We start from the raw sequence: 56,174 nt of genomic DNA, 5'->3' as shown, positions 1-56,174 counted from the left end.
CTTGTTCAAATTGTGCCGGGTTCTCTCCCATATGCCAGGTGCCCTGACCGATGGCAGGTAAAATCGTACCATCCGGCAGCGTAACCGTGCGCTGTTCCATTTGCGCGCGAATGCTTTCCAATTCAGCTTCGTTTGACCATTTCATAAAGACTCCCTCCTTCTAGTAAAAATTCTACTATAGAATCTCGAAACTATAAAAAAATAAAGATTAGTATAGAAATGCATAAATAAATTTCACACACTGTATTTCAAAAAATAATAAAAATTCTTAGCTAAGTGAATCCATTTCAGCATGATGTTTTATGAGCAATAAAACGAATACTATCTATTTTTGGAATTTCAAAAATAACTGAAACGTAAGACGGCGACCCCCAGAGGATAAAGCGCCCGTCTGAAGTGAAGATCACATTCATGATTCGAATGTTCACCTCTTATTTTGAATGACGAAGTTGATTCATATAATAAGATGATTTTTTGAAATGAAAAGGATACTATAAGGAATAAACGAAGAGCTTATACGTAGAAAGGTGTATAGATAAACTCTCTATAAATGAAATAGTAGGAGAAAACTAAGTTAGCAAACGTAGTCTTTGAGTTCATTGCTTGTAAGCAACACGAGGCTAGAAGAGACGCTTCTAATCTTTAGACCTATGACATACACATCACGAAACCAACCGATTATGTGGAACACATTCTGCTATACTGTAATCATAGTTATATAGTAATCTCAATTTCCAAGAGGGGGTGCTTACGTTGCCTAATGAACGAAATAAGGAAATACAAACGATTCGGATGATGGTGTATTTTATTGATGCGACCTCGGACATTATTCAGCAAGAAGGTATAGACAAGATTACAATCCGAAAAATTGCCGACCTTGCTGGTTATAACAGCGCTACAATTTACAACTACTTTGATGAGTTGTCACACTTGATTTTCTTTGGCTCTATGCGTTATATAAAAAAATATATTAATGCTTTGCCAGGATATCTTGCCGCTTGTAACACCCCCTTGGAAAAGTATTTAAAGATGTGGGAATGTTTTTGTACCTATTCATTTGAAGAACCAGAGATTTATCATGCTGTTTTTTCATCAAATTTAGGCTGTCCTCCTGAGCAGCTGTTGAGTGATTATTATGGCATGTTTCCAACTGATTTAATTGAGGCCCCTGAAGACCTTCATACGATGTTGCAAGAATCCAACCTCGCTAAACGGGGAAGAATTGCTCTGAACGAATGCGTAGACGAGGGTTATTTGCAAGCGGATGATGCCGAACGGTTAAGTGAAATGCAATTTTTAATGTGGCAAGGCATGCATACGATGTTTTTAAATAAAAGAAGTGACTATTCAGTAGCCGAAGTGGTAGATGTTACGATGGACCACATTCGCTTTTCTTTAGAAAGCTCCACCTTTAAGTAACAAGATTGCGACATAATTGGGATGAAGATGGCCGCTGTTCCGCCCTTTGGTGGAATAAAACGGCCATCTTTTTTTATCATTCATACGGAACAAACGTACAAGTTGTATCATTTCGACGTTAAAAACGAAATCATCACTTACACAATTAGAAATCGCACATATAATATAATCAAACAAAATAAGATAATCATGATTATAGAAATAAAGGGGGGAGTTGATGCACTTAGAAATTGGCAAGTTTGAAGTGAAAGATGTTCAGTTCGGGAGCAAAACTACATTTGCTGAGGGACTGTTAACCATTCATAAAGAAGAAGCGTTGCAAGTCATATATGAAGATGAGCGAATTACAACAGCTGATCTTGTTCTGGCCAAACCGACAGAACCGGTGCGTATCACGCCGGTAAAAGACGCCGTTGAACCGAGGTGTAAAGTTACAGGTGAAAGTGTCTACCCAGGGGTGACAACTAAGGTGCTGCCAGTTGGGTCAGGAAGAACTCATGCTCTAAAGGGTGTAAGCGTGCTTGCTGTCGGGAAGCATTGGGGCGGATTTCAAGACGGCTTAATTGATATGAGCGGACCTGGCGCAAAGCAAACGCCATTTTCGCAACTACTAAATATTTGTTTAGTAGCTGATACGAACGAAACGTTTGAAAAGCAGGAACAGCAAAAGAAAAACACAGCGTTGAGGCTGGCAGCTCTTAGATTAGCAGAATATCTAGCTGAGCCCGTCAGAAAGAAAGTACCAGAAGAGGTAGAAAGGTATTCATTCCCACCACTTGCGAAACGAACTCAAGAGCTCCTGACCCTACCTGCTGTGGTATATGTTCTTCAGCTGCAGTCCCAAATGTTAGAACATGGATACAACGCCACGGTTTATGGCCATGATGCCGGCCGTATGCTTCCTACGTTGATTACTCCCAATGAGGTATTAGACGGGGCTGTGGTCTCTGGCAGTTTCATGCCGGCTTCCTCAAAAATATCAACGTATCAGCATGTAAATAATGCCACGCTTAAACGCTTAATGAAAGAACATGGAACGACGATCAATTTTGTCGGGGTTATCCTTTCAAATTTAAATGTGCAACTAGAAGAAAAAGAACGGGCTGCGTTGATGGTAGCGCAGTTGGCTTCATCACTAGGAGCAGAAGGAGCCATCGTTGCAGAGGAAGGCTATGGTAACCCGGATACTGATTTTATTTTAACGTATGAACAATTAGAGCAGACCGGCGTGAAAGTCGTCGGGATCACGAACGAATGTACCGGCCGTGACGGTCGTTCCCAGCCGCTTGTGGATCTATCAGCTAAAGCAGACGCTATCATTTCTACGGGAAATGTGTCAGAACACTTAAAGCTACCGCCTATGGAGCGAGTGATCGGTGAGCTTGAAGCTGTGGCTAGGGACGGAAATGCTGGTGGCTGGAACGAGTCAATAAAAGAAGATGGCTCCGTTGAAATTGAAAATAACGCGATATTTTGTGCTGACTCTAGCACGGGCGATCATTATAAAACAGTGAAGGACTATTAAGAAGGAGGTGAAGTGGTGAAAAAAGCTGTCCATTATCTGAATCAATTTTTCGGACAAATCGGCGGCGAAAATCAAGCAGATATTGCACCCCAGCTGCATGAAGGGCATGTCGGTCCGGGTATGTTGCTTCACCAGAAGCTTGCACCTGTGGCAGAAGTAACGCACACAGTCATTTGCGGCGATAACTTCATCGGCTCAAAGACGGACGAAGCGATTGAGCAGGTGCTGACCGAGTTAGAAACGATCGAGTTTGATATTTTTATTGCTGGTCCTGCATTTTTGGCGGGTCGTTATGGCCTGGCGTGCGGGGCACTGGGTAAAGCTGTGCAAGAGCGCTTTCGCGTTCCAGTTATTGCGTCGATGAATGAGGAAAATCCAGCTGTAGAGATGTATGCACACGAACTTTATATCTTCTCGGGTGGGGCAAATGCTGCAGCCATGCGAAAAGATGTGAAGAAGGTAGCTGATTTTTCCAAACGGATGCTACAAGCAGATAAATTGAGACCAGCCGCAGAAGAAGGATATTTTTCACGAGGCAAACGACTGGAAGCTTTTGATGGCAGCAACCGTACGGGGGCAGAGCGCGCGGTCGAGATGCTGTTAAAAAAACTGAATGATGAACCGTTCCACACTGAAATGCCAATGCCGGTTCCAGCTAAAGTGGCCATTGCCCCGGCAGTTGAAAAGATGGAAGAGGCAACCATTGCGTTGGTCAGCTCAGGAGGGATTGTGCCAAAAGGCAATCCAGACCACATTCAATCCGCTTCAGCAACCAAGTGGGGGAAATATGAGGTGGACGCATTATATGAGCTAGAAGCTGGCAGCTGGGAAACCATTCACGGCGGCTTTGATCCCTCTGCTGCAAATCAAGACCCGAATGTGATTGTGCCTCTCGATGCGATGCGGGAGTTGGAGCAAGAAGCCAAGCTCGGCAGCATTCATCCGTATATTTATTCAACTGTGGGCACAGGCACCACTCAAGCCGAAGCGGCCCGGATGGGAACAGAAATAGCTAAAGATCTTCAACGTGCCAATGTCTCTGCTGTTATTCTCACTTCCACCTGAGGAACGTGTACTCGTTGCGGGGCAACGATAGCAAAGGAGCTCGAAAAAACTGGCTTGCCTGTCGTTCAGCTTGCTAATCTCGTCTCAATTGCGAAAACGGTCGGAGCCAATCGGATTGTACCGGCAGTAGCCATTCCTTATCCGCTGGGTGATATGAACAAATCGGCAGAAGAACAGAAATCATTACGAAAGCAGCGGGTAGAAGTGGCAATGCAAGCGTTACTCACGACTATAGAAGAGGCGACCATTTTTGAAGTGAAAAAATAAAAGTTTGTTGTTAACTAGGTAGTGGAGAGTAGGAATAACCAAATTGTGCGTAAGGAGGGGGTTAGATGACAGGTACTTGTGTGTACGACGTAATTATTGCAGGGGCCGGTCCTGCAGGGATGACAGCGGCGGTTTATACGGCAAGAGCAAACATGTCAACCTTGCTCGTAGAAAACTCACAGCCCGGTGGTCAAATGACAAAAACAGAAGCCATTGAAAATTATCCAGGCTATCGTCACATTCTAGGTCCTGATTTATCGAGAGAAATGTTAGAACATTCCGTTAAATTTGGGACTGAAGTTTTAAACGGCAATGTTGAAGAGATTAAGGATGACTTCCCTTACAAGACGGTGCTAGTAGACGGGTACCCTTATCAAGCAAAATCAGTCATTATCGGGACCGGGGCGAAACACCGCAGTTTAAATATCCCGGGTGAAAAAGAATTGTCGGGTTTCGGCGTCTCGTACTGTGCAGTATGTGACGGAGCCTTTTTCGAAGATCTGGAAGTCGTTGTAGTCGGAGGCGGTGATGCAGCGGTGGAAGAAGCAGTGTTTCTTACTCGGTTTGCTTCTAAAGTGACAGTTATTCACCGCCGCGATGAGCTTCGGGCCCAACGGATTCTACAAAATCGCGCCTTTGCGCATGAAAAGATTGAGTTCATCTGGAATCACACGGTTGAAGAGATTCTCGGAGACGGGATGGTATCAGGCGTACGAATAAAACATACCATCACGGGCGAAGAAAGTGATTATCCGTGCGTTGGCGTGTTTATTTATATCGGGATGGACCCGCTGACAAGTTGCGTGAACAGATTAGGAATTACGAACGAAAACGGCTACGTGTTAGTCGATGAAAATATGAAAACAAGTATAGACGGCATTTTTTCCGCAGGCGATGTGAATGAAAAAATGCTGCGCCAAATCGTTACGGCCACTGGAGACGGCAGCATCGCAGCCATGTCCGCTCAGCACTATGTAGACTATCTTGAGGAAAAACTGCAGACAGAACAGGAGGTGAAAGAACATGACAACGCCAGTTATTAAAGGAGTTTCCTATTGTCTTGCCCATACACCAGGACTTGTACGCTACGGCTCAAAACCGCATCGAGAAATTCAAACAGACCCGCTCGTACTAGATAAAATCTTGAACGGTTTACGAAGTTTTGATGAAGCGGTTGCTTACTTGCCCAATCAAGTCTTTATTGGAAATCTTCGCCCCCATTTGTTGAATCAATATGAACGGCCATGGACCACTGTTCCACATGCAGATGCTGAACGCTTCAGCCCCTGGGGTGAGATTCTCCCTGAGGAAGAATTTTACGGTTGGCTAAAACTAGCCGACGTATTTAACCTCGTCAGCTTTGAAGCTCAATTTCTAGCAGAACAAGTAAAACCAAAACTGGCCCTGCATCCTTTAATGATGGCAAATGACATGGAGAAGATCGGGAGTGGCGTTAGTTTGGTTGAAATTGAAGAGAAGGTAGCGACAGGTTATGCGTTGCCGTTATACGTGAATAAAAGCCAGCTCATTGGTGCTTTTGAAGCAGGTCACGAGGAAGATGAGTCACTGAGTGCGCACACTTTATTAGAGAACTTGAGCAATAAAGCAACCGGGATTGTCGCTATGCGCCATGCCCTGCGTTCTTTCGACGTCCAGGCTGAAAACATTCAGTATGTTCTAGGCTGTGATGAAGAAGCAGTCGGGGATCGGTATCAGCGCGGTGGGGGAAACATGGCCAAGTCAATCGCTGAGCATGCTGGCTGCATGAACGCTTCCGGAGCAGATGTGAAATCCTTCTGCTGCGCGCCGACCCATGCTGTCAATATCGCTGGCAGCCTCGTCCAAGCAGGACTCTACAAAGATATCGTCGTGATCGGCGGCGGCAGTACCGCAAAATTAGGTATGAAATTTGCCGGCAATCTCTCGAAAAACATGCCGATTATAGAAGATCAAATGGGTGCGATTGCCATTTTGATAGGAGCTGACGATGGCAAAAGCCCAGCACTTCGATTGGACGCCGTGGGCAAACATGATATAGCTGCTGGATCCTCTGCTCAAGCCATATACGAAGCGCTTGTAATCAACCCTCTTGAACGATTGGGAAAAAAGATGACAGACATTGATAAATATGCGGTGGAATTGCACAATCCGGATGCCACGGAACCGAATGGGAACGGAAATGTACCACGAGGCAATTACCGTACGTTAGCAGCAATGGCGGTGAAACGAAACGAAATTGAACGAAGTGAAATGAAACGGTTTGAAGAAGAACGGGGCTTGCCTGGTTTTTCCCCAACCCAAGGGCACATTGCGTCTGCGATCCCTTTTCTCGGTCATGCCAGAGATATGATCATGAAGCAAGAAATCGAAAATGCTATGTTTATCGGAAAAGGAAGTTTGTTTTTAGGTAAAATGACAACGCTTTCTGATGGCATGTCTTTTCTCATCGAAAAAAACAAAGGAGTGAATCCTGATGATTGAAGTAAACAAGAAAAATTTTACTGAAGAAGTGCTGCAAGCTGACAAACCTGTCATTGTCGATTTTTGGGGACCAAGCTGCCAGCCTTGCCTCACGCTCATGCCAGAAGTAGAACAATTAAGTCACACGTACCACGAGCAGGTTAAGCTTGTTAAATTGAACAGTGCGGAAAACCGCAAGCTTTGCATTCAATACCGTGTAATGGGGCTTCCTGCTTTTCTGCTGTTCAAAGACGGAGAAGTCGTGAAACGAATTTCTGGTGATAGCCTAACAAAAGATGATATCGAAGCATTAATCAACGAAAGTCTTGGCGTTTCCCATTATTAATAGGAAAGGATGAGTACAATGAAATTAGCAGGAAAAAAAGTGTTTGTGTTAGGGGAAAGAGACGGTGTGCCGGCACCGGCCATTGAAGCATGCATGAAACAAACAGAAGCCGACATCATTTACAAAGATACGCAGTGCTTTGTTTGAACGGCCGCCGGTGCAATGGACCAGGTGGTTCAAGAAGAGGTAAAGAAAGCAGCGGAAGTCTATGGGAAAGAAAATCTATTGGTCGTGTTAGGCTCGCCTGATGAAGACAGCGCCGAGATTTTTGCCGAAACCGTTACTGCCGGGGACCCGACCTATGCCGGACCATTAGCAGGAATAGCGCTTGATATCCCCGTCTATCATATTCTTGAAGACGAAATGAAAGCAGCCATACCACTAGACGTATATGACGACCAAATTGGACTTATGGAATTATCTCTTGACAAAGAAGAAATCTGTGAAGTTATGAAAAACGTAAGAGAAGGGACATCTAGTTTCTAATGAATTCAAACAAATTGTCCCTCTGAGGGGGAGTAGAGTGGTGCTGCTCGGATTGCATCGCATTGAGCGGAAGTAACTGCTTGCTTTCCCCCTTCTGTTCTTGTACTTCACCACTCAAGTATAATAACAACTACTTATATAGCTTACACATATGTCTGTTGGAAACAATTGACTATTTAAGAAAAATAGTCTACTATAAAAGAACCATATGTGAACGGAGGTGGAGCGAGATGACAGTAGAATGGTTTAGCCCTGCCCAAAAGCAGTACCTAGACTTTCTCTATTTTTGTCGAGCTGTTTTTTATGATGTATTACAAAATTGGATACGTATGCCCTTTTTTAAATATGCATCACCTAGCAGCCGCTGAAAATTCTCGCTCCGTATAGCTTTTAGGATAGTGACATATAAAAGCGTAAGGCTCATGAGATTTTCTCATGAGCTTTTTTTTCTTTAGAAAAGCATCACACATGGAGGTATATAATGAAGAAACTCGTTCAACAAACACCCTCTCCCCGTACGGTCGATACCTTAACAAAAGACTTTCACGAAGTAGGAATAGAAGCTGGAATGACAGTAATTATGCATTCTTCCCTCTCCTCTATAGGCTGGGTGAATGGAGGGAGTATCGCAGTTATTCAAGCGCTCCAAACAGCACTCACGGAAAAAGGGACACTTGTAATGCCGGCGCATAGTGCGGATTGGAGTGATCCAGCTGAATGGGGAGATCCTGCCATTCCACGTAAATGGTGGGACACAGTGCGAGAAACGATGCCGGTATTTGACCCTGCGGTTACACCTACGCGTGGAATGGGCAAAATTGCGGAAGCATTTCGTACGTATCCAGGGGTCGTTCGTAGTGATCACCCTGTTGTTTCGTTTGCTGCCTGGGGTCGAGACAAAGAAGCGGTGATTGAAACGCATTCACTAGATTTTGGCTTAGGGAAGGAATCCCCTCTGCAATATTTGTACGAGATGAACGCGTCCGTGCTGCTACTCGGTGTAGGATATGACAGCAATACAAGTTTTCATTTAGGGGAGTACTACGCGCCAAATCCTACCTTTATGAAACAAGGGGCGCCGATCGAACAACATGGAAAAAGAGTTTGGGAAACGTATCAAGATATAGAAACCAAAGAAGAACAGTTTGCCGAGTTAGGGGCGGATTTTGAAAAAGAGCATGAAGTCCCGACAGGTTATATTGGCTCAGCTAAGTCAAAGCTCTTTTCAGTGCGAGAAGCAGCTGATTATTCTTCCGAATGGATAAAAAAAGATAGAATGAAGAAATAAGCTTTTTCCTGTACCGGCAACATGTTAAAATTTTCATATGATTTATATATAGGGGGATTATGATGAAAGTAAAGGGGATACTGCTTATGATTCCAGCTCTCCTGATTGCTTGTAACGGAGAAGAAGAGCAACAGGAAACGACAGAATCTCCCGAGACGGAAGCAGCAGCTGAAAATGCAAACGAAGAAGAAGCAGATAATTACTTGGAATATAAGATGCTTGAAGGGGAAAAAGACCGCTATTTAAATATGGGTACTGATCATGCAGCAGTTTATGATGTAAATTTTTCTGAAGCAGATTTTGAATCCAAACAGCTTGTTGTCGAAGCATATGAAGACGGCGAACGGGTTGATGAATTTGAAGATCACCTCCTAGCCATGGAAGAACAGCAATTTGAACAGGATGAGTTTGAAGAATTACTTCTTGCTTTTAGTGAAAAAACGCCTGGAAATGAAGAGATAAATACTCATTATTCTGTGGACATTGGCAGTTATTACGCAGAGGAAGATTCAGATGACGACAGTTTTACAGGTTCTTCCACATTTGTTGAAATCCCATTTCAAATGGACACAGGTATAGCTAGTTTCACACCGCAGCTACCAGTAGAAGCAGATGAACCAGCCTGGATATACGTGTTCCACTCTGGGTCTAGTATGACTTCAGATGTGTATGAGGAAGAAGAAATTGAAAGGATAATAGAAGGTGAAGATCATGTTATCCTAATTGGTGTCAACTGGAGTACTGAATCCATAAGTGAATAGTCGCCGCGAAGTGAAGCGTTGTACGCCGACGCTTCATTTATTTTGGAGAATCTTTATTACGTCAAATATAAATTTGACGTAATAATCTAGGCACAAGAATCAATCCAAGGTAAAATAAGAAGGTAAGGGTGTGATTGTTAATGCCAGATGAATATCAAAATCATAAACATTACCAAAACCTTGAAAAAGTGCTTGAATATTTGCCGTGGTATATCGAAGAGTACATTGATGATAAGCGCCGACGTTTATCGGCGGCGACGCTGATGAATTACGCAAACGACTATAAAATTTTTCTGGAATGGACATTAAATGAAGGTCTTCACGAAGGAACTCCCGCTGATGTGCCGCTGTCGTTTTTAGAGTCACTGACGGTTCGCCAAGTGGAACGGTTTCTCAGTTACTTGAAATTTGAAATCGGAAATAAAGAAGTGACAATTAACCGCAAGCTTTCTGCTTTAAAGTCTCTGTTTTATTATTTGCAAAACATTGCCGAACACCGCGACTTAACTCCGTACATACGACGCAATGTCATGGCAAAAGTGGAACTGAATGATCTGCGTGAAAGCATGGAAACAACTGCGGCCAAAATGGAAGGAAAAATATTGTTCGGGGATGATTACGAGGCGTTTCGCACGTTTGTTGCCGAAGGATACGGCGCGCGAATTCGAGCCAATTCCAAAGCCTACCGATTTTATCAACTGAACCGGGAGCGCGATGCAGCTCTAGTAGCGCTCGTATTAGGTTCAGGGCTCAGGCTTTCTGAAGTCGTCAATTTGAATATAGAAGATGTAGATTTTGAACGTTATTATGTTCGCGTCATGCGAAAAGGGAATAAAGAGCAATATGTGTATTGTTCCAAGCAGGCAATGACGTTTTTAAAAACGTATGTTGATATTCGTAAAGAAAAATACGAAGTCTCCGCTCGGCAAAATGCATTGTTCGTATCAGCAAAAATGGGACCGAACCAAACGATGCGCCGTTTAACGGCTAGAGCCGTTGAAAAGATGATAGAAAAATACGCGGCCGCTTTCGGTAAGCCGAACTTATCGATTCACAAACTGCGTCATTCGTTTGCTACGAAGTATCACGGCGCCATTAATGACGTGCCGAAATTACGACAGCAGCTCGGGCACTCTTCCATTCAAACGACGATGATCTATACGCATATTCAAAATGATGAATTAAAACAAGCTGTTGACCGGATGGATATGCCGATAGATGCTGGTGAAGAAGGGAGATAAGCGGATATAAACTACTTCCTGTTGACGAGTTTCTTCCATTATATATGCGTATGGTTTTATGGTTATTTCTATATGATGTATAAAGGCACCATCATCTAGTAGAGAAGTCCACCTATATGAATAATCGTGATATGATATTTTCGGAATAGATGTTGTTTTATTTTGTTCGTTTTCTTTGCCCGCTTCATGATCATATATATAGCCCTAGGGCAAACGAAGGAAATATAGAAAAGACCATTCTAGCAGGGGTAATGATTTCCTAGATTTGCACGTTTAAGCCAAATAAATTATTAAAAATGATATAATGATAGAACAATAGTTCGGCAAACTCAAGGGTGAAGGTTGGCATCATCCCCAGAACGAAAGGGGGTGATAGCCTATGACAGTATTTCAGGCGTTAATCTTGATGATAAGTTTCGCTAGTTTGGTGGTAGCCATACTGTCATTTAACCATAAAAAATAATCACCCTTGAGTTTTGGACGGCTCAGCCGGGTGATTATTTTCATCGAGGATGCCGCCTCCCCCTTAGAGGGAACCGGCTATTGTGGGACCATGGGTGTTACCAGCACCTATGGTCTTTTTAGTGTATTTGCCTTTGCTGTAATTATACCTTATTTTTACGTGAATTCCAAGCTGATTATGATGATGCTCTGGCTGGCTCAATCAAAACGTGAGTGGCGTGTTCCTTTCAACGAAGTGGCAGCTAGGCAGATGCTACATTTCCTCTCTGTCATGCCAATAGACGAATCGCCTCCTGCCCATGCCTGCTTATTTGCAGTATACCCTCTTTTGACGAATCAAAACAGGCTTTGTGTTATCCTTCAATGTCACGGCGCCGGTAAGCCATACCACCTACTATGACTAGTAATAAGGCAAGCCCGCTCAGCAGGGCCACAGACCAAACGTTGAATTCATCTATTGGTAATTCGGGGATATTGCCAAATGGTGATACAAATTCCATCCATTCAGGAAATTGAAACATGCCACCCATATAAACAACGACAAATGAATAGAGTAAATAAAACCAAATGACACTTGCTGCTTTTGGCATAAAACCAAGCAATAAAGCAGTGACCCCTACCATGACCCACATGGCCGGTAAATAAACCAAGCCTGCTTCCATAAAAGTGAAGAATTCAATTTCATTATCGATGGTGGCGACTGCTGTGCCGCCAAGACCAAGCGTAGCGAGAGTGAGCATAATGGTACCAGTTAGCAAAGCCATCAAGACATAGGTCCCGTATAGTTTGGGTTGGGAAACAGGATGCGCGAGCAACTGTTCTAATCGATTCCTTTTTTCCTCTCCTTTTAAGCGCAGAATGGAAATAAGGGCTGGTATCGTAGAAGCAATTGCGATGACCGACATCAACATAGCCAAAAACTGCTCAGTTAACGATAGACCAGCTTCGGCAGAAATAAATTCTTGCATCATTTCCACATCTTCAATAAACACTTCCGTTTCTCCTAACACAGAGCCATAGGTCGCTCCTAATATGAGCATACCGATTCCCCAAAAAATCAAGCTTGTGCGTTGCAGTCTAAAGACTAATCCCGGCACACTTTGCAGCAAGAAGGAGGCACGAGAACGGCCGGCTCGAGTCGGTAGAAGTCCTGCTTCCACATCACGTTTTACGTTAAGTTGAAATGCAAGGGCGGTAAAAATAAACGCAGCAACTAGCGGCAGTAAAAGTGGCCACCAGATATCATTTACATACACTTCTGTTGCTTGAATCCAGCCAAATGGTGAGAACATTGAAAGTGTCTCGTTACTTACATCACCGATGGCACGAATAAGATACGCTCCGATTAGCATAGCTATCGCAAGTCCGATTGCCCCGCGCGAACTTTCAGTCAGTTGAGCTAAACATGTTGTGAGTGCAGCAAAAAAGATACCGACCGCTCCTAATCCAGCTCCGTACATTAATGAACCTTCGAGATCCATGCTTTCAATCGAAAGAGAGGCCAGGCCAAAACCAGTTGCAAGGGCAAGCAGAATATTTAACCCTACAACGACGATAAGCGTAGCGCTTAAGTTGGCCAAGCTGCCTGTCGGTAAAGAATGAACTAGCTCAAGGCGCCCATCCTCTTCTTGAGCCCGGGTATGGCGTACAACAAGTAAAATACTCATAATTCCGACTACTAAAGCTGTCATACCAAGCATTTGATGGGCCATCATTGCCCCGAACGTATAATTATCCAACCCGTGCCCGGGGCCTATCATCGCTGTGGTAGCTGGATTAATCATAGTTTGAGCAATCGACTGCCGTTCTTGTTCATTTTGATATAAATCCGTAAAAGACCAAGCAGTTGCCAGACTTGTTATGAGCAAAGCAATCAGCCAAATCGGGAGGCGTAGACGGTCGCGCTTTATTATAAAGCGCGTTAGAATGCCGGTTTGATGAAACCGTTGCTGGGCCATTAACTTTCACCTCCTGCCTCCACGGACTCTCCTTCGTAATGACGCATAAACAAGTCCTCTAACGTAGGTGGAGCGCTTTCTAATTTGACCACCCCGTATTTAGAGATGTGTGGCATGACTTTTTCTACATGTTCGGAGTCTACTTGAAAGGTGTACGATCTATCTTTTTCTACTACATCATGAACCCCAGGCAGGGAAGGCAGGCCCTCTATCGGCTGTTTTGTCTCTATCACAAACTGCGTTCGCGTTAAATGACGCAAATCTGCTAGCGTTCCACTTTCAATAATCGCACCTTCGCGAATGATTCCAACCCGGTCACACAACCGTTCAACTTCCGATAAAATGTGGCTGGAAAGAAGGACACTTTTCCCTTCACTGCGTGCTTCCATGACACACTCTTGAAAAATTCGCTCCATCAACGGATCTAATCCTGATGTCGGCTCATCTAAAATATACAAATCTGCATCTGCGGCAAATGCAGCCACAAGAGCTACCTTCTGCCGGTTTCCTTTCGAATAGGTACGGCATTTTTTTGCAGGATCTAATTTAAAACGCTCAATTAGTTCATCACGACGCTCACGGGCTATGCCGCCTCTTAATTTACCGAACAAGTCAATTACTTCCCCACCGGTTAAATTTGGCCAAAGGTTCACATCACCGGGAACGTATGCTAGCCGTTTATGAATCTCAACAGCATCTTTCCAGGTATCTCTCCCAAAGATCGAAGCGCTTCCTGAACTAGCTTTCATCAAACCGAGCAAAATGCGGATGGTAGTGGATTTACCCGCACCGTTGGGACCAATAAAGCCAAACACTTCACCTTGATTCACCTCAATATTAACGCCATTAAGCGCGTTAAAATCTCCAAAAGCTTTTGTTAACTGGTTCGTCTCTAAAACAGGCATGCTACTTCGCCTCCCTCGAATAAAAGCTTGTTTTTAAAATGTGAAGATATTCTTCAAACTCATCCCATAGCGGCGTCATGTCAACCTCGGTTAAGCGTTGATTTTTAAAGCGTTTTTTCAACGTTTCCTCATATCCTTCAATCGACCATTGAATGAGATGAAATGCTTTTTCTACATCAACATCATCTCGGAATAAAGAATAATCAATATTGTCATAAAGTTTAGCATGGGCAAGTGAACGCAAGTGTGCGTAGCGTTCTTTTAAGTATTCCGGCCACTGACTTTCATCCGCAAGAAATAAAGTTCCAATAAAGGTGAATACGTATGGATTTTCATCAAACACTTCCATTTTTAATTTGGATGTATAATGAAGGCGTTTAATAAAATCAGATTCTGTGGTGTCGATTCGTTCTAAATAGTTATTAGAAATTAAGTCGAGGCTGTATTCAATCAAATACAAATACAAATCATATTTACTTTTAAAGTAATAAAACAGCATGCCTTTACCGATTCCAGCTTCTTTAACAATTTTGTTCGTAGAAGCCTTCTCATAGCCTTCCTCCGCAAACACTTTAAGAGCAGCATTGCGAATCTTTTGTTGTTTTTCAACCTCTAAACTCGAGAATTTCTCTGACATAGCCGTTCGCTCCTGTACAAGTATTAGACCAACCTGGTCGATTCAAACATATCACCGTAGATCAGTCTGGTCAATAAGATTTTTCCAATTAGATCGAGAGCTCCCAGATAATAAAAAACCCCTTTGCATGCGGGCTCGCATTCAAAGGGGTTTCCTGATGATTGGCCTTTTACTATTCTTTCGTTTCTTCAGCTGTGAACGTAAAGTGACTAACTGCTTCTTGTAAATCTTCAGACTGATTAGCTAAGACACGAGAAGAAGAAGCGACTTCTTCCATGGATGCACTTTGTTCTTCAGCCGCTGCCGCCACGTTTTGAGTATGACCAACCGCTTTTTCACTCTGGTCACCGACGTGTTCAACAGCTGTGTTTAATTGAGTCGTGCTTGCTTGCATTTGCTCTGTTGCATCCTCAACCTCGTTCATCTGTGTTGCTATGTCTTCGACAGAAGTCGTAATACGGTTAAAAGCGTCTCCAGCTTGCTGGACAAGGACCGTTCCATCCTGGATGGTAGTTTGTCCTGCTTCCATTGTGGTGACAGCTTCACCACTTTCTTCTTGGATGGAAAATACGATATTTTTAATCTCTTGAGCGGATTGATTGGATTCTTCAGCAAGTTTTCGAACTTCTTCAGCTACCACAGCAAAGCCTTTTCCATTTTCTCCAGCCCGTGCTGCTTCAATAGCTGCGTTTAAGGCAAGTAAATTCGTTTGTTCGGACACATTAGTAATGAGCGTAACGATATTACCAATTTGCCGGGTTTTTTCATCTAACCGTTTTATGACATCATGGAGTTCTTTTGTTTGGTTTTCAATGTAGCTCATTTGTTCAACAGCTGTTTGGATGTTTTTGTTCCCATCCTCAGCCACATGGTAGGCGTGTTTACTCGTATGCGTCATTTGTTCTGTTCTTTCTGAAACTTGATGGACCACGTTTGCTAGTTCGCTTACAATAGCAGAAGCAGAATCGACTTCATTTTTTTGGGTTTCTGCTCCTTCTGCCACCTCTTGAATGGAAGTTGAAATTTGTTCAGTTGACGCACTGGTTTCATCTGAACTGGCAGCCAGTTCCTCTGAGGCAGCAGCCACTTGTTCTGACGTTTCAGTAACTGTTTTTATTAACGCTTGTAACTGTTCTTTCATGTTGTTATAATGCTGTATCACTTGGCCGATTTCATCCGAGCTTCCTGCATGTAAGGTCGGAGTGAAATTTCCTTTCCCAGCTTCCTGCATCGCAGCAGTTAAGGAGTTCAACCGCTTTTTCATCCGTGAAGAAAATATAACACTGCTCCCAACGCCTATTCCTCCCATGAGGAGTAGAACTACAGCAAAGCTGATCACAGTAGACGAAACAATATCGTTAATAAATTCCTCTGAGGCCCCGACGTACCACATACCTATCGGTTCCCCGTCTGCATTTTCAATGGGCTGATACATCGTTTGATAAGAGTTGCCGACAACTTCGGCTTCACCAGCATATGTATTGCCATTTTCTAAAACGGTGTCAATAACGTTTGCAGAAGCTTGCGTCCCCACTGCACGTTCACCGTCTTCTGCAATTACATTCGTAGCCACCCGTGTATCTTCTAAAAAGAGCGTAACGGTGCCCTCTGTCATTTCACCAATTTGATCAATTAGTTCATTATCACCGCTGATTTGTTCCCCGCCTTTGTATAACTCCCCATCGTCAACCGACCACTCCCCAGGATAACGTTCATCTATATACGCATATCCCAAGTTTAAATCGGACTCTGCTTTATGAAGAGCAGATTCTTGAATACCGGATGTGATTTGCTGTTGCACAATGAAAAAGGCTACCAGTGCAAAGCTTACTAAAATTCCAATCATGAGTAGGTTCAATTTTCTACCAATTGACACGTTTTTCATCTTCCTTCCCCGTTATAAAAGATCCTTCCTTCTTTATATCGGTCATAAAATTTTATTATAAAACTTTTCTACTTAATTTCTTCATAAATGTACATCATTCGACGCTTTTTGCCGGTGTAGGGAAGCGGTAATACTTAAGCGAAGACAAATCCGTCTCGGAGATTTAGTAAAAGGAGGGTAAGAAAAAGGTAAGGGTAATTTGTGAAGAAAAGACAAGTATGTCATGATACAAAAAAAGAAAAGTGTGCCGCAAAAAGTAAGGTTAAACTAAAGGACGTGAAACGGGATGCAAAAACAAATGCTTATGCTTATTTATTATGGAGTTATGGTGATTATCGGCATTTTTTTAACGGTGCAACAATGGAATCAAGACGCCGGCGGATGGGCTATAGCTATCGGTGTAGCTACACTTGTGCCCTTTACTTTATTTATCGGGGAATTACGCGCGTATACGCAGCATAAAAATGAAAGATAAAGGTAGGAAAATACAAAGAATGTGGGGGTTTATCAAGAAATATAAAATTCAGTAGAGAACCAAGAGTGTACGGGGTGGGAAGTGCTATAATTGGGCATGCCCATGAATATACATGAACTGTCGGCGGTGTGCCGCGAAGAGAACATGAACGAATGGGTGTATTGGGAAAGGAGTGCGTACAATGGATCCGCTCACGCTAATTATTTTAATTATAATGGTTATCTTTTTCTTTCCTCTCATTATGAGAGGAGTAGGGTGTTTGCTGCGTCTCTTTGCGCTAGTGGTGCTCGTAGCAGGAGCGATTATGTTACTAGGCGTCTTATTGTAGAAAACATGCAGCAGACGAGTAGATATAAAAAGTGGAAGCTGCCTGAGTCGCAGCTTCCTTTTTTATTTGTTGTTCAAGAAAAGAATAAGCTGTGTGGCCCCGGCTAATAATGGCAACTCAAGCAATGGCCCAATGATTAAAGTAAGAGCTATTAGGGGCTCATGCGGAAAAGCCGTTAATGCAAGGGCCAGGGCCACCGGTGAATTCCGTGCCAGCGTAACAAACTGTAAACTTGTTTGGTCCTGTTTAGAAAAACGCAGTATTCTGGCCGTAAATCGACTGAACAGAAAGTTAAAAGCAAAAAATAAAAGCAGCGGCACTAGTAATACGAGCAATAAATCTAAATGAGAAAGCAGAATATGTCCTTCAGCCATAAACATAGCTACAATTGTCAAACTCAAAAATACAATGGGTATAACTTGCACGATAGATAAGAAGTGCGAATGGTAGAAACGAGTGCCATTACCGAGGCGGTGGGTCAGCCACGCCAATAGCGCAGGCAATAAAAAGACAAGCCCAATGCTTTCCATAAAAACATGGGGAGAAATCATGTCTTGTGTGCCAGTAAATAAATAGAGATAGAATGGCAACAGAAGAACTTGCAAGACCAAATTAATCGGTAAAAGCATGGTTGAAGCGGCCATGTTCCCTTTTGCAAGCTTTGTAAATATTAAATACCAATCTGTACAAGGTGTGACAACAAGCATAATAAACCCGATCCAGAGGGCCGGATGCTCAGCAAGAAACAAATGAGCAAGCAGCCAAGCTAGAAATGGGGTCCAAATAAAATTAATAAATAGGGATGCATTTGTAAATTGCGCATGTGCGAGTGCTTTTTTAACTTCATGTAAAGGCAGCTGTAAAAAGACTGCACACAGCATGATGATCAAAAAGGGAACAATTAAAAACTCCGCATTGCCGCGCCACGCGTCAATTTGTCCCAAACCTAAACCGATTCCTATTGATAATATAATTATAAACGTATAATACTTCTCCCACGCTTTCATCCATGAAAACCCCTAAGTCATCCTTTATCACGTTGAGTACGTTCACTGTTTTGTTCATTCCAGTGTATCATATCACCTCTAGTTTGCTTCCGATCCAACCTACCGCTCCGCTAAATCGATGCGTGTGCGTCATGCTCGCATTCACTCTATATTACACAATGATTCACATAACAGTCATCTTTCTATGTCGAACGAGGAAAATAGTAAAACAAGCATAAAAACGAACGGTCCGTTTTTTTCCGTTAAAATCCTTCGAATTAACGAGAGCTGATTAAATTGCTTCCTTCACTTTGTTCGGTTTTTGTATTTTTTCTTCCTTTCTGGCAGCTGCTTTTGCCTAGTTGATCATTAGGGCCATTCACCATATAATAAAGGTAGTGACCGATTAGTCATTTAATGACTTGTCGGTCAGAAGCTATGCAGAGTAAAAGAGAAGGAAGGAGATTGGCGTTTATGGCGTTTAGGCTGGGCAGACGGGTCTTAACGAGCAAAGAGTATGAAAGCTATAGCATATGTAAGCTTCATGCAGTCATCACCTTGACTTCTTGGTCAAAAATTCCGGTAGCATGTGAGCATAGTACAATAACCCGTTAACCGAATATGTTGGGCCAGCAGCCAAAACGCAGTACCGTCTTAAACTCGAGCACAGTACTTAACAATTAGACTGAGGCTGCTCAATCTATTCAAAGGAGCATAAAGATATGGAACTAAAACGAACGGTTGATTTTAAGAAGCTAAAGTCAATCAAAGCTGAGCTGACCCGTTTTTTAATGACGTATAAATTTGCATTAGACGAAGTGAACACAAAAATAGATATATTGAAACAAGAATTTGAGTATGTTCATGATTACAGTCCGATTGAACACGTGAAATCGAGGGTAAAGTCCCCGGAAAGCATTATCCGAAAAATCTATAAAAAGGGCTATACTCCTACGCTTCCCGCCATTAAAGAAAACATTGTAGATATTGCCGGGATACGAATTACATGTTCTTTTCTATCAGACATCTATAAACTCAGTGAAATGTTAGAAAGTCAAAAAGATATAAAGGTATTAGACATAAAAGATTACATTAAACACCCTAAAGCAAATGGCTATCAAAGCTTACATCTTATTGTGGAAGTGCCGGTTTTTATGTCTGACCGAGAAGAACACATTTGCGTGGAAGTCCAGATTCGAACAATCGCGATGGATTTTTGGGCCAGTCTTGAACATAAAATTTATTATAAATTCAATAAGGAAGTACCAGAGCGAGTACTTGCCGATTTGAAAGAAGCTGCTGAAACAGCGACACAGTTAGATAAAAAGATGGAGCGTCTCCACAAAGAAATGAATGAACTGAAAACAGATGTTCACGGGGACGATGAGTGGTATGAACTACTTATAAACAATGAAAGGTTCATGCTTCCGCAAGGTTTTATAGAGCCGTCGCTCGACGAAGACAAACGAACGAATGAATAAAGGAGAGAATGATTGATGTTCCCGCCGAAAGGTGCCTCGGATTATGTAAAAATGGAATGTAAGAAGCTGCAAAAAAATGTAGCACCTATCTTAAAAAAAGGAATGATCTTAAGCGGGATTGCCATTCCGCTCGTTGGTATATCTTTGTTTAACTTGTCCATCCTTCTTTTCTCAGAGGGCTTGCAGTCAGACTACTTGTTAGCTGCCGGCCTGCTTGCCCTTGTTGGTGCGTTTGGCATGGCGTTATACAAAGAATCGAACCGCCAAAGCCGCATCATGCATGAAAAAAACCTCGAGTATATGCAAACACGCATTGAAGAGAGCACAGAAATAGACCAATTCGAAAAGGACCGATTTCAGCGCCAGCTAAATCAAGAGCCTGCGCACGCGTACCAAATCTTTCATACCTTTTTAGAAAAAGAAGAAAAGAAGCAAAACCAGGATAGTGTGGGAGGACAAGCATGAATGACAAAGAAACTGTGATTTTAGAAGAAGCGATAAAATTATTTTCGGTTAAAGGCTTTGCCGGTACTTCGATCCAAGAAATCTCAAAAGAAAGCGGAATTGCTAAAGGAACAGTGTATTTACACTTTCAGTCAAAAGAGCAATTAATCATTGCTGCTTATGATTATTATTTTGATCAAATGTTTGCGCAAATAGAAAAGGTAAAAGAAAAGAAGCTTGAAGCACGAGAACAATTTATTGAACAGATTACTGTATTTTTTGAGAGTGTGATTGCCCATCAAGAATTCATCGTTTTGCAGGCTAATGATTACGGAGCTTCGCTTAACGAATCGTTAAAAAAGCTGGCCTTGCAAAAACAGCGGGAAATTAGCGAAATATTTATTGAAGGAATTGTAAATATATACGGTCCAGACATAATGTCTTACCGTTATGACTTGGCGACCATGCTTGAAGGGATGCTGCGTTCTTATATGCGACTTGTTTTTTTGGGTGAACAAAGGTTGGACCTTAGACATGTGGTAAGTTATTTAGTGAATCGTATCGATGACTTGGTTAAAGGGTTGAAAGAGAGTACTGAAGCACCCATATTAACGGAACTTCAAATGAAACACGTCCGCCAAAAAGTAGATACGTATAAAGAAAACCCCAGTGAAATCATTGCCCGCAACTTGGAAAAAATTAAAAACATTGTCCAGCAATCCACGCATCCAAACGAATCCTATCTTATTTCCCTTCAGGTGATAGAAGAAGAACTGGCAAGCAAATACCCTCGTGCTCCAGTCATTGAAGGGATGCTTTCTAATTTCAAAACACTGAAACAAGCAAAGGGATATGTGCAGGAAATAAAAACAGTAGTAAAGTCAGATTTTACATAAAAGGTGATCTGTTGCCTTTCGTAAAACCATGACAGAACGAACCTTTCCCAAACTGGATGTTTTATCGATCATTCTCTCGACGCTCGGGTTTGGAGGTTTGTTATACGGTTTCAGTATGGCCGGAGGAACAGGGTGGGGGAGTACTCAAGTGCTCATTTCGCTAGCGGTTGGATTTGTGATTCTTATTTGGTTTATCAGTAGGCAAATGAAGCTGAAAGAGCCGATGCTTGAATTTAAAGTGTTTAGATACCCGGTTTTTTCCTTAACGACAGCCCTTGGGATGATCGTATTTCTTGCTATGATCGGGTCAGCTGTAATCCTGCCGTTGTTCATGCAGGATATGCTCGGCTTCACAGCATTCGAATCAGGATTGATGCTTTTGCCGGGTGCTGTGCTAATGGGCCTGATGAGCCCGATCACGGGTAAACTATTCGATAAATTCGGAGCGAGGTGGCTCGCGATTATCGGTTTGGCAATCTTAGTCGTCACGACTTTTATGTTTACGAATTTAACGACCGAGACGACATTCATATACTTAATGACTGTCAATGCGATTCGAATGTTTGGCATAGCTATGGTCATGATGCCCCTCACGACAGCCGGGCTCAATCAGCTGCCACGAGAGTTAATACCGCACGGGACAGCGATGAATAATACGATGCGGCAAGTAGCGGGGGCAGTTGGAACCGCCCTTTTAGTCACTGTGATGACGACAAGTATGCTGCCTGCTCAAGGCATGGAAGGGATGGTGCGCGGCGTGAACGTCTCCTTCATCGTTGCTGGAATCTTTGCCGTCTTTGGACTGGTCTTAGCTTTCTTTATCAAAAGCCCAGCCCAGCAAGTTGTGGAGCCGAAATAGTAGATGAAGAGACCTCAGGGTTTCATCAGGTACTCTGTGCAGGGTTACTGTCTCCTACGTTCGTGAAGGTGCTCTTAACGTTTCTATGTAACAATGAAAACCAACGGATCGCTGAAAACTATGCATGGCCAAGTCTCCGATATAAGGATATAGGCTGAGCCTTAGTTGCACGTATATCATTTCTTTCACTATTTCATTCTTACGCTACTAAAAAGGCACCTCCGTATGGGAGGCGCCTTTTTAGTAGTGAATATTAAGCCATTTTCTCCGACTGAAGGTCTGCGATATGCGCAATGCGGTCCTCTACACGTAACCAATCCCTTAGTTTCGTACCTCGTTTAGTTTCTTCATTATGAATCATCGCTGCTTCTTCATCGGTTAGAAGCTTTTTTCCAAACTCAGTCAACGTTAAATAGTTGTTTCGTGCCACTTTTAGGTGGTTTCCGGTTAGGTGAACCGTGTGCAATCTGAGAGGCAGCTCTACTTCATCGATTTCTTTAATCCGATGGAGTGTGATTTGCTCATTCGTCACGTATAAAAGGAGAAAGAGTGATTCAGCTTTGATTAGCTTGGCTACTTGATTGTCCTGGTCTTCTATCCACGTATTAAAATAGGGAAGGAGTCTCTGTTCAAGCATTTGATACTCATCTGTGAACGTTTCTTTATCGCGCCAATCCATTGTCTCCATTTCCTCTTTCCGTTTAGATACGCCGCATTTATTGCATTGATATATAATAGGAAGAACAAATGGCACCCAAGCTATAAAAATGCCTAACGGAACGAAAACGATCAGAATTAACGCACATACGACGCGTAATGCGATTGAACTGCGCTGATCTATGTTATCACTCATACACTCCGGACAAATACTCACCTTTAATCTTTCCTTCCTGTTAGAAGCTAAACCTTCTATATGTAGCACGCTCAAGTGAAGCACCTCCTTTCATTGTATCCCAGTCTATGCATGTATGAAATGACCTTTTTCATAATTAATTTGGATAGGCAGGAGAATTCTATCGCATCACGAAATACATGTGTATAGAGAGGAGCGAAAGTGATGTATTTAACCGACGGACGCGTCACCATTCGCCCGATAACGACAGACGATTTGCCTCATCTCTGGGCAATGACGTGTAAAGAAGAATGGCCGGAATGGAAAAATTGGGACGCCCCTTATTTTCCACATAAGCAACTAAGTTATGAAGAGTACATAGCATTAAAGGAGCAAAAAAATAGATCAAGAGAATCAAGGCGTTATTGAAGTGGGTGGAAAGATCATAGGACAGATTACCTATTATTGGGAATATGAACCGACCCGCTGGTTAGAAATGGGCATAACCATCTTTGATCCTGCCTATTGGAGCGGGGGTTATGGGACAAGAGCGATGCGCATGTGGATCTCGCACTTGTTTAAAACGAAAACGATTGAACGGGTAGGATACACCACTTGGTCAGGCAACCACCGCATGGTACGTGTCGGTGAAAAGCTTGGTATGACAATGGAAGCAAGACTACGAAAAACCCGCTATTATAACGGCATCTATTATGATTCGATCCGTATGGGCATCATTCGCGAGGAGTGGGAAGAGAACGCCATGTTTCACCGACCACAAACTACCTGATCACTATTCTGGAGGGATTCGTCATGGAAAACGAAAAATTTGAAGCGTTTGCTGAAAAAGTCATAGAAGAACACGAGATTCCAGGCGTAGCTGTTGGGCTGATGCAAGGACAGGGTCAAGCCTATAAAAAAGGGTTTGGCTTTAGAGATAAAGAAAAAGGCTTGCCAGTTACTTCCTCCACCGTTTTCGGCCTGGCGTCAATAACGAAATCATTTACATGTATGGCCATTCTGCAATTGCAAGAGCAGGGGAAATTACGCGTCACCGACCCGGTTACTACATATTTACCGGAATTTAAAACAATGTCTTCAAACATGGAAAAGGTAACAATACATCATTTCATGACGCATACGTCCGGGCTGCAGCCGCTTGATTCTCATTTGGCGGCTAACAAGCGTAGCTTTGAAAAAGACCCGTCCATCCATGATTATCCTGGGGTGAAAATGAAATTTGTAAACCGGGATCCAATTGATACGTACGAGCAGTTAATGGACTACATTGCTTCTTTAGATGTAGAGCTTTTGGGCGAACCAGGTGAAGCTTTCAGTTATTCGAACGATGCCTATGGTTTGTTGGGAGCGATTATTACCCGGGTCAGCGGTCAAGCATACGAATCATATGTCGACGAAAAAATATTACAACCGATCGGCATGAAACATAGCTCTTTCTTTCCCGATCCTTCGTTTGAATTAACGACGCTGTACGCCAAGCGGGAAAACGAAGAAGGGAGTGAAGTGTATCCGGCGCCTGTCTGGTGGGATGCTCCGGCGATGCGGGGCACAGGTGCGATGAAGTCTTCCATTGATGATATGCTTACTTATGCTCAAGTCTTTTTAAATCATGGCGAGCAGAACGGCACGCGTATTTTAAGCGCAGAAAACATCGAAGAAATGATGACGCCACACGTGGAAATGGAACCCGGCCGCTATTATGGCTACGGTTTTATGATCCGTCCCGATTATTATGGCTGTAAACTTGTCGAGCACGGCGGCAGCAAAAAAGCGATTTCCTCACTACTTGCGCTGGTGCCGGAACGCCAGCTTGCAGGGATTACGTTAACTAATTTAGCAGGGGTTCCGGCGAGTGAAATATTACACGCGGCGTTGAACGTGCAGGAAGGTCGGCAGCCAGAAGCTTCCCATGTAGTCTATCCAGAAACATCGACGCTCTCTGTAGAGAAATTAAAAGAATATGAAGGGTATTATCGATCCTTGGAAGGTATGCATGTTGAAGCAAGAGTAGAGAATGAGATAATGAAGATCCAATACCAGAATGAGACCTTTGAGGCAACCCCGGCAGGCGAAGACGGTTTCTTAATTTCAGTGCGCGGTGAAAACGAATATATCCGTTTTGTCCGTAATAAGAATGGAGAGGTAATTCAAGTTGCTTTTCATTACCGTCAGTTCCCAAAAGTGGGGGAGGCAAAAAACAAAGGAGCGTAACGCTGTTTATGAAAAGTTGGCTTGAAGCGTTAAACCGCTCAACAACAGAATCATCGTCTTTTTTAATCAAAAAAGAGCAGCTCGCACTGCTCTTTTATATATTTACCATTTTACGACTGAAGCTCCGATGATAACTAATAAAATGAACAACACTACCACAAGAGCAAATCCAGCTCCATGTCCGTGATGGTGATGATGGCCATGACCTCCGAAAAAAGACATTTTGTTGCCTCCTTTATAACCTTAAGAAATGATGGGACAGTATACAGTATGTAAAAGGGGCAAATGCGTTTGGTTACATATCAGGGGAGCACGAAAACTAAGAAATTCACCTATACTAAGATCTATTTTATAGAAAAGGTTTACGTGCGCTCGTAGTATGGTTTATAAAGCACCCCTTTAGTTTGTTTTTTTGGAAGTAAAACAAATGTAGGAGCTACGCTATGAAATCTCAAAGTATGAACAAACACTATAGAACACTTATTCAACAAAGAGAGAAGCTTTTTCCCACACTCCAATCATTAGAAAAGGTGCAATTATGGGAAAAACCTAAAGCAAATAAATGGTCGATTGGAGAAACAATGTATCATTTATATTTAATGATAAAAACAGCGCGAATAGCAGCAAGCATTACCATTCCGTCTACAACGTTAGTTGCAAGAAGGAGGAGACATAAACCATTTGCTGCGGATATCCATGATATTTACACGGAATACAAAGAAAAACATGGAAAAGGGATGAAAGCGCCATTTATTTTAAATCCACCGAAAAAAATTCACAACACTATGGACTTTACCGAATTGACTCAACTTCTAAACAACGAGACTTCCAACGTAGTAAAAATGGTAGAGAACATTGATGAAGACATCGCTGGCCATATTATTTTTTTGGATCCTGTAGCAAAGTATCCTAACCTGATTCAAGCGATGCAACTGTTAGCCATACATGAAGCACATCATTTTAGGATCATTCAAAGGGACCTTGAACCTTTAACTGAAAAAACTGACACTGAATGAATGCCATTCAATGAGGGTTTCTTGTTATAAAATATAACTGTTTAAACTGTTTAAATTGACAATTTGAATTACAATAAATACTTAACCACGAAACATCGAAAAACAAACAAGAAGTTAAATGCATGAGAAAAAGACAAAATTATGAGAAGTGAATTTAGAGGAAAATTGAAGTTGGTTGATAAAACAAAAACATATCTTTTTTGATAGATGATTTTAAGGTATAAGCAGAGCACTTGCAAAGTATTAGGTTTGCGCTTAAGACATAAAAATTTTTCTGAGGTAGTATTAAAATACTAGGTTTGAAATCATCAACAGTTATTGTTTAAATTATTCACGCTTCATGAGAGAATTTGTGAAACAATACATTTGTTCCCTTAGTTTATTGTCTAGTAAAAAGAGGTGCGATTTTGAAGAAACGTATATTATTAATATCACTCCTAATTGTTGCCGTAGGGTATAGCACATTTACTTATTTAGATAACTCGGAAGAGACGTATACTCATAATATTAAAAAACATAATTATGAAACGATTTATCAGCTTGTGTCAGGGGAAATTCAACCCTCGATCAAAGAAACTTTGGAACAAATAATAAATAATGAAGAAGTTACAGTGGGGGAACAACGATTACTTAGTGAGCGTTTCCGTCATCTTAGATTGTTGGTTAATAGCTTTGACCAAAGCTCCCATGTTAAAGAGCCAGAAGTCACTTCGTTATTTCAAAAACCAATAAATGATTCTACGTCACCAACGGAAGTTTGGGCCACAACGCATATTCATATTGATTCTACAATGAATGAGAAAGATATTAACGAATTGGATATTACACAGAATGAAGATTTGTACAACATATACCATAATACGTTGGCTATGTTTACAACGTATGAGTCTCTAGTGGAAGATTATGAAAACAGTCGAGAAGGCAGTATTGAAATAAAGGACGCTGTAAATATCAATTACATATTAAATACCACCAAAAATGAGTTACAAGAAGAAATCCATGAAATTAGAAATACTCCTATAAACATTGATACAGACTAAAGATACTATTACAGCATTTTTCAAACTCAAGATCTTGAAAGTGCATTAAAATGAAAAAAAAGAAAGGGGGCTTTCTATTAATAGTAAAAATTCAAAAGTAGTTGTAAGGGGGTTTTTTAAATGATGTTATAACTTCGCAAAATTTCAGTTTTGCGAACAATTATGCAAAGATAAATCAAGCAGCCCGGGTTCGACTCCTTTTAATCCCACCATTTAATTATTTTAAATATGGATTATATTTCTGTTTTTCTATAGCGAAAATCGTTTTTCTCGAATCACTTACCGAGGCTGCTAGCTTATCTTGTGACATATCGTTTGATCTGTTGTCTGCAAGTGCTTAGCACGGCAAATTAAATGTTATTTGAATCAATGTCATCATTCAACATAAGATGTTCAAGTCCGAATAATGAATGTGACCTTCACTTCAGCCGGGCGCTTTCCCGAGGGCTTGTCTTCAGCTAACTTTTTCGATGGGAACCATGCGAAAAAGTGGATCTTCAGACTGCGCTTTATCCTCTGGGAGTCGCCGACTTACGTGTCAGTCACTTTTTAAATTCCATATATTTTACCCTTTTATTAACATAATCGCTTGTTAAACGAACGCTTACCGTTTGTGAAGAAGAATTGTTTTTAACCATTTTTCATTACTTCCCATTCTTCCCTTAGTATTCCCATTTTTATTGCATTATAATATTCATCATCCCCCCATCCTTATTAGATTAGTTGAAAATAAGGCTCAAATAATCGCCGTGTCCTCTTATAAGTTCAACATCATTCGCAGTTGAAATCCAAAAAAAATGAAAAGTTAACCCTTCTTCCTCTCCACCACCTGTTGGTTCGTAGTGCCATTCCTCTGCAACATTTGAGACAGTTATTTTATAAAAGAATCTGTTATGTATTGTCCCGTCATCGTTCTTCCATAAATCTTCAACAAGTAGTTTCTCAACATGAAAGTTTCTTAACCCTGTTTCCTCTTCAATTTCTCTTATTACTGCATAGTATGTGTCTTCTTCAGGTTGCACAGTCCCCTTTGGGAGTTGAATCCCTGCTTCAGCAATAGGATGCTGAAATACTAATACCTGTGTTTTGCCTTCTTTTATTCTTGTTACATAACCATAGGCTTTTTTAATTGGTGTCATTTGTCACCTCTCCTTCCAATAAAAAACGCCTCAACCTTGTTACATAAATCTCCCCGTCTCTTTAAGTACCTTACTTCACAAAGTCTGAACATTTCCTCTTCCATTTTAACATAAATATCCAAATCTTTTTCTTGTACATTGGTATTACGTGTAAAGTCATAGCTAGTTCATAGAAAGGAAATATTTATGTCCACCTATATAAATAGGAGTGAGAATTACTTTGTGATTTCATGTCGATTTAGTGATAAAACACTGATATAAAAACAAAAAACACATGTGATTTCTGCTTTGAAATCGCATGTGTTTATACTTGCGTATGATTTGCCCTTCTAAAGTAAACTCGTTACTTTTAGAGGGAGCTCCTATAAATTTTGGTCATGTTGTTTACGCCTTAAACTCTGATGGACGCGTTTTAGGTGCTCAAAGTCGATATGTTTTAATACTTCACTTCGCCCTTCTGCTCCTAACATCAGTCTGGCCACTAACCCTTCTTTTCCTTTTTGGCTTTCCGCTACATTCACAAGAAATCTTTTCATGGGTTTAGGTATAGCTTGATGTCCTAATGGGGTTGCCACTACATGTCCCCTCCTCCTCTTAAGGAAAGGATATGAGGACGACCTCTAATGATATGATTAAGCAATGTAAGTCCCATCTGAAATCTTTTAGAAAACAGCCTTCCCTTCCCCCACCTGTGGTCTCACTAGAAATCGAGCTATCAAATGAGTTGTCTCATATATAACTAGGAGGGTTTCTATCTGAATGTCCCAGGCTCTTTTGTCTCAAAATATGTAAAGTTATAATTCATTTTCAATATCTGAAATTAGGTCCTCGATTATAATATGAATCATATCATCTTGATCATATATGTCATCATTAGCTCGAAATTCAATGATTACGTCATAAACATCGTCATTTTCTAATGTTCCCTCAGCTGTAACTAAATTTCCCTCGTTATTTTCTACACTATGGAGCTCGAAACTTTCGGTTTCTTCTATCAATTCAGTATTAACTCCTTCAATGTCGGAGGCTAAATCTTCACTAATAGAAATTCTGAGTAAGTTGTTTTCATCTTGTGTTTCTTGGTAAAAAAAAGTGTTTCCTTGTTCATCTAAAGTGCGCGCGTTTCTGTCTTGGTTTTCGTTAAAGACAGACGTGTTTATTATAGGTGTTGGGTGTTCATAATTCTCACTAAAATCCTCTTCATATTCAGCACCAGTTTCTTCATTACAACCAATAAGGACTAGTGCTGTTATGAACATTATTTTTGTTAATAAAAACTTTTTAATCATATCTCTCGCCCCATATAAATTTTAAAATAAGTCTTCAAATATATCGTTGGTAAGTATATTGTGTTTTAGGCTGTGGTTTTTATTGTGATTTAGCATTTTACACCTCTCAAGTAAACCGGTTACTATGGGATCGATCAAGCTATTTCTACTCTATGCCCTCTTCTACTTGCAACTGATAGGATTGGTCCTCATATCTAAACTCAGCAGCCACTTCTAGAAGACCTTCATCGTACTTATTAATATTATCATTAAGTAATACTTCTTCGGTATAAGCTTCATCTTTAGTCATGGAAATTTCAGTCTTCACATCTCCTACTAAACTCGAAATAACATCATCACTTACGTGCAGAGAGGATACAAAAGGGCTTGACGAAGAAATAATTTCTACTTCTTTTTCTTCTCCGATATATGTAAGTGCCTGATAATAAATATCGTTATCTTCTAATAAAGTCAATTCAAAGTTATCTTCTGTTTCAACTGCTACAACTTCATAAGGATAATCCGCTGACGTTTCAATGTGGTTATCATTAGAACCACATCCAACTATAAAAAGTACCGTTAATGGAAGTATCCATTTCATAAATTATACGTACTCCTTTGGATTTTTCATAATGAAATAAAGTGAAGAGCTGTAACCAGCTGATCACGCATGTTCCACCTTCTGGTTACTGCCCAGTGCACATTAGCGTCCTTTCAGGGGGGGAAATGAATTCCTTCACCTTGTATCAATATCTTCCTTTGAAAATCTCCATAGTTCACCATGAAAGTTAAAATGATAAGAATCCTTTTCCTCCCTAATAACTAATGGAACTTCCATTGTCGTTTGTTCATTGGGCTCAAGCTCTCCCTCTCTAATTTCTACTACGTTAGGGGTAATATCTTCTTCCTCATCAATTACATATGGATCACTTATCTTATAATTCGATTCGGGGTGATCTAAAGATATATCGTCATAAAAATCGATGTCGATCCACATGTTCTCAGATCCCGTATTTTCAACATCTACCACAATATTAACCATACGGTACCCTTCTTGAACATCAAAACTTCCTTGGTCCTCCGTTATATCGGTTATACTTTGGACTTCAACTTCATAACTATGACCCTCATGCTCAATCGTTAATTCCTCATTTATACTTGCTTCATCTGTAGTACAAGCGACTAAAAACAATATTAAAAATAGAAAAATTACATTTTTAATAGAAAATCACTCCAAATAACATATATTTTTTATTTATTATCTTTTTTGTTGGTTATTTACTACTAATAGATTAGTTGCTATCAGTTATTACCAATAGACAGCCTTCTCACCGGTTGTCATGTAAATAATGATGGTATTTACATTGGTAGATATGTTGCTCGTTTATGCTGATAAACGGTCTTTGAACTGACAGGACATACATCTGTTTGCATGTCTCGTGGTTCAAGGCCTTTTTTGTGGTGGGATGGCCTATCTTAAAGTGATACATATGAATTAAGGTTCATCGGAACTTTTATTGAATGTTTTCCTAGGAGTAATCGATGGGGGAAACTTAATTTATTCGGTATAATCTATATTCCGTAAATTGAAACTGTCTGTCTTTGTTTCTCCATCTTCAGTACGAAATTCCATGTTAATGGAAGAACGATTTAAATGACTTTCAATATCTGATGTGGTCATGGTCCTTGTACTACTTAAAGTTATAGGAGGTTCTGGCGTTTCAGAAATGGTTTCCATCACTATAGGATCATGATTTGGTCTTGATTCAGAGATCTGCGCATCAATGTCATACCACTCATAATCAATGACATACTCCCCTATTTTTACGTCTGGTTCTTGGTTTTCATAAACAACATTAATCGCCCACAGCCCGTTGCCTTGCTCCACGCCTTCTTCGGTTTTCCACAATTCATAATTAAGGTCGAAATGCTCACCTTCTATTTCTCCAGAGAACGTTTCTTCCACTTCTATCACACGTTGTGTTTCGTAATACCACCAACCAGCAACTAAAAATAAAATAAAAATTATTGGAAGCCCAATTTTCCAAAGCATTCAAAACCAGCCTTTGACAATTTATTACTTTTAATATAAATTTCTAGTATATTCTAACAAAGGAAAGTATTAGATTTGAACAAATTTAGCACATCTATGACTTTAGTACTGGTTGCCTTTTTATGTGGGACTGGAATAATCGCAAAGGGAGTATTGTAGCAAATGTCTGCATTAATAAATGATTTAATGATTTATTTTGATGGGCTTCTGTATCTTTTTATACTGTTGTCACCATTATTTATTTTAATAGGAATAGGAATATATATTTTTTTCAAGGCTGGTATGAATGGCAAAAAAGCATTCCTTTGGGCTTCTGTTTATACATTATTAATGATGTCTATAGTAGGTATTGGCCTTCTAACCTTAACTCCATCTATTGGTTGGTCATCTGTTCAACTCATACCCTTTTATAGTATGTATAACGAACTTAACGATCCGATCACCTACATTATCCCAATTAGGAACTTGGGATTAAATATTTTATTGTTTGTTCCGTTTGGTTTCTTTTTAGCTGCTAGGTATTATCTAAAATCGAACCAAGCAATCATAAGGCGTACAACAATAGGTGGAGCAATAACATCCACTACTGTAGAAATATTACAATTTGTTTTGCCCATTAACAGAGTTTCCAACATTGATGACGTTATTCTAAATACGTTAGGTACTTTTCTAGGTGCGACAGTTTGTTATATTTTTATTAAATTAATTTATAGATTCATTAAACCTGAGACAAGCGAAAATATTGCCGCTTAACTATTCAATTTTTATAATTAGCGCGAGCCTATCAATTTTGCTATTCAAAGCTTGAGGGATCTCGCCAATATATTGAAAAATCCCTACGCTGAAAAGATATTGGAAATTAGACTCCCGGAATTCCTGACGATAAGGAAGTTCCGGGAGTCGTTTATGTATTAAGGTTGTCTTGCGATTCCTTAAATCATACGAAAGGTTAATATGTTCCCAACTTAACGGTCCTCTCGGCTAACTAAGCGATACCCTATAATGAGATAGATTTATACAAACTTATTGATGGTACCCACGGATATTTTTTAATAAGATTAAATTTTATGTTCTATAACTTCATGAGCTCCATTATGTGGCTACATAATAAGGGAAGACAGAAACACTGGTGATTTTGTGGAATTTGTTCGTAACTACCTTAATCTTCTAATCTGAACCCTATTGTTAATTAAGAAATAAAGATTGAGTATGTAATGAATTTAAATTCTGCATTTTTCTAAAGTAGCCTCTTCATTGGAGTTTTTTATAACAATATCAAAATTCTTATGATTAGGGTGCATAAATAAATCATATTGAATTCTACGTTGTTCATGAGATTGTTTTATGTAATTAAAATCTGTCCCTCGTTCAGAAACATCACGACCTCCTCTTCTTATTAACTCAGTTTCTCCATCAGTATATAAATAAACAGTTAAATCAAACAAATTTGGCTTTAAAAATGCAACACTCATGCCCTCAACAATATTAATTTTATTTCGTGAAGAAATTAAAGCGCTCTTCAAGTAATGTGTACCGATTGTATAAAAGTCTAAAGAATCTCTAATCATCAATATATCTCTTTCCAAAGCTAACAAATTATGAGCCGCAGGGTGACAAGCTGTCATTTTATAAGAATGATTTTCATTATTATATTCATAATCAATAGTAGTGTACGTCCTGACTTCAGTTATAATATATGGGTCGGTATTTAAATAATTCACATCATCATTCAAGAACTTTACAAGGTTATTTGAAAAAGTTGTCTTACCAGAAGCACCGTGTCCAGATATACCAATGATCATTTTTTCATCTTGCTTATTTATTAAGTTGGCTAACTTATGTAAAAGTTGTTCCATAATGGCCTCCCTTATTTTACTTCACTAAACTTCCCTGTCACCGTCAAGGTAGAGTGGTTGATTCAATGGAAAAAGAGGTTAGCTTCGTCCTGCTCCATTGTCAGATTCATCAAATCATTAACAACCTAAATAGATCCGCTAACGTTAATTTTGGCTGTTACGGGCGCCCTGTAACCGCGGCGGCTGCACTAATTCGAAAAACCTTTAATTTTATATATAAGGCACTCCGTTTTATTAACCATTCTCACAGTTGAATTGCACAAACGTCTCTTTACTCATTATTCATAAACTGGGAAAATAAGCGTAACATTAAATGGATATTAATTTTAGGGGGACGTATGAAAAAAATTGTCATTTTTATAATAGTGATCGTTCTTATAATAGGGTCTTTCCTTTTCTTGAGACCTTATTTACCTGGTGAACAGGTAAAGCACGATGTGATGATGCAGTATTTGTCCAGTACATATAAAATGAATGAAAGCTTAAATCGTGCGTTTGATGCTTACGAAGATAATGATGAAGATAATTTTGCCGTACATCTGAACAGGGCTTCTTCGCACTTAAGTACTTCTAATGAGTTAACATCAGACGGAATTAATGTAAGCGAACATTTAAACGGTTCCTATACAATTCAAAGATTTACTTTTTTAGGATATGGTATGCTCCGTGACAATTCGGCAAGAGCTATTAGAGGTGAAATTACGGAGGAGGATATAGAAGATATCATACAATTTTCAGAGCAAGTGGAACGTTTTTTTGACCGGATCGGTACACCTAGCTCTATTGGGCAAGAAAATCACACTCCAAATCAAATGGTTGAACTAATAGAAGAAGCGTTGAGAGCAGAATTTGACAACTTATCTCCCCATAACCCTGATAAGTAATTCTGTTCCTAACTAAAGTCCCTTCTCACATTTTGGGAGGACCAGCCATGGTTGCAGCCCACCTTAAAGAAAAAAGCCAGTCACTGAAGTGCTGGCTTTAATACATTACTCTCCTAATTATTCCACACTCTTATTCAGTGCTTCTTCGACATTCCGCAAGTGCGCGAGCATCGCGTTTCTTGCGCGTTCTGCGTCTGCTGCTTTAATCGCTTCATAGAGCTCCAGGTGTTCCTGATATAAACGGTCCAGTGTCTGCTTTTCGGAAAACAGCCAGACGCGCCTGCTTTCAAACATCGTTTTCCGGAGCGTTTCTGAAAGCTGATTCATCATGTCGACCATAATTTGATTGCTCGATGCCTGGGCGATGGCTAAATGAAAGGCCACATCTGCCGACTCGCCGACATTATTTTCAGCGGATGCGGTTTTCATTTCTTCTAAAGCGGCATTCAAAGCTTCCAGGTCTTCATTCGTCCGTTTTTCTGCGGCCATTTCTGCCGCGCCTACTTCTATGATCTTGCGGACTTCAAAGAGTTCGAGCATCTCTTTCTTTGAAATGATCCGTTCCGCTTTCATGGGATCCAACACATCGGAGAAGTCATAATTGTTCACGAACGTGCCTTCGCCCTGCTTGATGGAGACGATGCCGACAGCGCGCATGGCACTAAGCGCTTCCCGTACGGCTGAACGGCTCACTTGAAATTGTTCAGCCAGCTTCGCAACGGAATCAAGCTTTTCACCCGGCTGCACGTCGCCCTGCTTGATCATGTCTTCGATTTGTTCGCGCACGATTTCGGCGATTTTTTTGGACTCGATTTGTTTAAAACTCATTCAAGGGACTCCTTCTCTTCCAGTTCGGTTTCATTATAACACAGCATGAAAGCGGATTCTTCAGCATAAATTAACGATCGTCAATTAAAATATAGCAAGCCCGGACCGGCCCGTGGACGCCCACCACCAGGTTTAATTCAATGTCGGCGCTGTTGCTTGGTCCTGAGATGAAATTGATGCAGCTTGGAACTCTCTCCCCTGCTTCCGCGTCTTCATGAATCTTTCGGGTCACCTGGCTCATGCGCGGCACAATCGTGCTTAATGGAATCAAAGCGATATAGTAGGTAGGCAGAAGGCTGACAGACTGGCCCTTCCCTCCCCCATTCATTAAGACAACAGTTCCTGATTCCGCCAAGGTGTAATCCGCAAACGTGATGCCGACATCGGCCTGTTCGGAAATGCGGATATCTTTTTCCTCCGGGGCATCCCCCCACACTGACACATCAGGCCGGGCAGCGAATGAGGATAAACCGAAGCTGGAAAAGCGCGGGTCGTCCCAGATGGAGGCTTTTTCTGCCCCATACTCTTTAATCGCTTCATCCAACACCTTGGGCAGATCTTCTACGCTTGTTTCCTTCACATCGGTATGGATTTCCACGCACTGTTTTTTAAGCACCTCAACGAGCTGGTCGGTGGAGTAGTCAGCCATAACTTCCCATTGTGGCTGTTTTTGATAATCCGGGCGCTCCACTCCTGTGGTGCGGCGCTCGCGTCCCAGTTTTTCGGCGATATTATTTAAAAAGGAGTCTTTATTCTGCACCGTTCCTTGCGCCATTAGGAGTCCTCCTTCTTTCTATTTTTAAACCAGTCGCGGAAGCGTTCTTTCTCCGGCGCTGGAAAGCTTCGCACATCGGTCCAGCCGCCGAGCGGGCCGGGGCCTTTGTTGATTGTTCCCTCTTTTGAAAATGGCGAGAACATGAGCGGCGCTGTTTTCGTAGCCATGTTGAATAAGCCCGGGGAACTGGCTGCTATGCCGAACCCTTTCATCGCGTACGTTTCGCCAAGTGAGGTCTTCTTCTCTTCTTCGGCAATGATTTTGCGGTGTTCGATTAAATGCTCATGAAGCGGAATCTTCACCGGGCAGGCATCCGTACAGGCAGCGCACAAACTGGAAGCGTACGGCAGCTCTTTATGGTCTTCATAGCCTTCAAGAAGCGGCGAGAGCACAGCTCCGATCGGACCTGGATAAATCGAACCGTAGGAATGGCCGCCTACGTGACGGTAGACCGGGCAGACGTTGATGCAGGCGGCACAGCGAATGCAGTGTAGAGCTGACTGAAACGCGGTGCCCAAAATGTTGGAGCGGCCGTTGTCGACAATGACGAGATGGAATTCTTCCGGACCGTCCAAGTCGCCTTCTTCGCGCGGTCCGGTCAGGCCGGTAATATAGCTGGTTAGCTTTTGTCCGACCGCGCTGCGGCAGAGCATATTGACCATGACATCAAGCTCTTCCCACGTCGGCACAATCCGTTCCATGCCCATCACAGAGATTTGCGTTTTCGGAATTGTGGTGGCCAGGCGGGCATTTCCTTCATTCGTAACAAGCGAAATGGAACCTGATTCAGCTACGGCAAAATTGACGCCGGTAATGCCGATATCGGCTTCGAGAAATTCCTCACGCAGCTGTTCGCGCGCAAATTGGGTGAGCTCGCTTGGATCCGCGCTCTTGTCATAGCCTTTCAGCCGTTCAAAGGTTTCACGGATCTGTTCCTTGTTTTTATGAAGCGCCGGGGCAACGATGTGTGACGGCGGATCGTGGTCATCAATCTGTAAGATGTATTCGCCCAAATCCGATTCTATAACTTCACAGCCCTGCTTTTCCAAAGCTTCGTTCATGCTGATCTCTTCTGTCACCATCGACTTTGATTTAATAATTTTTTTCGCTTCTTTTTTGGCGGCAATCTCCTCTACGTAAGCATTGGCTTCTTCCGGGGTCTCGGCAAAATACACATGGCCACCGTTTTTAACGACATTTTCACTGAGCTGTTCTAAATAATAATCCAGGTTCTCCAGGGTATGGGCCCGTATCTCTTCAGAAAGTGTGCGCCAGTCTTCCCAGTTGCCGAGCTCTTCTTCGGCTTTCGCTTTATTCGTGTGGAGCCGGCCCTGGGCACCACGGACGGTCTCTCGCATATGCGTATCTGAAAGTCCTTTTTCCACGCGCTTATCAAACGATCGGTCGCCAATTTTCATGGGCATGGGAGCGTTTCCTCCTTTACGTTTTTTTTGAGTTTAGTACTTGCGCAATATGCATGACTTCCACAGGTCGGTCTTTTCTATCGATCCGCCCGCCGATATTCATCAGGCAGCCGCTGTCTGCACCAATTAAAACTTCTGCTTCCGTCTCTTCTACATGTTCGACTTTTTCGTCTACCATTTGCTCGGAGATCGGTGTCATTTTCACGGCAAAAGTACCACCGAACCCGCAGCAGTCCTGTTTGTTCGGCAATTCTTTTAGTTCAAGGCCTTCGACATTTTCAAGGAGCTTATAAGGCGCTTCTTTTTCACCAAGCAGGCGTGTCATATGGCAGGACGTATGATAGGTTGCCTTCTTCGGCAGAAAGGCGCCTGTATCTTTAACCCCCAAAACGCGGTATAAAAATTGGGTCAGTTCGTACGTCTTGTCGGCAAGCGCTTCTGCTCGTTCTTTCCACTCTGGTTCTTCTTTAAATAGATGCGGGTATTCTTTCAACATGGCAGCGCAGGAACCAGAAGGTGCTACAACATATTCCGCGTGGTCAAATGTTTGGATCATATGCTTTGCTGCTTTTTTCGTATCGGTGTGGTATCCGCTGTTATAAGCGGGCTGCCCGCAGCAGGTCTGTTTTTCCGGGAAATCAATTTCGCATCCGTAACGTTCGAGTATTTCGACAACATCTTTTCCGACGTCCGGGTAAAAAACGTCACCCAGACACGTTATAAATAAAGATACTTTCATTCGTTTTTCGCCTCCTTAGGCAATACGGTCCCATTGCTGGAGTTGATGTTCTTTTCGCTGCTGCAGCTGCCCTTGATAAATCGCGTATAAATACAGGCCTGCGATTAAGGCGATCATGATGGTGCCGATGTTCATGCCGAAGCCGTGTACGAACACGTAACCGACGCCACCGGCAAAGAAAATATAATAACAGGTCGGGATAAGCAGTTTTCTAATCAGTTCGCCTTCTCTTCCAATCAAGCCCGCCGCGGCAGATGCGGCTACTACATTATGAACGCAAATCATGTTTCCTGCCGCGCCGCCAACGGCCTGCAGTGCGACGATGATCGATGGATTAATGCCGACATTCTGGGCCGTTCCAAATTGGAACAAAGAGAACATCATGTTGCTAATTGTATTGCTTCCAGCCACAAATGCGCCCAACGCCCCAATGGCGGGTGCTACAGCCGGCCAATTTTCTCCGGCAATACCAGAGACACTTTCTGCTAATACAAGCGGCATGCTTTCGTAACCTGCACTGTTTACATCTGAATTGATAAATACTTGCACCATAGGCACAGAAAACAAGAGTGCCGGCGAAGCTGCCAGAATGGTGTTTCCTGACTCTTTCCACGCGTTTCCATAGGCTGAAGCCTGCATTTTATATAGGAGATAAGCAAGGACGGACACCATCAATAGAATGAAACCAGGCAAGAACAGCGGCGTGCTTTCAATCGACACCGAGCTGCCAAAGACGTTTTCCACCTGGATGACAAAAGACTCCAGCCACGCCCCAAATGGAAGGGTTTCTAATCTCGTTAGTACGAGTAGGATGGCTACAATCACGTAAGGCATCCACGCTTTAACCGGCGACATCGGATTCAAGTTTTCAGAAGGTTCAAGATTAAGCTTTCCTGTCCAGGCCGGGTCCCAGCTCGAAGCAGGCGCGAAATCCCACGTATTTTTCGGAAGCAAAAATCCTTTCTTAGCAGCGGGAACCACGATCGCAAGCCCAATCAAGCCGCCGAACATCGCCGGAAATTCAGGGCCAAGCAAGTTTGCCACCAATGCGAATGGAATCGTGAACGCAAGTCCGGCAAACAACGCGAACTTCCAAACGGCCAATCCTTCTTTAATGGAACGATTCGGCCCGAAGAAAAAGGTTAACATCGTCACCATAAACAGCGGGATCAACAAGCCTACTATCCCGTGTATGATCGCTACTTCTCCTCCGATCATGCGGACATATTGGTCAAGGTTCATGCCAAGCGAAGCAGCCGTCTGCTCGACCGCCTCAGAACCAGACAAGCCGGACTGTACTCCAATTAAGATCGGTGTCCCGACCGCTCCGTAAGAAACCGGGGCGGATTGAATAATAAGTGCCACCATGACCGCTCCCATCGCGGGAAAGCCTACGGCAACGAGCAGTGGCGCAATAATAGCAGCAGGCGTTCCCCAGCCGGAAGCGCCTTCAATAAAGGAACCGAACAACCAGCAAATAATAATGGCCTGGATGCGGCGGTCTGGTGAAATATCCATGAATCCCTGGCGTATCGTATGTATTGCACCGCTTTCTTTTAATGTATTCAGCATAAGAATAGCACCAAATACGATGAACAGAACTTCTAGCGCAGTTGTAATCCCTTCCATACTGGCGCCGGCAATTTGATTCAACGGCACGCCCCAGGCAAAGTAAGCAATGCCCACGGTTACTAAAAAAGCAATCGGCATCGCTTTTTTCGCCGGCCAGCGTAATAGTACGAGAAAAAACAATACAGTAATAATTGGAATAATCGCTAATAAAGACAAGAAACCAAGACTCATTCATTTCACTCCCTTTACTTTAACACACATAGTGTCATAAGGTCATCAGATGACTAATATGTAAGTGGTTTCATAATAGCAATGTTTGTGAGCGGTTTCAATGGAGTTGTGAAAAATTTTTAAATATTTTTGTCAGAAAGAGAAGATATTTTTCGCATGCCTGTACAATCGCCGCCGTTTACGAACTGATGTTCGAAATGGTAAAATAGGTACTAAAGGTAAATACTTCCCTATTCAAACACGATCATGATAAAAACATACGTTTAAAAGAGGTGTTCTCATGTCCAATGAAAAAGAACAACACCGCAGCCGTTTATATGACCGGCTCCCCCGTCATCCTTTTTATGTGGAAGAATTTATCGACGACTTGGAAGTGGAGCGGTCGCCCACTACGTTATTAAACTACATCTATGATATTGAAGTGTTTTTCGACTGGTGCCTGCGTGAGGGGCTAGTCGAAGGGCCCGGCTATAAAGACATCCCTCTTTCCTTTCTGGCCGACTTGCGCTTAAATGAGGTCAACAGCTACATAAAGTACCTGCAGATTGAGCGCAAACTCATGCCGCGTTCGCGGGCGCGCAAAGTGTCTTCGTTGAAATCCTTCTTTTACTATTTAACGCACCGCTCTGAAGATGAGAACGGGGAATGCTATTTTTACCGCAATGTAATGAACAAAATCCCTTTGCCGCGTGTAAAGGAGTCTGCGGCCAAACGAGCAGATAATATATCCAAAAAAATATTGCACGGCAATGATGACAGAGAACTCCTGGAATTTATCGAAAATGAATATGTGGCCACGCTGCCGACGACAGGTCATTACAATCAATACAAGAAGCACCGGGAACGGGACCTGGCGATATTCGCTTTATTTCTTGCCAGCGGGATTCGCGTCGGCGAGCTGGTGAGCTTAAATATAGAGAATCTAGACCTCCACGATCAATTGTTATCCGTTTCGCGGAAAGGCGACCAACAGGATTTGATTCCGTTTCGGCCGATGGCTCTGCCTTATCTAAACGCCTATCTGGAGAAGCGGCCGATGTATAAGCCGGATGATAAAGAACAAGCTTTTTTTCTCACCCTCTATGGCGGCAGCGGACGCCGGATGACGAGCCGTTCCGTGCAAAATGTGGTCAAAAAATACACTTCCGCCTTTAATAAACAGCTCTCTCCTCATAAGCTGCGGCATACGGTCGCTACGAAAATGGTGGAGCAGGGCCTCTCCCCTATCGACATCATGCAGCAGCTCGGCCATTCTTCCGTACAAACCACAAGCCTCTACACCAACCCGGGCTTAGATGCCCGCAAAAAAAAGATGAGCGAGATGGATTCGTAAATTCATCCCGCTCATCTTTTTTCTGCCCTAAAGGATGCCGTGGACATACTTTCATTACCTCCTGAAACATCACTTCTGCCCGCCTATTTATCCTTTTTTTTCTAGTTTTAAAATTGTTTTTTATGGAAATACATATGTTTTATAAGTAATTATTAAGACCTGGTATTATTTTTTAATTGACCAGTTCAATAAGAGGTTATATGATTAATAAGCAAAGATTTTTATTCCCCTTACCTAGAACGTGTTTCTTGAGTTTTATGAAGAGAGGTGTGTTCACATGAGTGAACTCCATCATTTCGGGTGGTACGCTGCCCGTATTAAAAAGCAATTGCCGAAAGATGTCTTTAAACCTGTGCCGGCCCGTCTGTTTGGCGGATTAGCCTATGTAATTATAGTAGCCGCTGCTTTCGTTTTGATTACGTTTTTCCAACTTCACTTCCTAATCAATATTGGTTTGTCCGTTGTGATTGGTGCCAGTTTTGCCAGCTTAGGTTTTCTGGGCCATGAAATTTTACACGGAACGGTTGTCCGAAAACCGTGGCTTCGTGATATTTTAGGAGCTATTGCCTTTTGGCCGCTAAGTACCGGGCCAAAACTTTGGCGGAAATGGCACAACATTACGCACCACGTTCATACGCAGCATGAAGACAATGATCCGGATGCATGGCCGACGCTTGAAAAAATCTCTAAAATGAAAGGCATTCGCGCCGTCTATCGGCTACCGCTGCCTGTTCGGGCCTTTTTCAGCTTTCTTTCTTTATCGGTTCAATTTACCGCTCATTCTTTAAAAATGTTCGTAATGTACCTTAAGGAATTCAAACCGCGTAAACAGCCCGCAGTTTTCTTCCAGGCCGCAGCTCCCTGGATCTCCTGGATTGGGTTATTGTTTATCATCGGGTTTCAAAATTGGTTTTTTGTGTATTTATTACCACTTTTTATTGCCAACTTTATTGTAATGGCCTACATTTCGACGAACCACCGGCTTAACCCTCTCGTCGAAGTGAACGACCCGCTTGCAAACAGCCTGTCGGTAACTGTTCCCAAATGGGTGGATGTGATTCATTTTAATTTTTCCTACCACACCGAGCACCACTTGTTTCCAGGGATGAGCTCTAAATACTATCCCCTGGTGAAACAGCATATTAAAGAAAACTGGCCGGAAAGGTATCATGAAATGCCAATGGGCCAGGCGCTAAAAGCACTCTGGAAGACCCCGCGTCCTTATTTTCAAGGGAATCAACTCGTTGACCCCCGGCGGGTGGAAACGTATGGCTCTTTAGGTAACGGACTTGACCCAGACAACATTCAATCAACGTCCTATAAAGACTAGCCAGTTACTGATATCTAAATGACAGCCCTGTACCTCGCCTTATTACTTAAAGAAAGGCGGGGTTTTTTCATTCGTACGACTTCCTCTGCTTGAAATGAGGGTTTTGCTAGTACTTCTCGCTTCTTGGAGAGCCCTTTTATGACTTATCACAGCACTTTAGTGACAAAGAGCTCTTTGTTACGTATTTACTTCTCTTTTCCATAATTTCACACAAATTCTGTCGGAATTTATCTTTCTAGCAAACATACACTTTTACGTGGAGGAAGGCCTACGCCTACTTCCCTCTTCGGAAAAAATAAAAAAGGCGGGTGAAAAAGATCATGACCTATAAAAGCAGAGCAACACACGAAGGGGATGTAGCCATTGAAGCTACTCAATTGGTGAAAGCATTCGGAATTACACGGGCGGTGGATGGTGTAAATCTTTCTATCCCAAAAGGCTCCGTCTATGGTTTCCTAGGTCCAAATGGCGCTGGGAAAACGACTACCATTCGAATGCTATCAACTTTGCTCGCTCCAGATGAAGGCAACGCAACCATCCTCGGCTATGATTTGAAAAAAGAGGCTGCTGAAATTCGAGCGCGAGTCAGTTTAACAGGCCAATTTGCTTCCGTTGATGAGAACTTAACCGGCTTGGAAAACCTGATCATGGTGGCCCGTCTTTCCGGTTATGCACGGAAACAAGCAAAAGACAGAGCATATGAACTGCTGAGCGCCTTTGATTTAGAAGAAGCCGCTAGACGGCAAGTCAAGAAATACTCCGGTGGCATGAGACGGCGGTTGGATATTGCCGCAAGTATTGTCGTCCTGCCGGAACTGCTATTTTTAGATGAGCCAACCACTGGACTTGACCCCCGCAGCCGCAACCACGTGTGGGAAATCGTACGGGCTTTGGTTACAGCTGGCACCACCGTTTTATTAACGACGCAGTACTTAGATGAAGCCGACCAATTAGCCGACCGGATTGCAGTGATTGATAAAGGAAAAGTGATTGCGGAAGGAACTAGTGCTGAGCTTAAAGCATCGGTCGGATCAGGCACATTGCACGTGCGCCTCCAAGACCCGGATACCCGCCCTGAAGCAGAACAGATTTTGACGAACACCCTTGGTACAGCCGTTCAGCTTTCTAGTGACCCAACCGCCCTCTCTGCTCATGTGTCGGTTACGTCTCGTGCTTCGAAAGCGTTAGATGAACTAGCGAAAGCGAATATTTCTATCACTGATTTTTCCCTGGGCCAACCCAGCCTCGATGAAGTTTTCCTGACTTTAACTGGTCAACCACCTGAAGAGGAGCATACGAGTGAGGAGAATATATCATGAAACATTCGCAAACAGAGCCTCATTATCAAGCTGCTACGAATGATAAGTTAGACGAAGCATTAGCATCACATCCCCGCCCAGCAAGGCCGAATGCACTATCTGCTTCACTTACTTTTGCTTGGCGCGCTTTGCTAAAAATAAAACATATACCGGAACAGTTATTTGATGTAACTGTGTTCCCGGTCATCTTTTTGCTGATGTTCACGTATTTATTTGGGGGAGCGATTGCAGGGTCAACCGGTGATTATTTGCATTTTCTTCTTCCCGGCATATTAGTAATGACGGTGACAATGATTACGATGTATACCGGAATTGATTTGAATAATGATATTACCAAAGGCGTGTTTGATCGGTTTCGAACCTTGCCGATTTGGCTGCCTGCTGCACTGGTTGGCGCCTTGCTGGTTGACGTAGTCCGCTACTCCATTGCTTCTACGATCATCATTGGACTAGGATTTCTGTTAGGATTCAGGCCTGATGGCGATGTCGGTGGAATGTTGGGAGCAGTGGCCGTTCTGCTTTTCTTTTCGTTTAGTTTATCCTGGGTATGGACGACGCTTGGCTTGATTATGCGTTCAGAAAAATCATTAATGATGGTTAGCATGATGATTATGTTTCCATTCACGTTTGTTAGTAATGTGTTTGTGGACCCGGCTACCCTTCCTTCCTGGTTGGAAAGCTTTGTCGATGTTAACCCGATCTCCTTAGTAGTGGAAGCAGTCCGTGGTCTTATGCATGGCACAGCTACAAGTGAGCAAATTGGATGGGCATTGCTATCGTCATTCATAATTATGGTGATTTTTGCTCCCCTCACCATGTATTTATATCGTAATAAAAAGTAAATGCTTCGTACGACACTTTGTAAATAACAGCGTCTCCGCCTCTTGCAAGGGAGGCGGAGTTACTCATTTTCAAGAATCAGTTCTTCGGTGTGGTCCTCCCATTCAATCATCACTTCAATTTCCTCGTCTACTGATCTTATGTTACATTTATCACAATTTTCTTCATGTGTGTCTACATTGCCGTCCTGGTCAACCGGCGCATTTTCGACTTCTACTGAATTGATCTCATAGTTTACTGAAGTGGGAGGAATCTCTCCCCCCTGATAGCTCAACTGATATTCATGCGCTTCCTGAGTCTCCCCTTCGACATGGGCCGTATACTCTACGTCCCAGTCTTCACCTTCCCCTTCATATATATAAGAATCCTGGTTCTCGCAGGCAGTAAGTGCGATCAGGAGTGTGCCCAAACATACTAGCCATTTTCTTTTCATTTCGTTCTTCTCCTTGTTGGAATAATAAAATCATAGACGTACTTACACTAACGAACACTCCCGCATTGGTAGGGTTAAGGGCCTTACAGATAAGGCTTTTTTATAGTAAGAACATAAGGTTACAACACTACAAGTCTTTCTCTGCCGTAGTTTACCGCAAAATATGACAGAACCGGTATAGGTCTATTCTACCTTAATCTTCCATTTAAGCAAAGGTGGAAGATAGCTTTATAGAAATAAGAAAAACGCACTCATTTCTACGAAAATCCCTCTGCTTTTTTTCCAGCTTATAACACACAAAAAAAGACTGACTTCAATAGTCAGCCTCTCTCAATCGCACCATATTATTAATGATCATTTATCCAAGAAAACTCGCCTAGCGGCCAGTAGCGGAAACTAACTTCTCCTACAATATCTTCTTCCGGCACAAAGCCAAAGTTACGGCTGTCTTGACTATTACCCCGGTTATCTCCTAATACAAAATAATAATTGTCTGGTACCGTTTCTTCTCCACCTGGGATCTCATCAAGGGTAAAATCCGATGTATACGGGAAATTGTTTTGCTCTGCGTGTTCTTCAAGTTCAAGAAAGTCTTCCTCCACTGCTTCACCATTTACATACAATGTATCCTCGTCATAAACAATCTCATCGCCTGGCAAGCCAATAATTCGTTTAACAAAATCACTATTATCTGGAGCGTGCATCACAATAACATCAAAGCGGTCTGGTTCACCGATCTGATAGCCGATTTTATTAATGATTAAACGGTCTCCATCTTCTACATTCGGCATCATTGATTCTCCGTGCACTTCGTAATTACCAAATAAAAAGACGCGCACCAATACAACAATAACTGCTACAATGACTAAAACTTTTAACCAATCCCAAATCTCACGAATAGCTCCGTACATTTCTAATCCTTCTTTCACATTTCCTGTCTCATCTTTATTTTACAACTATACTAATAAAATTGGCAAAAGAAAAGCGAATTACGGTATCTTTACATGAAGTTAGGAAAATAAGAGAATTCCTTGAACGAGAAAACAAGAAACAATTGAATTAATCTTAAACTTTTGATACGTTTCCATGAGTTTGTGTTTCACAAAGATTTAACTCAAGATTCATTCTACATAACACGCTGGACGGGTGAAGGACAGGGAGTAGTGATGCTAGATGAGAGCTTACATCTTTTTAGTTATTGTGATGATTCTTTTTTCAGGCAACATTTTGGTAGGACGCGCGATAAACGACCTTCCCCCGGTCACGATCGCGTTTATTCGCTGCTTTCTTGCATTTCTTATCTTGCTACCGCTCGGCTGGGGTCAAATTAAACGCCACCAGGAAATCTTTCGAACGGAGTGGAAAGGAATTGTTGCAATGGGAGTTACCGGTGTAGCGTTATTTAACATTTTGGTTTACGCTGCCCTGCAATTTACAACTTCCACGAATGTCGCGATTATTGAAACGGCCATGCCCGTTTTTACAATTACGCTTGGCCTCTTCTTTCTGCGCGAGTATTTAAATAAATACCAATGGATTGGCATTGCCTTGTCCTTAGCGGGGGCGCTTTGGGTCATTACCCAGGGCTCCTTGACTGTCCTGCTCTCCTTATCCTTTAATATCGGCGACCTGCTTATGGTTGGTGGTGTTATCGTTTGGGCTCTGTATTCCGTATTTGTAAAACAACACAATCATAAATATCCTCCCTACGGCGGCCTCACGCTTATGCTCGGGCTTGCATGCATGATTCAATTTCCGTTTGCTGTATGGGAATGGCTCATGCTAAAGCCGAACATATGGGAGCTTCCACAAGTAGCAGGTTTGCTTTATTTAGGAATTTTCCCGTCTGTTATTGCCCTACTTCTCTTTAATCAAGCTGTAGCAGACATCGGTCCATCCCGGGCCTCGATCTTCTTCAATTTGCTACCGGTCTTTACAATGATTGGTGCCGTCACCCTATTAAACGAACAAGTCACCTTTGAACAAATCGCCGGCGCGGTATTAGTCATTGGCGGAGTCTTATTAACCACGAGGAAAACGAAAACGGAAAAACACCCCGCCCCTGCCACCTCCACTCAGGACTAAATTCACTCCTCTCACACGGAGAGGGGTGAATTTTTTATCTTTCCAGCCATTATTCCCTAAAAAACAAACTGAAATATGCTGTTCTCAGCTTGATAAGCAGCTTAACCCCTTTTCATTTCTCAGCTACACTCAATCTATCAAAGCATAAAGGAGTGTAGTTCATGAATGAAAATTGGTATATCTTCGACCATTACAAAGTAGAGAACGAATCGTTTATCAAAATGGACAGTCCATATGGAGACCTGCTGCCTCATGCGGACAGCGACAAGGAGGTGGATACTTATGCGTAGCTTTCAATCATTTACGCTCGCTGACTTTTCCACTTGGCTGTTCGCTTTGACCCCGGCCCGGACCATCACACACTTGCAAATCCACCATACATGGCGCCCCACTCACGCCGACTACGCTGGCGAACGCACCATCCGCGGCATGTGGGAATATCACGTGCAGACAAACGGCTGGCAAGACATCGGCCAACACCTTTCTATTGCACCGGACGGAATGATTTGGGACGGCAGGGACTTTGAACTCGATCCTGCCTGCATCCAAGGTCACAACAGCGGTGGAATTTGCATCGAAATGATCGGTGATTTTGATGAAGGCCAAGACGTGCTTGAAGGCAACCAACTTACTTCCGTGATCACCACCTGCGCTCTTTTACTCGAACAGTTTACCTTAAATCTGAGCGATATCGTCTTTCACAACGACCATTCTGAAAAAAGCTGCCCCGGGACCAGCATTTCGAAGGACTGGTTTATACGACAAGTGGAAGGAGCCATGGACGCTGGGAAGGCGGACGCTTTTACGAAGGAAGCCGGCTTTCACGATGTCCCCTCTTCTTCCCTTGCTGCCAGAAGTATTGATTTGCTGCACGGTAAAGGCATTCTAGCCGGCGACCCCGATGGCAGCTTCCGCCCCAAAGATTCCGTCACCCGCGAGGAGTTAGCGATGATCCTTCATCGCTTGATTGACTAGTTTTATATATTTTTCTTTATTACGGTGCGTGAAATTTTTTAACGCATGCTATAGCAGGCATGCGTTCCTTTATTCTTGCCAAAACCCCTCTCTTTCAGCGGTTTTAGACTTATTACCGCATCAGATATCTGATAGTCGTGTATAAACACTTATCGAAAAAATGGGAAATCAATATCCGTTGCCGATCAAAACTGCCTCAGCTCCTTCGATCGTTATGTAAGTCTTCACTATAGTGATAACAGAGCACCTTTTCAGGCTGACATTACATCAGACGAGTAGCCCACCGGCTTGCTCTTCACTTCACCATGTCGTCTTGCCGCTGTAACACTTCAAACTGTTTTTTTATGTCCCCCTCTTCCCTATTATTACGTCCTCTTCTTGTTCTATCCTCCTTCTTATTTCTCCATGACTCACTTTTACCCTTGAAGTTTTTTACAAATGTGCATATACTGTGTATGTACACTATACACAGTTGAGCCTTCGAAAGGAGCCGCCATGTGGCTACATATTTCCGAACAGCAACCGGATCCGCTCTATGAGCAGGTGAAACGGCAATTGCGGGAACAAATTATATACAATACCCTTCCCCCTGATTCGGCTCTTCCTTCCATTCGGAAACTGGCCAAAGATTTAAATATAAGTGTGATTACGGTGAAACGGGCTTATCAAGATTTGGAACAAGAAGAATGGATCTATACGCAAGCTGGTCGAGGTACCTTTGTCAGAGGGGTACCCGTTGGAAGAGATGCAAAATTGGCAGAATGGGAAGAACGCTTGGAAAACTTGATAAACGACGGGTTACACCAGGGGATAGCGAGCGAGGAAATCATAAATACAGTTCATGCCCTTATCCAAAGAAGGAGGTCCCATCATGATCGAGACAGCGATTAGTGGAACAAATTTACAGGTGAAACGAAAACACTTTAAACTTGCCATCGAGGAAATTACGATTCCTCGCGGCTTATTCACGCTCGTTTTGGGCAGAAACGGTTCCGGAAAAACGACCTTGTTTGAAGGTCTTACCGGGATGACGATGGTGGCGAATGGTACTTGGACAATTGAAGACTTTTCCATGCCAGCCGAACAAAAAGAAGCAAATCAATTCATTACATACATTAATCATGATTTGCCTGTGCCTTATGACTTTACCTTAAGTGAAGCTCTTCATTTCCAAGCCGCTTTTTATAAGCGTTGGAATGAGGATTTTGTCGCGTCATTATTACGTACCTTTGAACTCGACCCACATCAAAAAGTCGGCCAGTTCTCTAAAGGACAACGGCAAGCAGCCGCTTTTATTTTGGGAATGGGGCATGAGCCACGCATTGTCCTGCTTGATGAAGCGACAGATGGAATAGATGCCATTTATCGCGAACAAATGCTGGCGGTGCTGCAGCACTATCTAGAAGATGAAACGAAGACGATTATAGCGGCTACTCACCATATTGCCGAAATGGAACGTGTGTGTGATTACTTTTTGTATATTGAAGAAGGCTCCTTGCTTTTTGCTGATGAAAAAGAGACTTTTTTGGAACACTATGTCTATTTTTGGGCGCCGCCACAAAGCAGCTTGCCGGCAGCCGCGATCTTGCAAAAAGAAGAAAAGCCGCATGCTCTCCAAGGTGTGGCCGTAAAAGCTGAATTGCCTGATGATGATCTAATTAAAACTGAGCCTGTCAGCCTGCAAACCTTTTTTACCGCTCAGTCCAACCGGGGGAACGAATCATGACTACGATGATGAAACGCTACCTTTATCTACTTCGTGATATTTGGATCATTATTCTGATTGGAGCCATCCTGTACGTCGCTCTTATGAGCTGGTTTTTGACGCAAGAAGCTACAGAGGCTTTTTGGGGCGTATCCGGCCTGTTTATTTTAATTTTTGGCTATGCCCTGACCGGTCATGCGCTCCGGCGCGAAGATGAAAGTGGCATGAGTAAACGTAACAGCCTGCTTCCTATTACGGCAACAGAAGTTATAAACGCTAAACTGGCGGTCGGATTTATGTTGCTGTTTTCATTATGTAGTTTTGTTCTGCTTACTTTTTTCGTCGTACAGCTTGTGGTTGCTGATCTGCCTATGGCATGGGAAGACTCGTTGTCTATGCTGCATTGGTCATTTTTAGTTACAGGAACCTATATTTTTATCGCCATTACGCTTGGCTCCCAAAGTGGGATACTAGCAGCAAGCGGAACGATTAATTTATTTGTTGTGATAGGCTTTGTTTTAGCTGTATTTTCCCCTCAATTCATTGGCTCCTTTCCTAATGAATGGTGGTACATCTCTAACTGGGGCAGCTTGTTGTTTTTCGGGCTGATTTGGGCCGGTAGTTATATTCTTGCCCTTCAGCAGGCAAAGAAACGGCAGCCCGGAAAAAAAGGAAAGCAGCTTATGACTGGGTTTTGGGCTTTAACCACCGTGGCGCTCGCAGCCTGGTTTTCAGTTCAATACGCGCATGCCACCAGTATATATGGCAATGCTACTACTGATTTTCAAAATGCCATATTAGTAGATAAAACGATATCCATAGATGAAGAAGAAGGCGAAGCTCATTATGCAGCAGAAATTAAATGGGAAGGTGATTTGAAACGCTTGGTTGCGACAGAACAAGTAGAACTAGCAGGAAGCTGGATAGGCAGGCCCGACCTTCCTACCACTAACAGAACCGATGCGTCAGCTGATATCCCTCTACAAGACATAGAAAAAGTCGATGAAGGTCGTTATCAGTTAGAGTTAAAAGAAACCATAGAAGATTCACAGATGCTCGAGGTGCGTCTCCAGCAGGCAGATGACTATGAAGATGATTTTTATATCAATGCGCACGTGCACAGCGGCGTAGGCATGATGGGCGGCAGCATTTACGAGCCGTAACATGTGGCTCACACAACGTAAAACAGGAGGTCAGTCACCTTGAATAAACCGTTCTTACTAGCATTGCAACTTGGACTTGTCATTTTTGCGTTTATTGTCCCCTTTGCCTTGAATTTCATATTTAGACAGGGAGGCGTAGTTACCCAAGCTCTTGAAGGACCTTCTCCATCGCAACTTCTTATTCTTACAAGCTTCTTGTTTGGACCGTTGCTCTGTTTTCAACTGACATTTTCTCTCGAAGCTAAAAAGCCACAGTCTCTGTTCTCCTCCAGACTGTGGCGCCGTATGCCCTTTCTTACCTTTATGGGTGGCGTGGCTTGCATCATACTTTTTATCGCTGCAGCTGAGTTTCTTCCAACTTCTGTAGTGTATGAATCAAACAGCTACATTTTTATTAGTTACATATTTTTATTATTTGTGTTTTTCTTATTTGTGTTTAGTCTGGCCACACGATTTGCTCCAGCTCATTTTACCCTATTGCAACACACACACTTATCGCTCATCCTGACTATCATTTGTTTGCTAGTGCCTATTCTGTTTATGAGTGATCTATAAGCTGTTCTTTACCTTTTGCGTGTGGGTTAGTGGCCAGGATCAACATGGTGGCAACCAAGACCCACACCCAAGGAAGGTAAGGCTGGTAGCTGCCAAATTGGACCACTGCGCCCGCGCCCGCGCCGGCCGCAGTAAGAGCATCAATGTGGCCGGCCTCCACCGCTAAAAACGTAATGATCCTCCCTGACACCAGCTCTAGCGCCACCCATAATACGCTTATCATCATAAATATACCGATAAACCGTCTCATCTCAGGAACACTCCTTCGGTGATTCGTCCATGCTATGATTCACACTTCTACCTCGTTTATATCTTCCCAGCCGTAGCCTATTTCATCGAAGGTTTTTCCGGCGATCTTAATTGTATCGGAGTCGATGATGTCTCCTCCTAATTTTTCGTAAAAGGTGCGGGACGGGTTTTCTTCGAGCACCCAAACGAGTAAGGATTCGTAGCCTTCTTCTTTCAAACGTTCAATGAATGGCGCGAGCAGCTTTCTGCCGATTCCCTGGCCCTGCACTTCTTTTAACAGGTAAATCGCAAATATTTCGCCGCGGCCAGGGCTGTATTCACCGCTTCGTTCTTGTCCGCCGCTGACAAAGCCGACGACTTCATCTTCGTCATTTTCAGCGACAAAAATAGCCGTCTGCTTGGAGGCGATGATCTCTTCCCAGCTAGCGGTGCGCTGTTCAACATTTAAATCATTCAAAAAAGCTTGCGGAACGACGCCTTCATAAGTGGTTCGCCAACTGTTAACATGAACATAAGCAATAGCAGGTGCATCTTCTCTTCTAGCTTCTCTAATCTTCATCAGCCTCTCCCCCTCATTCTATTTTCAGTCAGTGTACCATATTTTACAAGCTAAGCGGTGAGAACTGCTCTGAAAATTGTGATATCACATCCTTCATTTCATCCTGCTCTTCCTTACGCCTTGTAGCTGTCAGCTTTTCTCCACTTATCCGAACAGCTCGTATATTCCTAAGACTATGAGCCCGATTCCAGGCAGGTAGGCTGCGTGTTTCATTTTTGGGTGGGCTGTTAACCAAAGCCCAGCCAAACCGCCCCCTGCCACAAAGCCAGCGCTCGCCAGCCCGACAATCACTGCCGTTAATGCAATGGGAAGGGGTAACACTCCCCCAACGGCTGCACCCATAACAGCCGCATCCAGTGAGAGTATGACACTTATGAATAAAATAGTCTGCCAGCTTTTAAGCGGTTGTAAATCGCTATTTTTCTCGTGGTTGGACTTTTTCACCCCCGCACAACTATAAATCCCGATGCCTATAAATACGAGACTATGTAACCACGCTATTCCTCCATCAGCTAAGCCCAGGCTACGGAATACCCACTCTCCAAACAGCCCCATGAGATAAAAGGAAGCCCCAGAGACGACGCCTACACTAGCCCAAACTCTCCAGCCTACCTCGTGCCGCCTGGCTCCATATGCACTGCCAACGGCAAAGTTATCAACCGATACCGCCGCAGCTAAAAAAAGTAATTGAAATAGCGACATTTCTTCATATCCTTTGTTGTTTGTCCCTCTCCAGCAAGAGAAAACGATACTAATATATACGCTTTCTCTACTTCCATTCATGCGTTTTGTTTTCATTAAGCCAAGCTATATTTTCTAGGTTCTGTAAAAGGACAGTTTTGTTTTTTAAAAGTTACGTGAAGTGGAAGAGACGAGACGCTTACGGGATAAGCGGTTCAGAGAAAACGGCGACTGCCAAATAATGAGGACCTCTTGATAGGCCTTAGCAAGTGCCCGGCCTAAAGCGAACCTCAATCACGTTTAACAGAGTTAGTTACTAAACCCTCACGGACCTCCCAAATAAACCGTGGCCCCGGCCACATATAAAAGCAGGACAATAACTCCTACCCATTTTCTCTTTTTTTCTGAAAAGCTCATCACAAACCGCGCCAATATCAGGCCGGCTGCAAGCACAATCAAAAGGTCGACAAGTACTAAAAAGTTCATACTTCTCACCTGCTTTCTTAACGTCATATTACCCGAAAATTGCCAAATTAAAAAGCCAGGATGGAGGACATGCTGCAGTGAGAAAGGGGATAGTAAGAGCAGAAAGAAGGTGGTAGCAGTGATTCCGGTATACAGTTCCTCCCACTTGCTCGATAAACTAGCTTCAAATGACCTGCAACTCGTGCTAATTACGTCTCAACCCTGCTCGGTCTGTGAAGGTGAAATGGCAGCTGGCTGAATGGGCAAACAACTGGCCGCAGCTTCCCATTTACAGTGCCGACAGAGAGCAAGTTGCTTCCTTTGCTGGCCAGCACTTACTATTTGCTGCGCCTACCCTGCTTTTATTTATGGAGGGAAAAGAAGTGTGGCGCGGTTCCCGCTTTATCGACTGGGACGAACTGAACAGGGTCGTCCATCTATTTAAAACATATTAAACTATTACCTCTCAACCGGAGCGCTTTTGATTGCGCGTTCTTTTTTATATCCAGCTGGTAAAAGGTATAGGTTTAAGCTGCTGTCAGCGTGAAAGGTACTTTGAGAGCGAGTGCCTGCTCACGCTACACTAAAGATGCTTCAGCAAAAGGAAGCAGAAAGGAGGCGATTACATGGCGATTACTAGCATGCCTGTAGGCGGACGGCTCAGCTTACGTTTGCAAAGCGAAGATGAATTTGGCGAGGAAGTACTCGTTACCCGCTCCTACCAAAATGTAAGACCTGATGCTGACATCGAATCGGTTTATGCATTTGCCGAAGCGGTCAGTTCGATCTCAGAAGGCGAGCTCGAACGAGTAGAATTCTCCACCACCGAGCAACTGTACACTTAAGACCGTAGCCAACCACTAAAGGAGGTGAACTGATGAGCGAACAAACCTTACAGCTTCAATTTGAAGCAGAAGAAGGGAATGTAACCTTAAACATTACCAACCCGGCCCTTCCAGTTAACCCAGAAACCGTCCAGGCAGCCATGGAGCAAATGATCGAACACGACCAGATCGACCGCAGTGCCGGCCCACTTGTCTCCATTATCGATGCCCGCATTGTCGAACGCAGTATCGAACCACTAAACTTGTTAGAGGAGGAAGAGGAAGCATAAACAGCTGAAACGAGAGCGTCCTTCTCTCGTTTCTTTCATGCCAACTGCCTTCTTTACGTAAGAAAGCAAGAATACGGTACGTGAAAATTTTCGGTTCTGACCGCAACCTGAAAGGACGGTGACGCCATGGATTGGGCGGGCATGATAGCTGAAGTAAGCTTTCCGATTTTAGTGACGTTTTATTTGCTCACCCGGATCGAGACACGCCTCAGTGAATTGACACGGGCCATCGACGTGCTGAAAGAGTCGCTTCCTTCAGCAAACCAACCACCCTCACAGCTCAAACCGTAACTGAGAAAGCCGCTTCTCCCCGTTTTGGGAGGAAGCGGCTTTTGGAGATTGGAGAGCTGTGAGCACTTTCTCTTTCCTTGGTCGCTCCATTCTGAACGTCTTGCTTTTACGTATTATACGTGCTTCGTTAATTCCAAAATGTCATCAAGTGGCGTAAAGAGCAGGTCCTCGTTTGGAGCAAGACCGATGCCATATCCTTTGACGCCAACATTTTTCGCCATCTCCATATCAGTTATGGAGTCCCCAATCATAAACGAACCACTTAAATCAATCTCTGGGTACTTTTCAAGGGCATAATCAACCATCGTTGTAGCTGGTTTCAATCGGTTTGTTTTTTCCCAGCGGGCATCGGGACAGAAGAAAATGTCGGTAATTTCGATTCCTTCTTGTTGCAGCTCTTCAAGCATTTGGTCGCTGATATCGTAATACTGCGATGCGCGGATGAACCCTTCCCCGATTAAGTATTGATTGGTAATGATGATAATCATATAGCCCTGGTCTTGCACGTGCTTCAACGTCTCTTTTACTCCTGGCTGGAATTCTGGTGCGGTGATCTCTCGCCACTCTTCATCCGGATAATCTTTAATGATCGTTCCATCTCGGTCAAAAAAAGCTGTCTTCATTGGGTTTTTTACCTCCATGTGTAACGGTCGCCGTTGAATTTTTTAAGCATTGTGCGTAAAATTCAGGATTTTCCCTGCCCAAGAAAAGCTCCCCTGGATAAAACCAGCCCCGCTCATCTGCCGGCTCGATATGTAAAATTCTATACCCATTTCACAAATTCCTTGTCTCAATTTTTCATGAATTTCTGTGCTGCTATACCCGTATAAGTCTCGCGTCTTCTGCTCAAAAAGCGCTACTTCAAAACCAACCTTGTCTTTTTAACAGAGACAAATCAAAAAGCCTAGCGGCAATGCGTGCCGCTAGGCAATTTTTAAATACCGTACTTATTTTTGAACGTTAGCCGCTTGTGGGCCACGCTGACCTTGTTCGATATCAAATTTAACGGCTTGG

The 56,174-nt window shown here is 42.8% G+C and carries 64 protein-coding genes and 2 pseudogenes (1 of these 66 running past the window's edge); 39 read left to right on the top strand and 27 right to left on the bottom strand.

The window, feature by feature from the left end; translation table 11 throughout:
* Positions 1-145, bottom strand: partial view of an aldo/keto reductase gene (locus D469_RS0116390; RefSeq protein ID WP_018924472.1) — the beginning only. It extends 755 nt beyond the left edge of the window; the window shows 145 of its 900 coding nt (coding positions 1-145); the start codon lies at positions 143-145; its stop codon lies beyond the left edge, outside the window.
* A gap of 608 nt (positions 146-753) precedes the next feature.
* Between D469_RS0116390 and D469_RS0116385 the strand changes: the two genes are divergently transcribed.
* The 12 genes from D469_RS0116385 (at position 754) to D469_RS22800 (ending at position 11,321) form a co-directional block, all read left to right on the top strand.
* A complete protein-coding gene (locus D469_RS0116385; protein WP_018924471.1) occupies positions 754-1,419 on the top strand; it encodes a TetR/AcrR family transcriptional regulator in 666 nt (221 codons plus the stop codon).
* A 217-nt stretch (positions 1,420-1,636) separates the two neighbouring features.
* On the top strand, positions 1,637-2,944 hold the full coding sequence (locus D469_RS0116375) for a glycine/sarcosine/betaine reductase component B subunit (RefSeq protein ID WP_018924469.1): 1,308 nt from the start codon (positions 1,637-1,639) through the stop codon (positions 2,942-2,944).
* Positions 2,945-2,956: 12 nt separating this feature from the next.
* Positions 2,957-4,276 (top strand): glycine/betaine/sarcosine/D-proline family reductase selenoprotein B, encoded by a 1,320-nt coding sequence (locus D469_RS0116370; protein WP_476748569.1) that lies wholly within the window; start codon positions 2,957-2,959, stop codon positions 4,274-4,276.
* 65 nt (positions 4,277-4,341) lie between these two features.
* Positions 4,342-5,319 (top strand): thioredoxin-disulfide reductase, encoded by a 978-nt coding sequence (gene trxB, locus D469_RS0116360; protein WP_018924466.1) that lies wholly within the window; start codon positions 4,342-4,344, stop codon positions 5,317-5,319.
* A complete protein-coding gene (gene grdC, locus D469_RS0116355; RefSeq protein ID WP_018924465.1) occupies positions 5,300-6,757 on the top strand; it encodes a glycine/sarcosine/betaine reductase complex component C subunit beta in 1,458 nt (485 codons plus the stop codon). The genes trxB and grdC overlap by 20 nt, the downstream gene beginning before the upstream one ends.
* Complete coding sequence (locus D469_RS0116350; protein ID WP_018924464.1) at positions 6,750-7,082, top strand: thioredoxin family protein; 333 nt, start codon at positions 6,750-6,752, stop codon at positions 7,080-7,082. The genes grdC and D469_RS0116350 overlap by 8 nt, the downstream gene beginning before the upstream one ends.
* Before the next feature lie 18 nt (positions 7,083-7,100).
* Positions 7,101-7,568, top strand: a complete 468-nt coding sequence (gene grdA / locus D469_RS0116340; RefSeq protein WP_083910855.1) for a glycine/sarcosine/betaine reductase complex selenoprotein A — start codon at positions 7,101-7,103, stop codon at positions 7,566-7,568.
* 230 nt (positions 7,569-7,798) lie between these two features.
* Positions 7,799-7,936 (top strand): RAxF-45 family protein, encoded by a 138-nt coding sequence (locus tag D469_RS22725; RefSeq protein WP_338053739.1) that lies wholly within the window; start codon positions 7,799-7,801, stop codon positions 7,934-7,936.
* A gap of 113 nt (positions 7,937-8,049) precedes the next feature.
* A complete protein-coding gene (locus D469_RS0116335) occupies positions 8,050-8,856 on the top strand; it encodes an AAC(3) family N-acetyltransferase (RefSeq protein WP_018924461.1) in 807 nt (268 codons plus the stop codon).
* A gap of 59 nt (positions 8,857-8,915) precedes the next feature.
* On the top strand, positions 8,916-9,617 hold the full coding sequence (locus tag D469_RS0116330) for a hypothetical protein (RefSeq protein WP_156817020.1): 702 nt from the start codon (positions 8,916-8,918) through the stop codon (positions 9,615-9,617).
* Between the two features lie 140 nt (positions 9,618-9,757).
* Positions 9,758-10,858 (top strand): tyrosine recombinase XerS, encoded by a 1,101-nt coding sequence (gene xerS, locus D469_RS0116325; protein ID WP_018924459.1) that lies wholly within the window; start codon positions 9,758-9,760, stop codon positions 10,856-10,858.
* Positions 10,859-11,237: 379 nt separating this feature from the next.
* Positions 11,238-11,321 (top strand): putative holin-like toxin, encoded by an 84-nt coding sequence (locus tag D469_RS22800; RefSeq protein WP_420834858.1) that lies wholly within the window; start codon positions 11,238-11,240, stop codon positions 11,319-11,321.
* Positions 11,322-11,673: 352 nt separating this feature from the next.
* Here the strand turns inward: D469_RS22800 and D469_RS0116315 are convergent, their stop codons facing one another.
* From D469_RS0116315 to D469_RS0116300, 4 genes are all read right to left on the bottom strand, one after another.
* The gene (locus tag D469_RS0116315; protein ID WP_018924457.1) at positions 11,674-13,278 is read right to left on the bottom strand and encodes an ABC transporter permease; all 1,605 of its coding nucleotides are present in this window, start codon (positions 13,276-13,278) and stop codon (positions 11,674-11,676) included.
* A complete protein-coding gene (locus tag D469_RS0116310) occupies positions 13,278-14,183 on the bottom strand; it encodes an ABC transporter ATP-binding protein (RefSeq protein WP_018924456.1) in 906 nt (301 codons plus the stop codon). Before D469_RS0116310 ends, D469_RS0116315 begins: the two co-directional genes overlap by 1 nt.
* Before the next feature lies 1 nt (position 14,184).
* The gene (locus tag D469_RS0116305) at positions 14,185-14,820 is read right to left on the bottom strand and encodes a TetR/AcrR family transcriptional regulator (RefSeq protein ID WP_018924455.1); all 636 of its coding nucleotides are present in this window, start codon (positions 14,818-14,820) and stop codon (positions 14,185-14,187) included.
* A 172-nt stretch (positions 14,821-14,992) separates the two neighbouring features.
* Complete coding sequence (locus D469_RS0116300; protein WP_026286280.1) at positions 14,993-16,705, bottom strand: methyl-accepting chemotaxis protein; 1,713 nt, start codon at positions 16,703-16,705, stop codon at positions 14,993-14,995.
* A gap of 286 nt (positions 16,706-16,991) precedes the next feature.
* Here D469_RS0116300 and D469_RS0116295 point away from each other — a divergent pair, with 286 nt between their 5' ends.
* Together D469_RS0116295 and D469_RS22190 are read left to right on the top strand one after the other, a co-directional pair.
* On the top strand, positions 16,992-17,180 hold the full coding sequence (locus D469_RS0116295; RefSeq protein ID WP_018924453.1) for a hypothetical protein: 189 nt from the start codon (positions 16,992-16,994) through the stop codon (positions 17,178-17,180).
* Positions 17,181-17,361: 181 nt separating this feature from the next.
* The gene (locus D469_RS22190) at positions 17,362-17,508 is read left to right on the top strand and encodes a hypothetical protein (protein ID WP_018924452.1); all 147 of its coding nucleotides are present in this window, start codon (positions 17,362-17,364) and stop codon (positions 17,506-17,508) included.
* A 62-nt stretch (positions 17,509-17,570) separates the two neighbouring features.
* Here the strand turns inward: D469_RS22190 and D469_RS0116285 are convergent, their stop codons facing one another.
* Complete coding sequence (locus D469_RS0116285; protein WP_018924451.1) at positions 17,571-18,515, bottom strand: arsenic resistance protein; 945 nt, start codon at positions 18,513-18,515, stop codon at positions 17,571-17,573.
* A gap of 701 nt (positions 18,516-19,216) precedes the next feature.
* Here D469_RS0116285 and D469_RS0116280 point away from each other — a divergent pair.
* The 4 genes and pseudogenes from D469_RS0116280 to D469_RS20635 all read left to right on the top strand — a co-directional run.
* A complete protein-coding gene (locus tag D469_RS0116280) occupies positions 19,217-19,975 on the top strand; it encodes a GTP pyrophosphokinase (RefSeq protein WP_018924450.1) in 759 nt (252 codons plus the stop codon).
* A gap of 15 nt (positions 19,976-19,990) precedes the next feature.
* A complete protein-coding gene (locus D469_RS0116275; protein WP_018924449.1) occupies positions 19,991-20,440 on the top strand; it encodes a DUF5392 family protein in 450 nt (149 codons plus the stop codon).
* Positions 20,437-21,315, top strand: coding sequence for a TetR/AcrR family transcriptional regulator (locus D469_RS0116270; protein WP_018924448.1), 879 nt, complete (start codon positions 20,437-20,439; stop codon positions 21,313-21,315). Before D469_RS0116275 ends, D469_RS0116270 begins: the two co-directional genes overlap by 4 nt.
* Before the next feature lie 22 nt (positions 21,316-21,337).
* Positions 21,338-22,174 (top strand): annotated as a pseudogene (locus D469_RS20635) (MFS transporter); the annotation flags it as partial.
* A 253-nt stretch (positions 22,175-22,427) separates the two neighbouring features.
* Here the strand turns inward: D469_RS20635 and D469_RS0116260 are convergent.
* Positions 22,428-23,102 (bottom strand): hypothetical protein, encoded by a 675-nt coding sequence (locus D469_RS0116260; protein WP_018924446.1) that lies wholly within the window; start codon positions 23,100-23,102, stop codon positions 22,428-22,430.
* 129 nt (positions 23,103-23,231) lie between these two features.
* Here D469_RS0116260 and D469_RS20630 point away from each other — a divergent pair.
* Positions 23,232-23,796: pseudogene (locus D469_RS20630) on the top strand (GNAT family N-acetyltransferase).
* 23 nt (positions 23,797-23,819) lie between these two features.
* A complete protein-coding gene (locus D469_RS0116250) occupies positions 23,820-25,238 on the top strand; it encodes a serine hydrolase domain-containing protein (protein ID WP_018924445.1) in 1,419 nt (472 codons plus the stop codon).
* A 102-nt stretch (positions 25,239-25,340) separates the two neighbouring features.
* On the opposite strand, the gene D469_RS21805 is transcribed toward D469_RS0116250, so the two are convergent.
* The gene (locus D469_RS21805) at positions 25,341-25,460 is read right to left on the bottom strand and encodes a YjcZ family sporulation protein (RefSeq protein ID WP_018924444.1); all 120 of its coding nucleotides are present in this window, start codon (positions 25,458-25,460) and stop codon (positions 25,341-25,343) included.
* Between the two features lie 221 nt (positions 25,461-25,681).
* Between D469_RS21805 and D469_RS0116240 the strand changes: the two genes are divergently transcribed.
* Both D469_RS0116240 and D469_RS0116235 read left to right on the top strand, forming a co-directional pair.
* A complete protein-coding gene (locus D469_RS0116240) occupies positions 25,682-26,254 on the top strand; it encodes a DinB family protein (protein ID WP_018924443.1) in 573 nt (190 codons plus the stop codon).
* Between the two features lie 407 nt (positions 26,255-26,661).
* Positions 26,662-27,294 carry a hypothetical protein gene (locus tag D469_RS0116235; protein WP_018924442.1) on the top strand — a complete coding sequence of 211 codons (633 nt, stop codon included), beginning with the start codon at positions 26,662-26,664 and terminating at the stop codon, positions 27,292-27,294.
* A gap of 719 nt (positions 27,295-28,013) precedes the next feature.
* Here the strand turns inward: D469_RS0116235 and D469_RS0116230 are convergent.
* The 6 genes from D469_RS0116230 to D469_RS0116205 all read right to left on the bottom strand — a co-directional run bounded on the left by D469_RS0116230 (position 28,014) and on the right by D469_RS0116205 (position 31,754).
* A complete protein-coding gene (locus D469_RS0116230) occupies positions 28,014-28,433 on the bottom strand; it encodes an NUDIX hydrolase (protein WP_018924441.1) in 420 nt (139 codons plus the stop codon).
* Positions 28,434-28,795: 362 nt separating this feature from the next.
* Positions 28,796-29,008 (bottom strand): hypothetical protein, encoded by a 213-nt coding sequence (locus tag D469_RS0116225; RefSeq protein WP_018924440.1) that lies wholly within the window; start codon positions 29,006-29,008, stop codon positions 28,796-28,798.
* 219 nt (positions 29,009-29,227) lie between these two features.
* Entirely contained in the window at positions 29,228-29,722 is a 495-nt protein-coding gene (locus D469_RS0116220) for a hypothetical protein (RefSeq protein WP_018924439.1), read from the bottom strand.
* Between the two features lie 145 nt (positions 29,723-29,867).
* A complete protein-coding gene (locus D469_RS0116215; RefSeq protein ID WP_018924438.1) occupies positions 29,868-30,302 on the bottom strand; it encodes a hypothetical protein in 435 nt (144 codons plus the stop codon).
* A gap of 135 nt (positions 30,303-30,437) precedes the next feature.
* Positions 30,438-30,893, bottom strand: coding sequence for a hypothetical protein (locus D469_RS0116210; RefSeq protein ID WP_018924437.1), 456 nt, complete (start codon positions 30,891-30,893; stop codon positions 30,438-30,440).
* Between the two features lie 366 nt (positions 30,894-31,259).
* Positions 31,260-31,754: a hypothetical protein gene (locus D469_RS0116205; protein WP_018924436.1), complete on the bottom strand. Its 495-nt coding sequence runs from the start codon at positions 31,752-31,754 to the stop codon at positions 31,260-31,262.
* Between the two features lie 162 nt (positions 31,755-31,916).
* On the opposite strand from D469_RS0116205, the gene D469_RS20625 reads away from it, so the two are divergent.
* Positions 31,917-32,507 (top strand): VanZ family protein, encoded by a 591-nt coding sequence (locus tag D469_RS20625; protein WP_018924435.1) that lies wholly within the window; start codon positions 31,917-31,919, stop codon positions 32,505-32,507.
* 467 nt (positions 32,508-32,974) lie between these two features.
* On the opposite strand, the gene D469_RS0116195 is transcribed toward D469_RS20625, so the two are convergent.
* Entirely contained in the window at positions 32,975-33,610 is a 636-nt protein-coding gene (locus D469_RS0116195) for a uridine kinase family protein (RefSeq protein ID WP_018924434.1), read from the bottom strand.
* 338 nt (positions 33,611-33,948) lie between these two features.
* On the opposite strand from D469_RS0116195, the gene D469_RS0116190 reads away from it, so the two are divergent.
* Complete coding sequence (locus tag D469_RS0116190) at positions 33,949-34,494, top strand: hypothetical protein (protein WP_018924433.1); 546 nt, start codon at positions 33,949-33,951, stop codon at positions 34,492-34,494.
* Between the two features lie 117 nt (positions 34,495-34,611).
* Here the strand turns inward: D469_RS0116190 and D469_RS0116185 are convergent, their stop codons facing one another.
* From D469_RS0116185 to D469_RS0116165, 5 genes are all read right to left on the bottom strand, one after another.
* Positions 34,612-35,322 carry a FadR/GntR family transcriptional regulator gene (locus tag D469_RS0116185; RefSeq protein WP_018924432.1) on the bottom strand — a complete coding sequence of 237 codons (711 nt, stop codon included), beginning with the start codon at positions 35,320-35,322 and terminating at the stop codon, positions 34,612-34,614.
* A 70-nt stretch (positions 35,323-35,392) separates the two neighbouring features.
* A complete protein-coding gene (locus D469_RS0116180; RefSeq protein ID WP_018924431.1) occupies positions 35,393-36,097 on the bottom strand; it encodes a LutC/YkgG family protein in 705 nt (234 codons plus the stop codon).
* A complete protein-coding gene (locus tag D469_RS0116175) occupies positions 36,097-37,521 on the bottom strand; it encodes a LutB/LldF family L-lactate oxidation iron-sulfur protein (protein ID WP_018924430.1) in 1,425 nt (474 codons plus the stop codon). The genes D469_RS0116180 and D469_RS0116175 overlap by 1 nt, the downstream gene beginning before the upstream one ends.
* A gap of 16 nt (positions 37,522-37,537) precedes the next feature.
* The gene (locus tag D469_RS0116170; RefSeq protein WP_018924429.1) at positions 37,538-38,260 is read right to left on the bottom strand and encodes a (Fe-S)-binding protein; all 723 of its coding nucleotides are present in this window, start codon (positions 38,258-38,260) and stop codon (positions 37,538-37,540) included.
* A gap of 15 nt (positions 38,261-38,275) precedes the next feature.
* Positions 38,276-40,063 carry an L-lactate permease gene (locus tag D469_RS0116165; RefSeq protein WP_018924428.1) on the bottom strand — a complete coding sequence of 596 codons (1,788 nt, stop codon included), beginning with the start codon at positions 40,061-40,063 and terminating at the stop codon, positions 38,276-38,278.
* A gap of 280 nt (positions 40,064-40,343) precedes the next feature.
* Here D469_RS0116165 and xerS (D469_RS20620) point away from each other — a divergent pair, with 280 nt between their 5' ends.
* From xerS (D469_RS20620) to D469_RS0116145, 4 genes are all read left to right on the top strand, one after another.
* A complete protein-coding gene (gene xerS / locus D469_RS20620; RefSeq protein ID WP_018924427.1) occupies positions 40,344-41,396 on the top strand; it encodes a tyrosine recombinase XerS in 1,053 nt (350 codons plus the stop codon).
* Between the two features lie 277 nt (positions 41,397-41,673).
* Positions 41,674-42,726 carry a Delta(10) desaturase DesB gene (desB, locus tag D469_RS0116155; protein ID WP_018924426.1) on the top strand — a complete coding sequence of 351 codons (1,053 nt, stop codon included), beginning with the start codon at positions 41,674-41,676 and terminating at the stop codon, positions 42,724-42,726.
* Between the two features lie 320 nt (positions 42,727-43,046).
* Positions 43,047-44,045: an ATP-binding cassette domain-containing protein gene (locus D469_RS0116150; protein WP_018924425.1), complete on the top strand. Its 999-nt coding sequence runs from the start codon at positions 43,047-43,049 to the stop codon at positions 44,043-44,045.
* The gene (locus D469_RS0116145; protein WP_018924424.1) at positions 44,042-44,887 is read left to right on the top strand and encodes an ABC transporter permease; all 846 of its coding nucleotides are present in this window, start codon (positions 44,042-44,044) and stop codon (positions 44,885-44,887) included. The genes D469_RS0116150 and D469_RS0116145 overlap by 4 nt, the downstream gene beginning before the upstream one ends.
* A gap of 59 nt (positions 44,888-44,946) precedes the next feature.
* Here the strand turns inward: D469_RS0116145 and D469_RS0116140 are convergent, their stop codons facing one another.
* The gene (locus tag D469_RS0116140; RefSeq protein WP_018924423.1) at positions 44,947-45,318 is read right to left on the bottom strand and encodes a hypothetical protein; all 372 of its coding nucleotides are present in this window, start codon (positions 45,316-45,318) and stop codon (positions 44,947-44,949) included.
* A gap of 347 nt (positions 45,319-45,665) precedes the next feature.
* Positions 45,666-46,247: a signal peptidase I gene (gene lepB, locus D469_RS0116135; protein WP_018924422.1), complete on the bottom strand. Its 582-nt coding sequence runs from the start codon at positions 46,245-46,247 to the stop codon at positions 45,666-45,668.
* Between the two features lie 244 nt (positions 46,248-46,491).
* On the opposite strand from lepB, the gene D469_RS0116130 reads away from it, so the two are divergent.
* The 7 genes from D469_RS0116130 (at position 46,492) to D469_RS0116100 (ending at position 51,801) form a co-directional block, all read left to right on the top strand.
* Positions 46,492-47,403: a DMT family transporter gene (locus D469_RS0116130; protein WP_018924421.1), complete on the top strand. Its 912-nt coding sequence runs from the start codon at positions 46,492-46,494 to the stop codon at positions 47,401-47,403.
* A 161-nt stretch (positions 47,404-47,564) separates the two neighbouring features.
* Positions 47,565-47,693 (top strand): hypothetical protein, encoded by a 129-nt coding sequence (locus D469_RS22705; protein ID WP_018924420.1) that lies wholly within the window; start codon positions 47,565-47,567, stop codon positions 47,691-47,693.
* Positions 47,638-48,378 (top strand): N-acetylmuramoyl-L-alanine amidase, encoded by a 741-nt coding sequence (locus tag D469_RS0116120; protein WP_156817019.1) that lies wholly within the window; start codon positions 47,638-47,640, stop codon positions 48,376-48,378. The genes D469_RS22705 and D469_RS0116120 overlap by 56 nt, the downstream gene beginning before the upstream one ends.
* 495 nt (positions 48,379-48,873) lie before the next feature.
* A complete protein-coding gene (locus D469_RS20615) occupies positions 48,874-49,269 on the top strand; it encodes a GntR family transcriptional regulator (protein WP_018924418.1) in 396 nt (131 codons plus the stop codon).
* Positions 49,250-50,104, top strand: coding sequence for an ATP-binding cassette domain-containing protein (locus tag D469_RS0116110; protein WP_018924417.1), 855 nt, complete (start codon positions 49,250-49,252; stop codon positions 50,102-50,104). The genes D469_RS20615 and D469_RS0116110 overlap by 20 nt, the downstream gene beginning before the upstream one ends.
* Complete coding sequence (locus tag D469_RS0116105; RefSeq protein WP_018924416.1) at positions 50,101-51,246, top strand: ABC-2 transporter permease; 1,146 nt, start codon at positions 50,101-50,103, stop codon at positions 51,244-51,246. Before D469_RS0116110 ends, D469_RS0116105 begins: the two co-directional genes overlap by 4 nt.
* 39 nt (positions 51,247-51,285) lie before the next feature.
* Positions 51,286-51,801, top strand: a complete 516-nt coding sequence (locus D469_RS0116100; RefSeq protein WP_018924415.1) for a hypothetical protein — start codon at positions 51,286-51,288, stop codon at positions 51,799-51,801.
* Here D469_RS0116100 and D469_RS0116095 read toward each other — a convergent pair.
* From D469_RS0116095 to D469_RS22185, 4 genes are all read right to left on the bottom strand, one after another.
* Complete coding sequence (locus tag D469_RS0116095) at positions 51,785-52,051, bottom strand: hypothetical protein (RefSeq protein WP_018924414.1); 267 nt, start codon at positions 52,049-52,051, stop codon at positions 51,785-51,787. The two genes, D469_RS0116100 and D469_RS0116095, sit on opposite strands and share 17 nt — an antisense overlap.
* A 39-nt stretch (positions 52,052-52,090) precedes the next feature.
* Complete coding sequence (locus D469_RS0116090) at positions 52,091-52,609, bottom strand: GNAT family N-acetyltransferase (RefSeq protein WP_018924413.1); 519 nt, start codon at positions 52,607-52,609, stop codon at positions 52,091-52,093.
* A gap of 144 nt (positions 52,610-52,753) precedes the next feature.
* Positions 52,754-53,311, bottom strand: coding sequence for a manganese efflux pump MntP (locus D469_RS0116085; RefSeq protein WP_018924412.1), 558 nt, complete (start codon positions 53,309-53,311; stop codon positions 52,754-52,756).
* 303 nt (positions 53,312-53,614) lie between these two features.
* Entirely contained in the window at positions 53,615-53,776 is a 162-nt protein-coding gene (locus tag D469_RS22185) for a hypothetical protein (protein ID WP_018924411.1), read from the bottom strand.
* A gap of 218 nt (positions 53,777-53,994) precedes the next feature.
* On the opposite strand from D469_RS22185, the gene D469_RS22180 reads away from it, so the two are divergent.
* The 4 genes from D469_RS22180 to D469_RS21800 all read left to right on the top strand — a co-directional run bounded on the left by D469_RS22180 (position 53,995) and on the right by D469_RS21800 (position 55,160).
* Positions 53,995-54,210, top strand: coding sequence for a thioredoxin family protein (locus tag D469_RS22180; protein WP_156817018.1), 216 nt, complete (start codon positions 53,995-53,997; stop codon positions 54,208-54,210).
* Between the two features lie 171 nt (positions 54,211-54,381).
* On the top strand, positions 54,382-54,600 hold the full coding sequence (locus D469_RS20610; RefSeq protein WP_018924410.1) for a DUF1659 domain-containing protein: 219 nt from the start codon (positions 54,382-54,384) through the stop codon (positions 54,598-54,600).
* A 32-nt stretch (positions 54,601-54,632) separates the two neighbouring features.
* Positions 54,633-54,869 (top strand): DUF2922 domain-containing protein, encoded by a 237-nt coding sequence (locus D469_RS0116070; protein WP_018924409.1) that lies wholly within the window; start codon positions 54,633-54,635, stop codon positions 54,867-54,869.
* 126 nt (positions 54,870-54,995) lie between these two features.
* Positions 54,996-55,160 (top strand): YvrJ family protein, encoded by a 165-nt coding sequence (locus D469_RS21800; RefSeq protein WP_018924408.1) that lies wholly within the window; start codon positions 54,996-54,998, stop codon positions 55,158-55,160.
* 113 nt (positions 55,161-55,273) lie between these two features.
* Here the strand turns inward: D469_RS21800 and D469_RS0116060 are convergent, their stop codons facing one another.
* On the bottom strand, positions 55,274-55,783 hold the full coding sequence (locus tag D469_RS0116060) for a D-glycero-alpha-D-manno-heptose-1,7-bisphosphate 7-phosphatase (RefSeq protein ID WP_018924407.1): 510 nt from the start codon (positions 55,781-55,783) through the stop codon (positions 55,274-55,276).
* Positions 55,784-56,174: the final 391 nt, after the last annotated feature.

This window comes from Salsuginibacillus kocurii DSM 18087 (assembly GCF_000377705.1).
Lineage (GTDB): Bacteria > Bacillota > Bacilli > Bacillales > Marinococcaceae > Salsuginibacillus > Salsuginibacillus kocurii.
Note: the sequence above shows the minus strand (reverse complement) of the source record. Positions and strands in the feature narration are given on the sequence as shown.

Excerpts from the sequence above, each read along its gene's own strand:
- D469_RS0116375 (WP_018924469.1), top strand. The coding sequence starts at position 1,637 with ATGCACTTAGAAATTGGCAAGTTTGAAGTGAAAGATGTTCAGTTCGGG.
- trxB (WP_018924466.1), top strand. The coding sequence starts at position 4,342 with ATGACAGGTACTTGTGTGTACGACGTAATTATTGCAGGGGCCGGTCCT.
- grdC (WP_018924465.1), top strand. The coding sequence starts at position 5,300 with ATGACAACGCCAGTTATTAAAGGAGTTTCCTATTGTCTTGCCCATACA.
- D469_RS0116350 (WP_018924464.1), top strand. The coding sequence starts at position 6,750 with ATGATTGAAGTAAACAAGAAAAATTTTACTGAAGAAGTGCTGCAAGCT.
- D469_RS22725 (WP_338053739.1), top strand. The coding sequence starts at position 7,799 with ATGACAGTAGAATGGTTTAGCCCTGCCCAAAAGCAGTACCTAGACTTT.
- D469_RS0116335 (WP_018924461.1), top strand. The coding sequence starts at position 8,050 with ATGAAGAAACTCGTTCAACAAACACCCTCTCCCCGTACGGTCGATACC.
- D469_RS0116330 (WP_156817020.1), top strand. The coding sequence starts at position 8,916 with ATGATGAAAGTAAAGGGGATACTGCTTATGATTCCAGCTCTCCTGATT.
- xerS (WP_018924459.1), top strand. The coding sequence starts at position 9,758 with ATGCCAGATGAATATCAAAATCATAAACATTACCAAAACCTTGAAAAA.
- D469_RS22800 (WP_420834858.1), top strand. The coding sequence starts at position 11,238 with ATGACAGTATTTCAGGCGTTAATCTTGATGATAAGTTTCGCTAGTTTG.
- D469_RS0116315 (WP_018924457.1), bottom strand. The coding sequence starts at position 13,278 with ATGGCCCAGCAACGGTTTCATCAAACCGGCATTCTAACGCGCTTTATA.
- D469_RS0116310 (WP_018924456.1), bottom strand. The coding sequence starts at position 14,183 with ATGCCTGTTTTAGAGACGAACCAGTTAACAAAAGCTTTTGGAGATTTT.
- D469_RS0116305 (WP_018924455.1), bottom strand. The coding sequence starts at position 14,820 with ATGTCAGAGAAATTCTCGAGTTTAGAGGTTGAAAAACAACAAAAGATT.
- D469_RS0116300 (WP_026286280.1), bottom strand. The coding sequence starts at position 16,705 with ATGAAAAACGTGTCAATTGGTAGAAAATTGAACCTACTCATGATTGGA.
- D469_RS0116295 (WP_018924453.1), top strand. The coding sequence starts at position 16,992 with ATGCAAAAACAAATGCTTATGCTTATTTATTATGGAGTTATGGTGATT.
- D469_RS22190 (WP_018924452.1), top strand. The coding sequence starts at position 17,362 with ATGGATCCGCTCACGCTAATTATTTTAATTATAATGGTTATCTTTTTC.
- D469_RS0116285 (WP_018924451.1), bottom strand. The coding sequence starts at position 18,515 with ATGAAAGCGTGGGAGAAGTATTATACGTTTATAATTATATTATCAATA.
- D469_RS0116280 (WP_018924450.1), top strand. The coding sequence starts at position 19,217 with ATGGAACTAAAACGAACGGTTGATTTTAAGAAGCTAAAGTCAATCAAA.
- D469_RS0116275 (WP_018924449.1), top strand. The coding sequence starts at position 19,991 with ATGTTCCCGCCGAAAGGTGCCTCGGATTATGTAAAAATGGAATGTAAG.
- D469_RS0116270 (WP_018924448.1), top strand. The coding sequence starts at position 20,437 with ATGAATGACAAAGAAACTGTGATTTTAGAAGAAGCGATAAAATTATTT.
- D469_RS0116250 (WP_018924445.1), top strand. The coding sequence starts at position 23,820 with ATGGAAAACGAAAAATTTGAAGCGTTTGCTGAAAAAGTCATAGAAGAA.
- D469_RS21805 (WP_018924444.1), bottom strand. The coding sequence starts at position 25,460 with ATGTCTTTTTTCGGAGGTCATGGCCATCATCACCATCACGGACATGGA.
- D469_RS0116240 (WP_018924443.1), top strand. The coding sequence starts at position 25,682 with ATGAAATCTCAAAGTATGAACAAACACTATAGAACACTTATTCAACAA.
- D469_RS0116230 (WP_018924441.1), bottom strand. The coding sequence starts at position 28,433 with ATGACACCAATTAAAAAAGCCTATGGTTATGTAACAAGAATAAAAGAA.
- D469_RS0116220 (WP_018924439.1), bottom strand. The coding sequence starts at position 29,722 with ATGATTAAAAAGTTTTTATTAACAAAAATAATGTTCATAACAGCACTA.
- D469_RS0116215 (WP_018924438.1), bottom strand. The coding sequence starts at position 30,302 with ATGAAATGGATACTTCCATTAACGGTACTTTTTATAGTTGGATGTGGT.
- D469_RS0116205 (WP_018924436.1), bottom strand. The coding sequence starts at position 31,754 with ATGCTTTGGAAAATTGGGCTTCCAATAATTTTTATTTTATTTTTAGTT.
- D469_RS20625 (WP_018924435.1), top strand. The coding sequence starts at position 31,917 with ATGTCTGCATTAATAAATGATTTAATGATTTATTTTGATGGGCTTCTG.
- D469_RS0116195 (WP_018924434.1), bottom strand. The coding sequence starts at position 33,610 with ATGGAACAACTTTTACATAAGTTAGCCAACTTAATAAATAAGCAAGAT.
- D469_RS0116190 (WP_018924433.1), top strand. The coding sequence starts at position 33,949 with ATGAAAAAAATTGTCATTTTTATAATAGTGATCGTTCTTATAATAGGG.
- D469_RS0116185 (WP_018924432.1), bottom strand. The coding sequence starts at position 35,322 with ATGAGTTTTAAACAAATCGAGTCCAAAAAAATCGCCGAAATCGTGCGC.
- D469_RS0116180 (WP_018924431.1), bottom strand. The coding sequence starts at position 36,097 with ATGGCGCAAGGAACGGTGCAGAATAAAGACTCCTTTTTAAATAATATC.
- D469_RS0116175 (WP_018924430.1), bottom strand. The coding sequence starts at position 37,521 with ATGCCCATGAAAATTGGCGACCGATCGTTTGATAAGCGCGTGGAAAAA.
- D469_RS0116170 (WP_018924429.1), bottom strand. The coding sequence starts at position 38,260 with ATGAAAGTATCTTTATTTATAACGTGTCTGGGTGACGTTTTTTACCCG.
- D469_RS0116165 (WP_018924428.1), bottom strand. The coding sequence starts at position 40,063 with ATGAGTCTTGGTTTCTTGTCTTTATTAGCGATTATTCCAATTATTACT.
- xerS (WP_018924427.1), top strand. The coding sequence starts at position 40,344 with ATGTCCAATGAAAAAGAACAACACCGCAGCCGTTTATATGACCGGCTC.
- desB (WP_018924426.1), top strand. The coding sequence starts at position 41,674 with ATGAGTGAACTCCATCATTTCGGGTGGTACGCTGCCCGTATTAAAAAG.
- D469_RS0116150 (WP_018924425.1), top strand. The coding sequence starts at position 43,047 with ATGACCTATAAAAGCAGAGCAACACACGAAGGGGATGTAGCCATTGAA.
- D469_RS0116145 (WP_018924424.1), top strand. The coding sequence starts at position 44,042 with ATGAAACATTCGCAAACAGAGCCTCATTATCAAGCTGCTACGAATGAT.
- D469_RS0116140 (WP_018924423.1), bottom strand. The coding sequence starts at position 45,318 with ATGAAAAGAAAATGGCTAGTATGTTTGGGCACACTCCTGATCGCACTT.
- D469_RS0116130 (WP_018924421.1), top strand. The coding sequence starts at position 46,492 with ATGAGAGCTTACATCTTTTTAGTTATTGTGATGATTCTTTTTTCAGGC.
- D469_RS22705 (WP_018924420.1), top strand. The coding sequence starts at position 47,565 with ATGAATGAAAATTGGTATATCTTCGACCATTACAAAGTAGAGAACGAA.
- D469_RS0116120 (WP_156817019.1), top strand. The coding sequence starts at position 47,638 with ATGGAGACCTGCTGCCTCATGCGGACAGCGACAAGGAGGTGGATACTT.
- D469_RS20615 (WP_018924418.1), top strand. The coding sequence starts at position 48,874 with ATGTGGCTACATATTTCCGAACAGCAACCGGATCCGCTCTATGAGCAG.
- D469_RS0116110 (WP_018924417.1), top strand. The coding sequence starts at position 49,250 with ATGATCGAGACAGCGATTAGTGGAACAAATTTACAGGTGAAACGAAAA.
- D469_RS0116105 (WP_018924416.1), top strand. The coding sequence starts at position 50,101 with ATGACTACGATGATGAAACGCTACCTTTATCTACTTCGTGATATTTGG.
- D469_RS0116095 (WP_018924414.1), bottom strand. The coding sequence starts at position 52,051 with ATGAGACGGTTTATCGGTATATTTATGATGATAAGCGTATTATGGGTG.
- D469_RS0116090 (WP_018924413.1), bottom strand. The coding sequence starts at position 52,609 with ATGAAGATTAGAGAAGCTAGAAGAGAAGATGCACCTGCTATTGCTTAT.
- D469_RS0116085 (WP_018924412.1), bottom strand. The coding sequence starts at position 53,311 with ATGTCGCTATTTCAATTACTTTTTTTAGCTGCGGCGGTATCGGTTGAT.
- D469_RS22185 (WP_018924411.1), bottom strand. The coding sequence starts at position 53,776 with ATGAACTTTTTAGTACTTGTCGACCTTTTGATTGTGCTTGCAGCCGGC.
- D469_RS20610 (WP_018924410.1), top strand. The coding sequence starts at position 54,382 with ATGGCGATTACTAGCATGCCTGTAGGCGGACGGCTCAGCTTACGTTTG.
- D469_RS0116070 (WP_018924409.1), top strand. The coding sequence starts at position 54,633 with ATGAGCGAACAAACCTTACAGCTTCAATTTGAAGCAGAAGAAGGGAAT.
- D469_RS21800 (WP_018924408.1), top strand. The coding sequence starts at position 54,996 with ATGGATTGGGCGGGCATGATAGCTGAAGTAAGCTTTCCGATTTTAGTG.
- D469_RS0116060 (WP_018924407.1), bottom strand. The coding sequence starts at position 55,783 with ATGAAGACAGCTTTTTTTGACCGAGATGGAACGATCATTAAAGATTAT.